Annotated in this window: 59 protein-coding genes (1 of these 59 cut by a window edge); 22 read left to right on the plus strand and 37 right to left on the minus strand. The window is 57.4% G+C overall.

Annotated elements, in window-relative coordinates:
• The 12 genes from URZ40_RS12145 to gspC all read right to left on the minus strand — a co-directional run.
• The coding region (locus URZ40_RS12145; RefSeq protein ID WP_320720601.1) for an A24 family peptidase at positions 1–637 on the minus strand (637 nt) is incomplete at its 3' end.
• Positions 634–1,119, minus strand: coding sequence for a type II secretion system protein M (locus URZ40_RS12150; protein ID WP_320720602.1), 486 nt, complete (start codon positions 1,117–1,119; stop codon positions 634–636). The genes URZ40_RS12145 and URZ40_RS12150, both read right to left, overlap by 4 nt.
• Positions 1,116–2,249, minus strand: a complete 1,134-nt coding sequence (gene gspL / locus URZ40_RS12155; RefSeq protein WP_320720603.1) for a type II secretion system protein GspL — start codon at positions 2,247–2,249, stop codon at positions 1,116–1,118. The genes URZ40_RS12150 and gspL overlap by 4 nt, the downstream gene beginning before the upstream one ends.
• 15 nt (positions 2,250–2,264) lie before the next feature.
• On the minus strand, positions 2,265–3,275 hold the full coding sequence (gene gspK / locus URZ40_RS12160; protein ID WP_320720604.1) for a type II secretion system minor pseudopilin GspK: 1,011 nt from the start codon (positions 3,273–3,275) through the stop codon (positions 2,265–2,267).
• Positions 3,272–3,919 (minus strand): type II secretion system minor pseudopilin GspJ, encoded by a 648-nt coding sequence (gspJ, locus tag URZ40_RS12165; RefSeq protein WP_320720605.1) that lies wholly within the window; start codon positions 3,917–3,919, stop codon positions 3,272–3,274. Before gspJ ends, gspK begins: the two co-directional genes overlap by 4 nt.
• Positions 3,916–4,296, minus strand: coding sequence for a type II secretion system minor pseudopilin GspI (gspI, locus tag URZ40_RS12170; protein WP_116341024.1), 381 nt, complete (start codon positions 4,294–4,296; stop codon positions 3,916–3,918). The genes gspJ and gspI overlap by 4 nt, the downstream gene beginning before the upstream one ends.
• Complete coding sequence (gene gspH, locus URZ40_RS12175; protein WP_166710593.1) at positions 4,289–4,774, minus strand: type II secretion system minor pseudopilin GspH; 486 nt, start codon at positions 4,772–4,774, stop codon at positions 4,289–4,291. Before gspH ends, gspI begins: the two co-directional genes overlap by 8 nt.
• A complete protein-coding gene (gspG, locus tag URZ40_RS12180) occupies positions 4,774–5,223 on the minus strand; it encodes a type II secretion system major pseudopilin GspG (RefSeq protein WP_006809430.1) in 450 nt (149 codons plus the stop codon). Before gspG ends, gspH begins: the two co-directional genes overlap by 1 nt.
• A 3-nt stretch (positions 5,224–5,226) precedes the next feature.
• Positions 5,227–6,435 (minus strand): type II secretion system inner membrane protein GspF, encoded by a 1,209-nt coding sequence (gene gspF, locus URZ40_RS12185; RefSeq protein WP_166710589.1) that lies wholly within the window; start codon positions 6,433–6,435, stop codon positions 5,227–5,229.
• A complete protein-coding gene (gspE, locus tag URZ40_RS12190; RefSeq protein ID WP_006809432.1) occupies positions 6,435–7,913 on the minus strand; it encodes a type II secretion system ATPase GspE in 1,479 nt (492 codons plus the stop codon). Before gspE ends, gspF begins: the two co-directional genes overlap by 1 nt.
• A 14-nt stretch (positions 7,914–7,927) precedes the next feature.
• On the minus strand, positions 7,928–9,856 hold the full coding sequence (gene gspD / locus URZ40_RS12195; protein WP_320720606.1) for a type II secretion system secretin GspD: 1,929 nt from the start codon (positions 9,854–9,856) through the stop codon (positions 7,928–7,930).
• A 13-nt stretch (positions 9,857–9,869) separates the two neighbouring features.
• Entirely contained in the window at positions 9,870–10,601 is a 732-nt protein-coding gene (gene gspC / locus URZ40_RS12200) for a type II secretion system protein GspC (protein WP_116341034.1), read from the minus strand.
• 300 nt (positions 10,602–10,901) lie between these two features.
• On the opposite strand from gspC, the gene URZ40_RS12205 reads away from it, so the two are divergent.
• Both URZ40_RS12205 and URZ40_RS12210 read left to right on the plus strand, forming a co-directional pair.
• Positions 10,902–12,458 carry a peptidoglycan-binding protein gene (locus URZ40_RS12205; protein ID WP_320720607.1) on the plus strand — a complete coding sequence of 519 codons (1,557 nt, stop codon included), beginning with the start codon at positions 10,902–10,904 and terminating at the stop codon, positions 12,456–12,458.
• Positions 12,458–13,084 carry a hypothetical protein gene (locus URZ40_RS12210; protein WP_320720608.1) on the plus strand — a complete coding sequence of 209 codons (627 nt, stop codon included), beginning with the start codon at positions 12,458–12,460 and terminating at the stop codon, positions 13,082–13,084. Before URZ40_RS12205 ends, URZ40_RS12210 begins: the two co-directional genes overlap by 1 nt.
• Here the strand turns inward: URZ40_RS12210 and URZ40_RS12215 are convergent, their stop codons facing one another.
• From URZ40_RS12215 to URZ40_RS12225, 3 genes are all read right to left on the minus strand, one after another.
• The gene (locus tag URZ40_RS12215; protein WP_316380018.1) at positions 13,085–13,708 is read right to left on the minus strand and encodes a helix-turn-helix domain-containing protein; all 624 of its coding nucleotides are present in this window, start codon (positions 13,706–13,708) and stop codon (positions 13,085–13,087) included. It lies immediately after the preceding gene.
• 272 nt (positions 13,709–13,980) lie between these two features.
• Entirely contained in the window at positions 13,981–14,811 is an 831-nt protein-coding gene (locus URZ40_RS12220; protein WP_320720609.1) for an N-acetylmuramoyl-L-alanine amidase, read from the minus strand.
• The gene (locus URZ40_RS12225) at positions 14,808–15,131 is read right to left on the minus strand and encodes a heavy metal-binding domain-containing protein (protein WP_028012516.1); all 324 of its coding nucleotides are present in this window, start codon (positions 15,129–15,131) and stop codon (positions 14,808–14,810) included. Before URZ40_RS12225 ends, URZ40_RS12220 begins: the two co-directional genes overlap by 4 nt.
• Before the next feature lie 96 nt (positions 15,132–15,227).
• On the opposite strand from URZ40_RS12225, the gene URZ40_RS12230 reads away from it, so the two are divergent.
• From URZ40_RS12230 to artJ, 6 genes are all read left to right on the plus strand, one after another.
• Positions 15,228–15,746: a lipoprotein gene (locus URZ40_RS12230; RefSeq protein ID WP_320720610.1), complete on the plus strand. Its 519-nt coding sequence runs from the start codon at positions 15,228–15,230 to the stop codon at positions 15,744–15,746.
• Between the two features lie 226 nt (positions 15,747–15,972).
• Positions 15,973–16,701 carry an arginine ABC transporter ATP-binding protein ArtP gene (gene artP / locus URZ40_RS12235; RefSeq protein WP_116341046.1) on the plus strand — a complete coding sequence of 243 codons (729 nt, stop codon included), beginning with the start codon at positions 15,973–15,975 and terminating at the stop codon, positions 16,699–16,701.
• Positions 16,702–16,720: 19 nt separating this feature from the next.
• Complete coding sequence (artI, locus tag URZ40_RS12240; protein ID WP_008500032.1) at positions 16,721–17,452, plus strand: arginine ABC transporter substrate-binding protein ArtI; 732 nt, start codon at positions 16,721–16,723, stop codon at positions 17,450–17,452.
• Positions 17,453–17,458: 6 nt separating this feature from the next.
• Entirely contained in the window at positions 17,459–18,175 is a 717-nt protein-coding gene (artQ, locus tag URZ40_RS12245) for an arginine ABC transporter permease ArtQ (protein ID WP_024907846.1), read from the plus strand.
• Positions 18,175–18,843: an arginine ABC transporter permease ArtM gene (gene artM, locus URZ40_RS12250; protein ID WP_163330820.1), complete on the plus strand. Its 669-nt coding sequence runs from the start codon at positions 18,175–18,177 to the stop codon at positions 18,841–18,843. Before artQ ends, artM begins: the two co-directional genes overlap by 1 nt.
• Positions 18,844–19,016: 173 nt before the next feature.
• Positions 19,017–19,748: an arginine ABC transporter substrate-binding protein ArtJ gene (gene artJ, locus URZ40_RS12255; RefSeq protein ID WP_028019301.1), complete on the plus strand. Its 732-nt coding sequence runs from the start codon at positions 19,017–19,019 to the stop codon at positions 19,746–19,748.
• A gap of 42 nt (positions 19,749–19,790) precedes the next feature.
• Here artJ and URZ40_RS12260 read toward each other — a convergent pair whose 3' ends face one another.
• The 11 genes from URZ40_RS12260 to nfsA all read right to left on the minus strand — a co-directional run bounded on the left by URZ40_RS12260 (position 19,791) and on the right by nfsA (position 30,470).
• Positions 19,791–21,260 (minus strand): ATP-binding protein, encoded by a 1,470-nt coding sequence (locus URZ40_RS12260; protein ID WP_320720633.1) that lies wholly within the window; start codon positions 21,258–21,260, stop codon positions 19,791–19,793.
• On the minus strand, positions 21,244–21,951 hold the full coding sequence (locus tag URZ40_RS12265; protein ID WP_116341052.1) for a response regulator transcription factor: 708 nt from the start codon (positions 21,949–21,951) through the stop codon (positions 21,244–21,246). Before URZ40_RS12265 ends, URZ40_RS12260 begins: the two co-directional genes overlap by 17 nt.
• 72 nt (positions 21,952–22,023) lie before the next feature.
• Positions 22,024–23,151, minus strand: coding sequence for a 23S rRNA (uracil(747)-C(5))-methyltransferase RlmC (rlmC, locus tag URZ40_RS12270; protein WP_320720611.1), 1,128 nt, complete (start codon positions 23,149–23,151; stop codon positions 22,024–22,026).
• 40 nt (positions 23,152–23,191) lie between these two features.
• On the minus strand, positions 23,192–23,665 hold the full coding sequence (locus tag URZ40_RS12275; RefSeq protein ID WP_116341056.1) for a YbjO family protein: 474 nt from the start codon (positions 23,663–23,665) through the stop codon (positions 23,192–23,194).
• 65 nt (positions 23,666–23,730) lie between these two features.
• On the minus strand, positions 23,731–24,576 hold the full coding sequence (gene potI, locus URZ40_RS12280; RefSeq protein WP_061098748.1) for a putrescine ABC transporter permease PotI: 846 nt from the start codon (positions 24,574–24,576) through the stop codon (positions 23,731–23,733).
• Positions 24,573–25,526 carry a putrescine ABC transporter permease PotH gene (potH, locus tag URZ40_RS12285; protein ID WP_320720612.1) on the minus strand — a complete coding sequence of 318 codons (954 nt, stop codon included), beginning with the start codon at positions 25,524–25,526 and terminating at the stop codon, positions 24,573–24,575. Before potH ends, potI begins: the two co-directional genes overlap by 4 nt.
• Before the next feature lie 9 nt (positions 25,527–25,535).
• The gene (potG, locus tag URZ40_RS12290) at positions 25,536–26,669 is read right to left on the minus strand and encodes a putrescine ABC transporter ATP-binding subunit PotG (RefSeq protein ID WP_320720634.1); all 1,134 of its coding nucleotides are present in this window, start codon (positions 26,667–26,669) and stop codon (positions 25,536–25,538) included.
• Between the two features lie 102 nt (positions 26,670–26,771).
• Positions 26,772–27,884 (minus strand): spermidine/putrescine ABC transporter substrate-binding protein PotF, encoded by a 1,113-nt coding sequence (gene potF / locus URZ40_RS12295; RefSeq protein ID WP_041910676.1) that lies wholly within the window; start codon positions 27,882–27,884, stop codon positions 26,772–26,774.
• 351 nt (positions 27,885–28,235) lie between these two features.
• The gene (locus URZ40_RS12300; protein ID WP_003858385.1) at positions 28,236–28,712 is read right to left on the minus strand and encodes a YbjN domain-containing protein; all 477 of its coding nucleotides are present in this window, start codon (positions 28,710–28,712) and stop codon (positions 28,236–28,238) included.
• 63 nt (positions 28,713–28,775) lie between these two features.
• The gene (gene rimK / locus URZ40_RS12305) at positions 28,776–29,678 is read right to left on the minus strand and encodes a 30S ribosomal protein S6--L-glutamate ligase (RefSeq protein ID WP_029739445.1); all 903 of its coding nucleotides are present in this window, start codon (positions 29,676–29,678) and stop codon (positions 28,776–28,778) included.
• Positions 29,679–29,747: 69 nt separating this feature from the next.
• A complete protein-coding gene (nfsA, locus tag URZ40_RS12310) occupies positions 29,748–30,470 on the minus strand; it encodes a nitroreductase NfsA (protein WP_116341060.1) in 723 nt (240 codons plus the stop codon).
• Between the two features lie 184 nt (positions 30,471–30,654).
• Here nfsA and URZ40_RS12315 point away from each other — a divergent pair, with 184 nt between their 5' ends.
• The gene (locus tag URZ40_RS12315) at positions 30,655–30,924 is read left to right on the plus strand and encodes a GrxA family glutaredoxin (RefSeq protein ID WP_006809455.1); all 270 of its coding nucleotides are present in this window, start codon (positions 30,655–30,657) and stop codon (positions 30,922–30,924) included.
• A gap of 30 nt (positions 30,925–30,954) precedes the next feature.
• Here URZ40_RS12315 and URZ40_RS12320 read toward each other — a convergent pair whose 3' ends face one another.
• The gene (locus URZ40_RS12320; protein WP_116341062.1) at positions 30,955–31,323 is read right to left on the minus strand and encodes an inner membrane protein YbjM; all 369 of its coding nucleotides are present in this window, start codon (positions 31,321–31,323) and stop codon (positions 30,955–30,957) included.
• 279 nt (positions 31,324–31,602) lie between these two features.
• Here URZ40_RS12320 and URZ40_RS12325 point away from each other — a divergent pair, with 279 nt between their 5' ends.
• The 4 genes from URZ40_RS12325 (at position 31,603) to arsC (ending at position 35,636) form a co-directional block, all read left to right on the plus strand.
• Complete coding sequence (locus URZ40_RS12325) at positions 31,603–33,288, plus strand: aspartate:alanine antiporter (protein WP_014169303.1); 1,686 nt, start codon at positions 31,603–31,605, stop codon at positions 33,286–33,288.
• A 253-nt stretch (positions 33,289–33,541) separates the two neighbouring features.
• Positions 33,542–33,862 carry a metalloregulator ArsR/SmtB family transcription factor gene (locus URZ40_RS12330; RefSeq protein WP_320720613.1) on the plus strand — a complete coding sequence of 107 codons (321 nt, stop codon included), beginning with the start codon at positions 33,542–33,544 and terminating at the stop codon, positions 33,860–33,862.
• 40 nt (positions 33,863–33,902) lie between these two features.
• Positions 33,903–35,192, plus strand: a complete 1,290-nt coding sequence (locus URZ40_RS12335; RefSeq protein WP_320720614.1) for an arsenic transporter — start codon at positions 33,903–33,905, stop codon at positions 35,190–35,192.
• A 12-nt stretch (positions 35,193–35,204) separates the two neighbouring features.
• A complete protein-coding gene (gene arsC, locus URZ40_RS12340) occupies positions 35,205–35,636 on the plus strand; it encodes a glutaredoxin-dependent arsenate reductase (RefSeq protein WP_116341070.1) in 432 nt (143 codons plus the stop codon).
• Between the two features lie 21 nt (positions 35,637–35,657).
• Here arsC and URZ40_RS12345 read toward each other — a convergent pair whose 3' ends face one another.
• Complete coding sequence (locus tag URZ40_RS12345) at positions 35,658–36,209, minus strand: TetR/AcrR family transcriptional regulator (RefSeq protein WP_126786583.1); 552 nt, start codon at positions 36,207–36,209, stop codon at positions 35,658–35,660.
• Positions 36,210–36,289: 80 nt separating this feature from the next.
• Between URZ40_RS12345 and URZ40_RS12350 the strand changes: the two genes are divergently transcribed.
• Complete coding sequence (locus tag URZ40_RS12350; RefSeq protein ID WP_116341074.1) at positions 36,290–37,504, plus strand: MFS transporter; 1,215 nt, start codon at positions 36,290–36,292, stop codon at positions 37,502–37,504.
• On the plus strand, positions 37,494–38,306 hold the full coding sequence (locus URZ40_RS12355) for a Cof-type HAD-IIB family hydrolase (protein WP_320720615.1): 813 nt from the start codon (positions 37,494–37,496) through the stop codon (positions 38,304–38,306). Before URZ40_RS12350 ends, URZ40_RS12355 begins: the two co-directional genes overlap by 11 nt.
• 493 nt (positions 38,307–38,799) lie before the next feature.
• Here URZ40_RS12355 and URZ40_RS12360 read toward each other — a convergent pair whose 3' ends face one another.
• Entirely contained in the window at positions 38,800–40,032 is a 1,233-nt protein-coding gene (locus tag URZ40_RS12360; protein ID WP_116343423.1) for an MFS transporter, read from the minus strand.
• A 168-nt stretch (positions 40,033–40,200) separates the two neighbouring features.
• On the opposite strand from URZ40_RS12360, the gene URZ40_RS12365 reads away from it, so the two are divergent.
• The 3 genes from URZ40_RS12365 to deoR all read left to right on the plus strand — a co-directional run bounded on the left by URZ40_RS12365 (position 40,201) and on the right by deoR (position 42,372).
• Positions 40,201–40,929, plus strand: coding sequence for a phosphatase PAP2 family protein (locus URZ40_RS12365; RefSeq protein ID WP_233002241.1), 729 nt, complete (start codon positions 40,201–40,203; stop codon positions 40,927–40,929).
• A 7-nt stretch (positions 40,930–40,936) separates the two neighbouring features.
• Positions 40,937–41,545 carry an undecaprenyl-diphosphate phosphatase gene (gene ybjG, locus URZ40_RS12370; RefSeq protein ID WP_166710568.1) on the plus strand — a complete coding sequence of 203 codons (609 nt, stop codon included), beginning with the start codon at positions 40,937–40,939 and terminating at the stop codon, positions 41,543–41,545.
• A gap of 68 nt (positions 41,546–41,613) precedes the next feature.
• Positions 41,614–42,372, plus strand: coding sequence for a DNA-binding transcriptional repressor DeoR (gene deoR / locus URZ40_RS12375; protein ID WP_163330807.1), 759 nt, complete (start codon positions 41,614–41,616; stop codon positions 42,370–42,372).
• A 67-nt stretch (positions 42,373–42,439) separates the two neighbouring features.
• Here the strand turns inward: deoR and dacC are convergent, their stop codons facing one another.
• Positions 42,440–43,645 carry a serine-type D-Ala-D-Ala carboxypeptidase gene (dacC, locus tag URZ40_RS12380; RefSeq protein ID WP_116343419.1) on the minus strand — a complete coding sequence of 402 codons (1,206 nt, stop codon included), beginning with the start codon at positions 43,643–43,645 and terminating at the stop codon, positions 42,440–42,442.
• Positions 43,646–43,886: 241 nt separating this feature from the next.
• On the opposite strand from dacC, the gene URZ40_RS12385 reads away from it, so the two are divergent.
• The gene (locus URZ40_RS12385; RefSeq protein ID WP_316380003.1) at positions 43,887–44,513 is read left to right on the plus strand and encodes a glutathione S-transferase family protein; all 627 of its coding nucleotides are present in this window, start codon (positions 43,887–43,889) and stop codon (positions 44,511–44,513) included.
• Here URZ40_RS12385 and URZ40_RS12390 read toward each other — a convergent pair whose 3' ends face one another.
• Positions 44,514–45,632: a PQQ-dependent sugar dehydrogenase gene (locus tag URZ40_RS12390; protein ID WP_163330805.1), complete on the minus strand. Its 1,119-nt coding sequence runs from the start codon at positions 45,630–45,632 to the stop codon at positions 44,514–44,516.
• A 108-nt stretch (positions 45,633–45,740) separates the two neighbouring features.
• Positions 45,741–46,124 (minus strand): biofilm formation regulator BssR, encoded by a 384-nt coding sequence (gene bssR / locus URZ40_RS12395; protein ID WP_116343416.1) that lies wholly within the window; start codon positions 46,122–46,124, stop codon positions 45,741–45,743.
• 216 nt (positions 46,125–46,340) lie between these two features.
• Here bssR and rimO point away from each other — a divergent pair, with 216 nt between their 5' ends.
• Positions 46,341–47,666, plus strand: a complete 1,326-nt coding sequence (rimO, locus tag URZ40_RS12400) for a 30S ribosomal protein S12 methylthiotransferase RimO (RefSeq protein ID WP_032639113.1) — start codon at positions 46,341–46,343, stop codon at positions 47,664–47,666.
• 108 nt (positions 47,667–47,774) lie between these two features.
• Here rimO and gsiD read toward each other — a convergent pair whose 3' ends face one another.
• Genes gsiD through iaaA form a run of 5 tightly spaced genes read right to left on the minus strand, consistent with a single transcriptional unit; the run spans position 47,775 to position 53,997 of the window.
• Positions 47,775–48,686 carry a glutathione ABC transporter permease GsiD gene (gene gsiD / locus URZ40_RS12405; RefSeq protein ID WP_320720616.1) on the minus strand — a complete coding sequence of 304 codons (912 nt, stop codon included), beginning with the start codon at positions 48,684–48,686 and terminating at the stop codon, positions 47,775–47,777.
• A 1-nt stretch (position 48,687) separates the two neighbouring features.
• The gene (gene gsiC / locus URZ40_RS12410; protein WP_116343413.1) at positions 48,688–49,608 is read right to left on the minus strand and encodes a glutathione ABC transporter permease GsiC; all 921 of its coding nucleotides are present in this window, start codon (positions 49,606–49,608) and stop codon (positions 48,688–48,690) included.
• Between the two features lie 5 nt (positions 49,609–49,613).
• Complete coding sequence (gsiB, locus tag URZ40_RS12415) at positions 49,614–51,152, minus strand: glutathione ABC transporter substrate-binding protein GsiB (RefSeq protein WP_320720617.1); 1,539 nt, start codon at positions 51,150–51,152, stop codon at positions 49,614–49,616.
• A gap of 23 nt (positions 51,153–51,175) precedes the next feature.
• On the minus strand, positions 51,176–53,047 hold the full coding sequence (gene gsiA / locus URZ40_RS12420; protein WP_320720618.1) for a glutathione ABC transporter ATP-binding protein GsiA: 1,872 nt from the start codon (positions 53,045–53,047) through the stop codon (positions 51,176–51,178).
• 11 nt (positions 53,048–53,058) lie between these two features.
• Positions 53,059–53,997 carry a beta-aspartyl-peptidase gene (iaaA, locus tag URZ40_RS12425; RefSeq protein ID WP_116343410.1) on the minus strand — a complete coding sequence of 313 codons (939 nt, stop codon included), beginning with the start codon at positions 53,995–53,997 and terminating at the stop codon, positions 53,059–53,061.
• 188 nt (positions 53,998–54,185) lie between these two features.
• On the opposite strand from iaaA, the gene moeA reads away from it, so the two are divergent.
• Both moeA and moeB read left to right on the plus strand, forming a co-directional pair.
• Positions 54,186–55,418, plus strand: coding sequence for a molybdopterin molybdotransferase MoeA (gene moeA / locus URZ40_RS12430; protein WP_320720619.1), 1,233 nt, complete (start codon positions 54,186–54,188; stop codon positions 55,416–55,418).
• A gap of 1 nt (position 55,419) precedes the next feature.
• Positions 55,420–55,789, plus strand: the 5' end (the start) of a protein-coding gene (moeB, locus tag URZ40_RS12435; protein ID WP_316379999.1) for a molybdopterin-synthase adenylyltransferase MoeB. 383 nt of this gene lie beyond the right edge of the window; the window shows 370 of its 753 coding nt (coding positions 1–370); it begins with the start codon at positions 55,420–55,422; its stop codon lies off the right edge, out of view.

The raw sequence follows: 55,789 nt of genomic DNA on the forward strand, positions 1-55,789 counted from the left end.
CCTGCCAGCCGCACCAGGCGCCCAGGGCCGCCAGCAGCTTAAAATCGCCATATCCCAGCCCTTCCCGCCCGGTAATCAGACGGAATGCCCAGTAGAGCAGCCAGAGGGAGAGATAGCCCGCGACCGCACCGAACAGCGCATCGCGCAGCGGCATCTGGTGGTCAAACGCATGGAACAATAATCCTGCCCACAGCAGAGGCTGCGTCAGACAATCCGGCAGGAGCTGATGCCGCCAGTCAATCATTGCCAGGGGCAGCAAAAAAGCGGCCAGCAGCCACAGGGCGAAAAGGGACAGGATGTCTGGCATACACCAGGCGGTGATGCCGCAAAACAGCGCGGAAAAAAGTTCGATTAAAAATAGCCGCAAGGGGATAGCCGTTCTGCACTGGCGGCAGCGCCCGCGTAATACAAGCCAGCTGACCAGCGGGATATTCTCCCAGGCGGTCAGGCTGTGCTGGCACACCGGACAGTGCGACGCCGGAAAGAGCAGATTACCGCCCCTCTCCTCCTGCATCACCATGCCCGGCACGCGTTCGGCAACCACCCCAAGAAAGCTCCCGATAATACTGCCGAAGATCGCACTCATTACCGGGAACCCCACCGGGTAAACGTCCCGCATCAGCGCGAACGTGTTCATGCCTTTTTGCTCCAGGTGAGCTGGACTTCCGCTTTCACGTCGCTGAGGTGGTCGATCGGCGTGAGGTTCATTTTCTGCAGCCTGACGCCGGAGGTCTGGTTTATTTCCCGCAGCCAGCTCTTTAATTCATAGACATTTACGCGACTGACCACGAACGATAAGGTTTGCCCATCCTGACGCACGTCTGTCAGAGGCAAATGAATCTCCTGGGCGCTGTTCTCCACCACCGTGCGCGGATTATCCGTTTTGACAATCTGGACCTGAAGATGGTTTTTATCTATTTCACTGCGCATCCAGTTCAACGTCTCTTTTTGTCTGCTCAGCGTGGCCTTACTGTTCTGAATCATATTATCCAGCGGAACCATTCCCGCGTAATAAATAACCGCCCCCGCTATCGCGACGGCACATATTTTCAGAATAATTTTTTCCCTGGCACTGTAATTCTGGTAACGAGACTTAAGCTGCGTGATTCGCTCTTTCATTTATATTTCCCTGCGATCATGGCGGTATAAGGAGCTGAGGTCGAAACAGGCTGTAAGGTGAAATCAAAATATTCCCCCGCCTGGTTTACAAACGTCTGCAACGCGGATTGGCTTTGCGAACTGGCGCTCAGCGTTAGCGTGTTTTGCTGAGCATCGTATTCGAGCAGCGTGATCTCCAGCGCGGGTACGGCCTGCCTGGCTTTCTCCAGATCTTCCAGCTGCAGAAACACCCCTTTGCTCTGCTTTTTCATGTTTTGACCAAAGTGATATTTGATATTGGTCTGCTGGCGCATGCTCGGAAAATGGTGCTGATAAACCTGCAGGATCTCCTGCTGAATCTGATTTTCCTGCTGCACCAGCATCCAGGCCATGGCGACGCGCGGGCCCAGCAACAGGCCGAGAGAGAGCAGACCCGCCGCGGCAATTGCCGCTTTGATGCCCTTCGAGGCTTTCCCCGAGCCCGCTTTCGCGCTGAATTCGCCGTGCAGGAGCGTGACGCGGCAGGCTTGCCACTGGGGCTGGATCAGCACCAGCGGATGCTGCCAGGGCTGGGCGATGTCGACCGCGACGCCGGCAGGCGCTTCACCGTAGCAGCACACCTCCCCCTCTCCGGCCTTCTGCATCAGAAGCGGCAGCAGGCTCGCTTCCATCTCACTGGCAATATGTGGTGATAAACGCAGCCAGTAGCTGTCATCCAGGGCGACGAGGGTACTTCCGCCAGCCGTCACGGGCAGCAGCCAGGCATCCGGCAGCACCTGAATCACCTTTAACCCCGCCTCCTGACAGCGGTTTAACCACCCGCGCAGCAGATCGGCGTCTATCGCCACCGCATCCACTTCGGCACCTTTTTTGTTCAGCACCGTCCAGTGGAGATTATCCACGTCGCCAATCAGCGTCTCTTCCGCCATCCAGGAGAACGCCGTCGCCTGAGAGGCGACTTTTTTCGGCAGCGTAAAATGACGGAAGATCATGCTGCTGGCGGGCAGCAGCAGACAAACACGGGACGCCAGTGGATGGTCCGCCAGTGCGTCCAGGCTCTCCAGCGTCTCAACCTGCTGGCTGCCGGAGACACACCCCATAATTTTCCCGCCCTCGCGGTTATCGGGACGAACAAAAAGTACCTGTTTCATAGCGATCTACTTTTCTTATTCAATCATTCGGTAACGACGTTGCCACGTCACGATCTCACCGGCTTCGTTATTGACCTGAAGCTGGCTAACCACGCGAAGCGTTAATTCATCGGTATTGCCGGTATAGTTCACCCGGAAATACCGGCTGCTGATGGAGAGAAGCTCAGCCACCTGCGGGAGATCGTCTTTCAACTGCGGGAAGGTCTGCTCCAGCGCCTTGCTGAAGGTTTCCATATTTTCCCAGCCGGTTTCTGGACGCGAATCAATCAGGCGAACGGCGTCATCTTCCGTTAATTTTCCGGGGAACAGGGCGGCCAGTAAGGCGGCCTGCTCCGGTTTCAGGGTATTCACATCCACTTTGCTGGCAGAGTCCGGCAGCGCGCAGAGCAGCTTGCTCACCTTCGGGTATGCCGCTGCCGGGAACGCGGGCAGCTGTTTGATCTCAGCAATGGTGCGCATCATCTGGTTTGCGGGCTGGCGGGCAGGCACGACGCCGGCCCAGGCATCGCTCTCTGCACCGTCTTTGGCGGTCGTCGCGTCGCCATCGAGATAGTCCACCAGCTGTTGATACACCTCTTCCGCCGTAGTGTGACTGATGCCGCTTTCCGTCAGGATCTGTTCAACAATCTGCTCGTTACGCGGTTTTTCCGGCACCGCGGGCGCGTTTTGCCCCTGCGGTATTTTCTCTGCGGCCAGCAGGTTGTTGACGTTAAAGCAGTCCTGCGCGTCTTCCACCTGGCTGACCACCGTGTAATCTTCGCCCCGGGTTTCCAGCGGCTGATGCCAGTCGCCTTCAAGGTTCAGGGCCTTGTTTTCACCGCTGGCGTCGGCCTGCAGGCGGTCTTTCACCACCTTTTCCTGCGCCTGCATCGCCCAGCGCAGCTGCTGCTGGCTCACCTGGTAATGGGTTTTCTGCAGGTTGCGGCAGAACTGCTGGCTGATTTTGGCGGCCAGCGCCGACATCATGACCAGCAGGATCAGCACCACCAGCAGCGCGACCCCTTTTTGTTTACGTAATGCACTCATGATTTTGCTTCCGGTGCTGGTGCTGGTGCTGGTGCTGGTGCTGGCGCAGACGCAGCGGCGGGCGCAGCGGCGGGCGCAGCCGCTTCAGGCATATCGCCCGGGGTCGTGAAGACCCAGCGCCAGGTGTCACCGTTTTCCATGGTCAGCGTCAGCTCCACGCCGTCCGGCAGATGCGCCGCGTCGCTCCAGCTTTTCTGCCAGCCCTGACGGTAAAAACGCCACTGCAGGGATTTCACCTCGCTGACAATCGGCACCTCATCGGGTTTAACGTCCGCCGGGCCGTCAATCACCGGCCAGACGTCGCGATACAGACGCCCCTCTTCCAGCCGCCAGCGCACGCGCTCCAGCTGAACCGTTCCACTCACCCCGTTCAGGGTGGTCAGCTCAAGGGCATCGCCCTCCTGACGAAACAGTTCCGGCTCGTTACGCGGCGCGCGCGCCTGAAGCTGATAAAAATCGCGCTCCATCAGATTCCAGGCCCGCTGCAGCTGGTTGAGCTTTGCGGCGCTGGCATCCGTCGCCGAACTGGTGCGCATCGCGCCGTCCAGAATTTGCCAGGCCAGCGTGCTGATCACCGCGAAGATGGTCAGGGCAATCATGATCTCCAGCAGGGTAAATCCGCGCTGGCGTCGCGTTTTTTTCACTTGCTCTCTCCCGGCGGAATGATGTGCAGGGCAATAACCGGCTGGCTGTCGTCGCCTTCCGCGTAGACGCGGATCGCGTTCGCCCAGACGTTGTCGGCGGTTTTTACCCGCTGCTTACGCCAGTTCCAGCTGCGTCCGCCCATGATTTCCGTCCCCTGCTCCTCGGCGTCCGGGAAGTCGGTTTTCGTGAGCTGCGCTTCCGCCAGCTGATTTTCCGCCACCCAACTGGCCTGCAGCGTTTCGGCCAGACCGTGGGTGAAACGCACGTTCAGGGTGACGGAGTTCATCAGCGCCAACGCGGCGGTGGAGAAGATCACCAGCGCGACCATTACCTCCAGCAGCGTCATCCCCTTTTGCTTTTTATTGCCGTTAGCCATCGTTTTCTACCGATACCGGGGCCGCGCCTTGCGACACCACGCGGAAATGGTGCTGTTTGTCGTAGCTTTGCAGCGTCAGCGTGAAGCGGCTGATTTCGCCGTCCGGTAAAAAGAGCACCTGCGGGTCGGAGGTTACCGTGGCGGCAAGGCGCTGCGGCGAGAGCGAAACGTGCATCTCCTCCGGGAAATCGCCTTTGGTGGTAATTCGCCCCGCGGATAACGGCACCCAGCGACGTTCGCCATTTTTATCTTCGAGCGTCACCAGTTGATAGTTATCCGTGGTAATCACCAGCCCGACAATATTTCCGTCCATCACCGCACGGTCTGAACCATAATCAACGAGGGCTTTTAATTGCTGGCCAAATATATCCGCACCGCTGCGCGAAGGTATTGTTGACACTACCATCATGGCGCAGCTGGCAAATATCACCAGCGCCAGAATAATTTCCAGCAACGTAAAGCCGCGTTGTTTATTCATTATTTCTCTTTCTTGTCCAGAGACCAGTTCGTAATATCATCGGCGGTATTCGCTTCACCGTCCGGACCGGCTGAGAAGACGTCGACCGCGCCGTGCTCGCCCGGGCTCACCAGAATATAATCCCCACCCCACGGGTCCTGCGGCAGACGGCGGATATAGCCATCGGCGCGGTAGCCGTTCGGAATTGGCGCGATTTCAGGCTTGGTCACCAGCGCCTGCAGCCCCTGCTCTGTGGTCGGGTAGCGGTGGTTATCCAGCTTATACATATCCAGTGAACCTTCGAGCGCAACAATATCGCTGGTCGCTTTTTGTTCGTCCGCTTTCTCTTTATTCCCCATTAAGTTTGGCACTACCATACTCGCCAGAACGCCGAGAATAACAATCACCACCATTAATTCGAGCAACGTGAAGCCCGCCTGGCGCGCCAGGTTTTTACGTTTTAAAGCCATGATTTAACCTACCATATTATTAAGTTGCAGAAGCGGTTGTAATATTGACAGTACGATGAATAAAACAATCGTTGCCATGGATACCACCAGCGCCGGTTCAAATACCGACAGCGTTAATGTAATGCGATGCTGTAATGCCGATTCCTGGTTTTCCGCCGCGCGGTCCATTAAATTACCTAATTCCCCGCTCTCTTCGCCGGAGGCAATCATATACAGCATGGTCGGCGGGAATAATTTCGCCTGTTCAAGCGCCGCGTAAAGGGATGCCCCCTGGCGCACGGTATCCGCCGCCTGCTCCAGCACCTGCCGGGCGTAGAGGTTTTCGATACCGTCCATTGCGATATACATCCCCTCCAGCAGCGGCACACTGCTGGCCTGCAGAATGCTCAGGGTGCGGATATAGCGGGCGCTGTTGATGGCGCACACCAGCTTTTTAATCGGCGAACCGTTCACCAGCCAGCTGTTCCAGCGAAAGCGGTTTTTGACATTTCTGAGCCAGGTTTTAAAGCCGATAAAGCCGCCCCCCAGGATGCCCACAATATAGATGCCGTACGCCTGCAGGAAATCGCTCACCGCAATCAGCGTGCGGGTAGTGATCGGCAGCTGCTGCTTCATGTGGGTGAACTGCTCAATCACCTGCGGCACCACCGCCACCAGCAGAATGCTGATGACCGCGATGGCCACCACGGTCAGGGTGATCGGGTAGACCATCGCCTGCGTCAGCTTGCTCTTCATCTTCTGGCGCTGCTCGTTGTACTCCGCCAGCTTCTCCAGCACATCGCCCAGGTGGCCGGTCTTTTCACCGGCCATCACCAGCGTGCAGTAGAGCTTGTCGAAGGTGCGCGGAAACTGGCTGAAGGCGTCAAACAGCGTGTGCCCTTCCACCACCTTCTCGCGGATCTCCACCACCATCGCTGCCAGCTTTTTGTCTTCCGTCTGCTTAGAGATCGCCTTCAGCGCACTCTCCAGCGGCAGCGCGGCGTTGACCAACGTGGAAAGCTGGCGGGTAAACATCGACAGCACCGGCGTTGAGAGCTTTGCCCCGGTTTTTGCTTTTCCGGCGGACGCCGCTTCACGGGTTTCGGTGATGCTGACGGGCATCAGCTTTTGCTCGCGAAGCATCTGGCGAACCTGCTTTTGCCCCTCGGCCTGCAGCGTACCACGCTGGGTTTTCCCCGCGGCATCCGTCGCCGTCCAGGCGTAGAAGGCCATTACGCATCCCCCCCACGCTCGGCGGTGACGCGCATCACCTCTTCCAGAGAAGTCACGCCGCTAATCACCTTCAGCAGCCCGTTTTCACGCAGGCTGTAGGCCTGCTTAAAAAGCTGCGTTTCAATCGACATTTCGTCTTTATCTTCATGAATGGCGCGGCGCATGGTGCTGTCCACCACCAGGAACTCATGAATACCGGCACGGCCCTGATAGCCGCTCTGGCGGCAGTGTTCACAGCCCACCGCGCGATAGATTGCTTTTGGCGGCGCGTCCATAAAGCTGAACAGCGCTTTTTCATTGGCGTCCAGCGGACTGGTGGTCCGGCAGTGCGTGCACAGCCGGCGCACCAGACGCTGGGCAATGACACCGAGCAACGATGATCCGATTAAAAACGACTCCAGCCCCATATCCCGCAGACGCGTAATCGCCCCTGCGGCGCTGTTGGTGTGCAGCGTAGACATGACCAGGTGACCGGTGAGCGACGCCTGCACCGCGATTTGCGCGGTTTCACCGTCGCGAATTTCCCCGATCATCACCACGTCCGGGTCCTGACGCAGAATGGCGCGCAGCCCGCGGGCAAAGGTCATGTCCACGCGCGGGTTAACCTGCGTCTGCCCCACCCCTTCCAGCTCGTATTCAATCGGGTCTTCGACGGTCAGGATGTTGCGTTCGTGACCGTTCAGCGCCGAAAGAATGGCGTACAGGGTGGTACTTTTACCGGAACCTGTCGGCCCGGTGACCAGGATAATGCCGTGCGGGCGGTCAATCAGCCCCTTTAACTTCTCCAGCTCTTCATCAATCAGCCCCAGCTTGTTGATGTCGGGCTTCAGATTGCTTTTATCGAGCAGACGCATGACCACGCGCTCGCCGTACTGGGACGGAATGGTCGAGACACGCACGTCAATCGCCTTGCGGCCAATGCGCAGGGAGATACGGCCATCCTGCGGCAGGCGCTTCTCGGCGATATCCAGCTTCGACATGACCTTGATACGCGACACCAGCAGCGGCGCGAGCTTGCGCGCCGGCTGAAGCACCGGGCGCAGCACGCCGTCGACGCGGAAGCGAATGCTCAGCGTGCGCTCAAAGGTTTCGATATGAATATCCGACGCGCCGTCTTTCACCGCCTCGCCGAGAATGGCGTTGATAAGGCGGATCACCGGCGAGTTTTCGTCGTTATCGAGCAGATCTTCGTTGTCCGGGATCTCCTCGGTTAACGCCATCAGGTCGATGTCCGCGTCCATGTCGTCTACCAGCTGCTGCGACACGCCGCTGCTCTGCTGCCAGATTTTGGCCAGCATCTCGTCAAACGCTTCCGGCGTCAGGGTGACCGGGACGAACGCGCGTCCCAGCACCCGGCGCACCTCCAGCAGTGCAAATGCCGGAGTGTCATCACGGATATAGACGTCATTGTTATAAAATAAAACGCCGTTATCTTTTGCGTAGCTGCTGCTACACAGAGTTTTACTCAGTTCGTCCACGTTGCCCCTCCGCCTTACTCTTTAAACGGATTGCGCGTCGCGCTGGTTTTCACCGGAGCGGCGTGGGTACTGGTGCCGGCAGACGGAAACGCGGGTAAAACGGCGTTATCCGCCGGTTCAAGAATGCCGAGCTTTTTCTCCTCCGCGCGCTGCATCTGGCGAACGCGGATCTGGTCATATTTCTCTTTCGACGCCGCGCTGTAGTTTTCGTCGTCACGCAGGACGGTGGTATGGATAAACACCATCAGGTTGCGCTTGGAGGTATCCTGCGAGGTGTAGCGGAACAGCTGCCCGACCAGCGGGATATCGCCCAGCAGCGGGACTTTGGAGACCGACTGTTTGGTGACGTTTTCCATCAGGCCGCCAAGCACCACCGTCTGACCGCTGTGCACCATCACTTCGTTATTGATGGTGCGGGTGTTGAAGGTTGGGCCGAGGCTGGCGTCTTCCGTTGCACTGTTGTCAACGCTGGACACTTCCTGCTCAATTTTCAGGTGGATCATGTCGCCATCGTTGATTTGCGGCACAATTTTCAGCTTGGTACCGACGGTCTTACGCTCAACGGAGTTAAAGACGTTGTCGCCGCTGGTGGTCTGCGAACCGGAAAGGACCGGCACGTCCTGGCCGACGTTAAACGACGCTTCTTTGTTATCCAGCGTAACGACGCTTGGCGTGGAGAGAATGTCGTTTTTACCGTCGGTAGAGAGCGCGGTCATCAGGGCGCCGAAATCACCGTTAAAGAAACCGGTCGCCAGGCCGGTGAAGCTCGCCCCCTTCATGGTACCGTTCTTAATCTGGCTGATTGGCAGGCCGGTGGAGCCGAACTGTACGCCACCGTGCTTGCCGGTCCACTGCACGCCGAGATCCAGGCCGTTGCCGTCCTGCACTTCAGCAATGATCGCTTCCACCAGCACCTGCGGACGACGAATATCCAGCTTGTCGATCACCTTCTCCAGGGAGTTCATCACGTTAGGCTGCGCGGTGATCACCAGGGAGTTGGTTGACTCGTCGGCGGTAATATTCAGATCCGTTGTGGCTCTCGCGGTTTTCGCTTTGGCGGTGCCCGGCTTGTCTTTCAGCTGCTCGCCAATCCCGGTGAGAACCGGAACCACTTTGGTGGCGCTGGCATATTTGAGATAGAAGACGCGGGTATTCCCCTCGTTGTTCTGCTCACGGTCCAGCTGATGAATAAGAGAACGGGTACGCGCGCGCGCGTCTTCCGGGCCGCTGATCACCAGGCTGTTGGTTTCGTCATCGGCCACCACTTTTGTGGCCAACTGCGGTGCGTTCTGCCCTTTCTGCTCCTCGTTGTTGAGGTTAGTCAGCATATCCGACAGATCTTTGGCGGAAGCAAAACGCAGCGGCACAATTTCGCGACGCTGAACACCGTTTTTATCGACGCGCTGCACCAGGTCAACCAGGCGGTTAACCACCGAGGCTTTACCGGTTAACAGCAGCACGTTGGACGGTTCGAAGTGGACCACGTTCCCGATACCGGTGGCATCGTTAAGCTGACGCAGCAGCGGGGCAAGCTCGCGCACCGGCACATTTTCCATGCGCACCACGCGGGTGATGATCTCATCGCCCTTGCCCGGGTTTTTGCTGTCGGCCAGCGGCGCACCCGCGGTGCGGGCTACGCTTGAGCGCACCACTTTCACCATCCCGTTGTCCATCGGGATCACCGACAGACCATACAGATCCAGCACGCTCAGGAAGAACTGGTAATACTCATCTTCCGTCAGCACGTTATAGGTTCTGACCGACACCGTGCCCTGAACGGACGGGTCGACGAGAATGGTTTTGTTAAGATTGCGGCCTACCGTATCGATAAACTCGCGGATATCGGTATTTTTAAAGCTCGCGCTAAAGTTGGCTGCAAGCAGCGAACTGGAATATAACGACAATGCGGTCAGCGCCACGCACGCCCAAGGAAATTTCTTCATGTCTGTACACTTGTTAATTGTTTAGAACATTGACCCGAATATTTTCAAGGTGAGCGTGACGTCTGACGACGACCTCCGCTTCTTTCATTTTCGACCAGTTGGCAATAATACTTTTTGCCTTTGCTTCATCGGTCATATCGACAGAGTTAACTTCTACCGCCACATCGCCCTTTTGTAGCCCCGAATGGCTATAGAACGAGGAGGCATTCCTTGGATTAATGTTGTAGCCTTCCAGCTGGCCTTTTTCGATTAACGGTTTGAGCACCAGATAATCATCCAGATGCACGCTTTCCGCGCCTGCATCTTTCGTCGATTTGGTTACCGGGCCGCTGTCAACGCCGCCCTTAAAATAGTCAGGCTTATTTAACGCCAGTACCTGCGTAGCACCTTCGTAATTAACCACCACATTGTCTTTGTTAATTTCCTGAATAAACGCATCGTTGAAACCGGTCAGAGGCTCGCCTTCACGATAGCTCTTCTCCCCCCCCGGCGTTTTGATAACCGCGAAGGAAAGCCAGGCGTCATCGCTACGCACGATACCTTCTATCTCCGCTGCCAGCGGGGCTTTCGTCGCAGTCGGTAAGTTGTCCTGACGCACCGCAGCCGTGAAAAGGGTGAACTTTTTTTCTTCACGACGATTTTTCAGTGGCTGTTCATCAGATTTAGCCAATTTATTCGTAACTTTTTTATAATCTTTAAACGTCAGATAGCCTTGCTGGCCGCAAAAAATTAACAGCGCAAACATAATGCAAGGCGTTATCCACCGTGACAGAAATGAGAACCTCATTTTTCATCTGGCCTTTAACAAAGCGAAAATAAGCAGCGTCGTGCTGCGCCAATATGTGAGAAAATAGTAATTAGCTGCTGTAAATACGACCACTGACTTTGCCGCTAACTTTCATAAAGAAAAATATTGACCGTATAAAATCCAGATGTTAGGCATCATCCACTGGATATTTTTACCCTGCACGCAAATTGACCACCCTATAGCGTTGCTTTACTTTCTCGTCCTGTTGCTATTCCTAATCAGAGACGGTAAGTCGTTATGTATCAGAGCCACTTTCATTTTAAAAACCCGCCGTTCAGGGAGATCGCCCGCTCATCCGGGGATTTTCTGGTGCCCTATCATCAGGACGTGTTCAACCTGCTGAAAGAGAAAACCCAACAGGCGGGCGTGAGCGGTCTCTTTTGTGACGACGCCCGTTTGTTAGGTCAGTTCAGCCATGCGCTGAAAACCGCGACGCCCGGCGTTCTTGCCATCAACGCGTTTCCAAAACTGAGCGCCAGTAGCCTGCTGTACAAGCTCAACCCGGGAACGAAAGAGAACAAGAACCGGATTCAGGCGGTAGATGCGGTGCTGCAGCAGTGGCAGGGTGGGAAAGCCAGAACGAAAGTGCTGGTCATTACCCATACCGAAGCCATGAAAGAGAGCTGCCGCGAGGTGCTGGGTATGTTGCTCACGCGCGCCCAGGAGCTGGAGTTTCGCCTGGCCGTGGTGCTGATGGGCACGAAGGATCAGGACGCCGTTCTGATGCAGAAATCTGAACTGCGTGAATATGCACATACCCGTCACACGTTACGTCCCCTGACCTGCCGGGAATTTCTCAGCTATGTCCAGGCGCAGTGTGAAGAGCACGGGTGCGAGAGCTCGCCGCTTACGCCGGCGCGTGTGCGTAAGATGCACGCGCTGACCAAAGGGAATATCAGCAAGCTGAATGAACTGGCACACCTGTCAATGCTGGCCGCCTGGACCGAACGTGCGCTACAGGTCAGCCCTCGTCATTTACGCCTGGCGGCCGGTGAGAGCCTTCCTGCGAAAAAACACGGTAAGCGCCTGGCAACCGTGGGACTGTTCGCTTCCGTGCTGTTCGCCGCCTGCGGCTGGTATTTAACCTCCTCGATCACCGCAAAACTTCCCGTTCAACTGCCGGTGCCCGTCAGCTGGAAACAGCAGGCGCCAAAAGTTGAGGCGCCCGCGGTGCCGGTTATCGACAACGAAATGGTTAATCAGCCGGATGCGATGCACCAGCTTTACCTGATGTGGGGGTACGACGCCTCGGCGGATGACGCCCTGTGTCAAAACGCCGCGAAGGTGAACCTGATGTGTAAACAGGGCAACGCCTCGCCGGATGCGCTGGCACGAGAGGGTTATCCGTGGGTCAGTGAACTCAAAACCGGTGACCATCTTAACTACGCCGTGGTCGCCCGCGTTGGGGATACCTCTATCGACCTGCTGATGAACAACCGCACCTGGCAGGTAAGCCGCAGCTGGTTTAACCAGCATGCGACCGGGAACTATACCCAGCTGCACCGCCTGACGCCGGAAGGTAAAGACGCCATCAGTGCCGCCAGCGATGCGAAAGACATGGGCTGGTTGGATCAGCAACTGAGCCTGGCTCTTGCCCAGCCTGAAACCCATGCTCAGACCTGGACGGCGGAGATGATGAAACGCACCCGCGAGTTCCAGCAAAAAATGAATCTGCACGTGGATGGCATTCCTGGAGAAGACACGCTGATGCAGCTCATGCGTGAAACCCATACCACGCCGAGCGTATTGCTCCAGGCCACATCAGACGCCAAAACGCAGGAGAAGCATTCCTAATGTCTACCATCTGTCTTGCGGCTCAGCGCAGCTACGCCACCGGGGAGGCGGTCTGGTTTTCATACCGCGTCCCCAGCCTGAGAAAAATTTGCGGTAATACCTTTTTGTGGGCGTTAGGTTTGTGCGCCATGGTCATGGCAGGGTTGTACGCGCACGTTTACTGGAACCTGCGCCATCCGGCGCCGGAACCGGTTAAAGCGAGCGTCGCGAAACCCGAAACGCAGCTTTCAGATATGCACTACGTGTATGTGAGTAAGCCGTTCCCGCATCCGCATCCAAAACCCGCGCCGGTACACGCTGATGTTCCCGCCATGCAGGATCTGCCCATCAACAGCGATGATGCTGACTGGCAGCAGGCACCTGACGGCGGCGTGCCGCACGATACGTCGCGGGATACTTTACCCGGAACCGAAGCGCACGATGCGGTACCCGCCAGCGCAAGCGGTGACGATGCCTCAATAACCGAATTATTTAAGCAGGCATTAAAAGAACAAGAGCAGGATTATTCGCAAGGCAAAATTCCCGCGCCGCCGGTTGACGAGACGCAGGATAATTCGCAGAAAGGTTCATTGCAGAAAGTGGATCCCCGGTCACCTTTGAGTAAGAAAGGAGACCGGCTGGAGTAGTTAATATTTTTCAGGCAACGTTGTCAGGTTAAGGAGTCGACCCTTTTCCACGACAATATACTGACCTTTTTTCAGATCGGAGAGGATTTTAATAATGGTACTGCGCGCCAGGTTGGTGTATTCCTGAATATAATCATAAATATTGATATCGCGCTGATGATGAACAATTAGATCGTTAATTTCGTACAAAAATTCACGTACGACAGAATAAGCGCTGCGGGCAACCAGCACATCATCGCGTTTGCTCAGCATGCAAATGTACCAGGAGAGCACTTTGGTCAGTTCAGGCCATAAATTCTTATCGGTCATCAGCTGCGCGAAGACCTCTTTTTTGATTGAGCGCACCACGGTGTTGGCGCGAACGAGGCCGTACATGTGGGTCGCGTTGTAGTACATAGCCGCGAGACCAAAAATGCACTGACCCGTTACCGTGAACATGCACAGCTCGTCGGATTCGCGTCGGAATTCCACTTCGCCGCTGACGATAACATGGATATATTGCGAATCAGACGTAGATATTTTTTGCCATTTCTTTAAGGTTTTCTCTTCAAAACCTGAGGTTGCAGAAATAATGGCTTCCATTTCATGTTGCGGACGTAATTTTTTTGCGTAGATGCTTAACATTGTTATACCCGATTTAAGATATGAAATTTTAAAGATGCAGGACCAAGGCAATAAAAGCCTTAATCTTCGAAAATTTTTCTGAAGATGTTCTCAAGGAGAAAAATTAAGAACTGAATGCGATATATTTATTTGCTGCATTAGTTAGCAAGCTATGTGTCTATCTTAAATCCGGATAATTTTAAGTCAATTAACTAAAAATGAATTGAGTTTGTACTTAAGATTAATCTGAAGGGTTTTCAGGAAAAACAACTGATTCGGGGTATTCCGAAGGATTACCCCTGCCCGTACTTCTCTAAAAGCGCTTCACCTATGGCCATCGTTTCAACATCAGCGATGCCGTTCCACAGGTCAGGCCTGAAGTGCATCTGGAATGCCATGATGATGCGTTTCTGCTGCGCCGGGGTACTGTTAACCGGCACGTCATAGCCATAGCGCGCAAGCACATCGAGCAACGCGACGGTATCTACCTGCTGAAAGCGCGGTCGTCCGTTTATATAGAACGCCACGCGCGCGGGATCGGGCCATGCACCTATCCCCTGCTGAGCCAGCTCCCGCCACGGGAACAGCGGGCCAGGATCGTCTTTGCGCTGCGGCGCAATGTCCGAATGGGCCACCACGTTTTCAGGCCTGATGCTGTAGCGGGCAATGATATCTTTCGCGAGCGGCACCAGCGCCGCAATCTGCGCAGGCTCAAACAGCGTAAAATGCTTCACCCCGGCCGTTTTCTGCCAGCCACGATTTTCCAGCTCAATGCCAACAGACGTATCATTGATGCGGTTGGTGCCGCGCCAGAAGCTGATGCCGGCATGCCAGGCCAGCTCGCTCTCCGGCACCAGCTGCCAGATGCGCGGCTTGCCGTCCGGTGCCGGGGGCTTCGCGGGGATCAGATAATGCGAGCTGACGTTTTTGTCGGTTAAGGTCGCAAGCGAGGTGTCGAAGTCATCGGCGGTATAGTGGATTACCAGCACCTTGATACGCGGATAGGCCGCCTGCGCCTGATGGCGCGTATCCAGCTCGTAGGTGCCTTTATCAACGATACCTTTTTCCGGGGCGCATCCTGCCAGCAACATCGCCAGCAGGAGCGTTGAAAGCGAACGCTTCATCGACGGGTTTTCACCGCCGTGCCGCTTACGCTCACCATCAGCATGCTGGAATCTTTGCCGACGGTTTCATAATCAATATCGATTCCCACAACGGCGTCCGCGCCCAGCGCTTTTGCCTGCTCGCCGAGCTCCTTAAACGCAATTTCTCGCGCTTTACGCAGCTCTTTTTCGTACGCGCCGGAGCGTCCACCGACGATGTCACGAATGCCGGCAAAGAAATCGCGGAAAATGTTCGCGCCGAGAATCGCTTCGCCGGTAACCACGCCGCAATACTCGGTGATGGTCTGTCCTTCCAGGGTTGGCGTTGTTGAAAACTGCATTCTTTTCTCCTTCTTTAGCGTTCAATGCCTTAGGCACAGCATTATCGGTTCGTTACGCTATGATTGAAAGGATAGTTAATAAATAAGGAAATCAACATGCGCTACTCTGCTTTAACACTTTTAGTGCCCTGCGCGCTGGTGCTCAGCGCCTGTACCACCACGGTCACGCCAGCCTTTAAGGATATCGGTACCCGCAGCGGCCCCTGCATCGACGGCGGCCCGGATACCGTGGCGCAACAATTTTATGATTACCGCATTCAGCATCGCGGGAATGACCTGAGCGCCCTGCGCCCGTACCTGAGCGATAACCTGGCAAAACTGCTCAACGACGCCACCCGCGATCCGCAGCATAACGCCCTGCTGAAATCCGATCCGTTCTCCAGCCGCGCCACGCTGCCGGACAGCGCCGAGGTGGCCAGCGCGTCAACCATCCCGAACACCGATGCGCGGAATATTCCGCTGCGCGTGAAGCTGACCCAGGGAACCCAGACCTGGCAGGATGAAGTGCTGATGATCCGTGAAGGTCAGTGCTGGGCGGTGGACGACGTGCGCTACATCGGCGGCAGCGTTCATGCCCCGGCCGGCACGCTGCGCCAGTCGATTGAGAACCGCTAAATCATCAGTGATAAAAATGTTACCCCCGTAAAATGTCCGGCATTTCGTGCGGAATGCCGACATTTATACTCGCCGACCTTGCCGTTCGCTATTTTGTGCTATGTTTAAGAGGAAATACGGGTTATATTTAACTTTTAACGCAGAAATATTGCATAACTATTCTGTCAACGGTACTATCTGCGGCCTCAATTGCTATAGATTGCCTGGATGAGTAAAGACTGCCCCGATGAGTATTAAACTAAACGGCATTAACTGCTTCTACGGCGCACACCAGGCGCTGTTTGACATCACGCTGAACTGCCCGGAAGGCGAAACGCTGGTTTTACTTGGCCCAAGCGGTGCAGGCAAAAGCTCCCTTCTGCGCGTCCTTAATCTGCTTGAAATGCCCCGTTCCGGTACGCTGGCTATCGCCGGTAACCATTTTGATTTCGCGAAAACCCCGTCAGATAAAGCGATTCGCGAGCTGCGTCAAAACGTCGGCATGGTCTTCCAGCAATACAATCTCTGGCCGCATCTGACCGTCCTGCAAAACCTGATTGAAGCCCCGTGCCGCGTGCTGGGGTTAAGCAAGGAGCAGGCCATCGCGCGTGCCGAAAAGCTGCTGGAACGTCTGCGCCTTAAGCCCTACAGCGACCGCTATCCGCTGCACCTCTCCGGGGGTCAGCAGCAGCGCGTAGCCATTGCCCGCGCGCTGATGATGGAGCCTGCGGTACTGCTGTTTGATGAACCGACCGCGGCGCTGGACCCGGAAATCACTGCCCAGATCGTGAGCATTATTCGCGAGCTGGCGGAAACCAATATCACGCAGGTCATCGTTACCCACGAAGTGGAAGTGGCGCGTAAAACCGCCAGCCGTGTGGTCTACATGGAAAACGGGTACATCGTTGAGCAAGGTGACGCGAGCTGCTTCGCGAACCCGCAAACCGATGCCTTCAAAAACTATTTATCTCATTGATTGTGTCAGGGGAAATATAATGAAAAAAGTATTACTTGCCGTGCTGCTTGCTGGCGTTACCCTTTCCGCTACCGCAGCCCAGACTATTCGTTTCGCCACGGAAGCCTCTTACCCTCCGTTTGAGTCCATTGATGCGAACAACAAAATTGTTGGCTTCGACGTAGACCTGGCAAACGCCCTGTGTAAAGAGATCGATGCAACCTGTACCTTCAGCAACCAGGCGTTCGACAGCCTGATCCCAAGCCTGAAGTTCCGCCGTATTGACGCCGTCATGGCCGGTATGGACATCACCCCGGAGCGTGAAAAGCAGGTGCTGTTCACCACCCCTTACTACGACAACTCCGCCCTGTTTATTGGTCAGAAAGGTAAATTCACCTCTGTCGATCAGCTGAAAGGCAAAAAAGTGGGCGTGCAGAACGGCACCACGCACCAGAAATTCATCATGGATAAACACCCGGAAATCACCACCGTTCCGTATGACAGCTACCAGAACGCGAAGCTGGATCTGCAGAATGGCCGTATCGACGGCGTATTTGGTGATACCGCTGTCGTGACCGAGTGGCTGAAAGCCAACGACAAACTGGCGCCAGTGGGCGACAAAGTGACCGATAAGGATTACTTCGGTACCGGTCTGGGGATTGCCGTTCGTCAGGGCAACACCGAGCTGCAGCAGAAATTCAACGCTGCGCTGGAAAAAGTGAAGAAAGACGGCACCTACGAAACCATCTACAAAAAATGGTTCCAGAAGTAATTCCTGATGAATGAAATATTTCCTTTAGCAAGCGCCGCCGGGATGACCGTCGGCCTTGCCGTTTGCGCACTGATTATCGGCCTCGTGCTGGCGATGTTCTTTGCGGTGTGGGAATCCGCGAAATGGTTCCCCGTCGCCTGGACGGGCTCCGCGCTGGTCACCGTGCTGCGTGGGCTACCGGAAATTCTGGTGGTCCTGTTCATCTATTTCGGCTCCTCGCAGCTGCTGCTCACGCTGTCGGACGGCTTCACCCTCAATCTTGGCTTTGCGCAGATCCCGGTGCAGATGCAGATTGACAACTTCGACGTCAGCCCGTTCCTGTGCGGCGTGATTGCCCTCTCCCTGCTCTACTCCGCGTACGCGTCGCAAACCCTGCGCGGTGCGCTGAAGGCCGTGCCGCAGGGGCAGTGGGAGTCGGGTCAGGCGTTAGGCCTGTCGAAATCAGCCATCTTCTTCCGTCTGGTGATGCCGCAGATGTGGCGCCACGCCCTGCCGGGGCTGGGTAACCAGTGGCTGGTATTGCTGAAAGATACCGCACTGGTGAGCCTGATCAGCGTTAACGATTTAATGCTGCAAACCAAAAGCATCGCCACCCGTACCCAGGAACCTTTTACGTGGTACATTGTGGCGGCGGCTATCTACCTGGTGATCACGTTGCTCAGTCAGTACATCCTCAAGCGTATTGACCTGCGTGCGACGCGCTTTGAACGGAGACCAGGCTGATGCTTGAATATTTCCCCGAGCTGATGAAAGGGCTGCACACCAGCCTGACGCTGACCGTGGCGTCCATTATCGTGGCGCTGATCCTGGCCCTTATCTTCACCATCGTCCTGACGCTGAAAACGCCGGTGCTGGTGTGGATCGTGCGCGGCTATATCACCCTGTTTACCGGTACGCCGCTGCTGGTGCAGATCTTCCTGATTTACTACGGCCCGGGCCAGTTCCCGTCGCTGCAGGAGTATCCGGTTATCTGGCACCTGCTCTCTGAGCCGTGGCTGTGCGCCCTGATTGCCCTTTCGCTGAACAGTGCGGCCTATACCACGCAGCTGTTCTTTGGTGCGATCCGCGCCATCCCGGAAGGACAATGGCAGTCCTGCGGGGCGCTGGGCATGAGCAAGAAAGACACGCTGGCAATCCTGCTGCCGTACGCCTTTAAGCGCGCACTCTCCTCCTACTCCAACGAAGTGGTGCTGGTGTTCAAGAGTACCTCTCTGGCCTACACCATCACCCTGATGGAAGTTATGGGCCACGGGCAGTTGCTGTACGGGCGCACCTATGACGTGATGGTGTTCGGCGCGGCCGGCGTGGTCTATCTGGTGGTAAACGGCCTGCTGACGCTGATGATGCGCCTGATTGAGCGTAAAGCGTTAGCGTTTGAGCGCAGAAATTAACCACGCGAGTGCATAAAACGATATTCACAGAGCGGGTAACCTGATGGGTTATCCGCTTTTTTTTGCCATTAAAATAATATTTAATCATTTTTATTGCATATAAATTCATTAAATGGCATTGTACATCCATGCCGCAGACACGGCGCATAAATAAGACAGACGGGAGCATTACAATGAAAAAGTTAGTTCTGGCCGCACTACTGGCAACCTTCGCCGCTGGCGCATCCGCTGCTGATAAAATCAATTTTGGCGTTTCGGCGACTTATCCGCCGTTTGAATCGCTGGATGCCAGCAACCAGATCGTCGGTTTCGATATCGACCTGGCGAAAGCGCTGTGCAAGCAGATGCAGGCCGACTGCACCTTTACCAACCACGCGTTTGACAGCCTGATCCCGTCGCTGAAATTCAAAAAATACGATGCGGTGATCTCCGGGATGGACATCACGCCGGAGCGCAGCAAGCAGGTGGCATTTACCGACCCGTACTACGCCAACTCGGCGGTAGTGATTGCGAAGAAAGGGGCGTACAAGTCCTTCGACGAGCTGAAAGGCAAACGCATCGGGATGGAAAACGGCACCACGCACCAGAAATACCTGCAGGACAAGCATCCTGAAGTGAAGACCGTGGCCTATGACAGCTACCAGAACGCGATTATCGACCTGAAAAACGGCCGTATTGATGGCGTATTCGGCGACACCGCCGTGGTGAACGAATGGCTGAAAACCAATCCGCAGCTGGGTACGGCGACCGAGAAAGTCACCGACCCGCAGTACTTCGGCACGGGCCTCGGCATCGCGGTACGTCCGGATAACAAGGCCCTGCTGGAAAAACTGAACGGCGCGCTGAAAGCAATCAAAGCGGACGGCACGTATCAGAAAATCAGCGACCAGTGGTTCCCGCAGTAATCTCTTTTGCCGGGTGGCGGCTTCGCCTTACCCGGCACTCTCTCACAGCGGTACAAAGAACCTGAACCGCGCCCCGCTCACCGACTCCATCAGCCTGATCCCGCCGCCGTGCAGCTCCAGCATACGCTTAACGATTAACAGCCCTAACCCACCGCGGTTCTCCCGCGCTGCCTGGGTATTCAGCGCCGACGGCCGCTGGAACAGATCGTCGCGCAGCGAGGCATCCACTCCCGTTCCGGTGTCGGCTACTTCGACCTGAAGCTGCTCATTCTCCTGCCAGACCGCCAGACGAATTTCCCCGCCGGTGGGCGTATGACGCATCGCGTTATCCAGAAGGTTGGTCACCACGCGCTCGATCATCGACACATCGGCATTGACCAGCGGCAGGGGCCCCGGCACGTCAATATGCAGATTGACCTCGCGTGTGCGGGCGGTGAGCTCAAACTTCTGCGCCACGTCGGAAATCAGCTCTCCCATCGCGAAACGCTCGCGCTGCGGCTTAATACCGCCGTGCTCAAGGCGCGCCAGCTCGAACAGCTGCTGCGAAAGATGACGTACCTTTTGTCCCTGACGCAGCGCGGTGGCGAGATACTGCTGGTGCTCCTGCGGCGTCAGGGTGGCGGATTTGAGCGACAGGGTTTCCAGATAGCCCAGCAGCGAGGTGAGCGGCGTGCGGAGATCGTGCGAAATATTGGCGATAAACTCCCTGCGCTGGCGATCGCTGTCGGCCAGCTGGTCCCACTGGCGGGTGATTTTCCGCGCCAGCTCGATAAAACTGTTGCGCAGGAGGGCCACTTCGTCATTGGCCGCGGCGTCCGGCGGCTGTGCTGCCAGCAGCCTGATTGCGCTAATGCTGTCCTGCTCCAGGCCGGTGACCTCCTCCGTCAGGCGCTTAACCGGACGCGTCACCCAGTACCAGACCAGCAGTCCCGCCAGCAGGCCAAACAGCGCGACCCACAGCAATGACCAGAGTACCGTGCTCCAGAGCGCCTTATGCCAGGCCATTTCCGCCAGCGCGTTCGACTCCTCGCCCTGCAAAATAATGTACAGGTAGCCCTTAAGCTCGCCGTCCTGTCGCAGCGGCGTGGCGCTGAACACTTTTTTATTTTGACTGCGCGGATCGTCGCCCAGTACCGGTATGGCGGTACCGCTCAGGAAGGTCTGAATCGGTGCCAGGTCGATTTTTTGCCGCTGAATATGGCCCGGCGGTGCGGCGTCGGCCAGAATATCACCATCCGGGGAGACGACGTACAGCTCAACGCTCGGATTAAAGGTCATCAGCCGGTCAAACAGCGGTTTCAGCGCGCTGCGGTCGACCCTGCCCTGCCCGTCCAGAATCGGTTCCCGCTGGACGATCTGCTGCGCCAGGCCGCCCGACAACCGCTGCACCATCGCATTGCCGTACTGCATACTGCTGTAGAGCTGTACCGCGCAGGCGACGGTGGCGCAGAGCATCATCAGCAGGACAAACAGCAGCGTCAGGCGCTGGCTCAGGCTAAAGCGGCGCATGATGGTTTGGCTCCGCAAATTTATAGCCCTTGCCCCAGACGGTGCGAATAATCTCCGGCTCGGCGGCGTCCTTCTCAATCTTGATGCGCAGGCGGTTGATATGGGTGTTGACGGTGTGCTCATAGCCTTCGTGCTGATAGCCCCACACCTGCTCCAGCAGCGCCAGACGGGAAAACACCTCGCCGGGATGGCGGGCGAAGAAGTACAGCAGTTCGAATTCGCGCGGGGTGAGATCCACCGCCTGGCCGTGAAGCAGCACGCTGCGCGCCAGCGGATCGATCGTCAGGCCGTGGGCCTGAATTTGCCCGTCAGCCTGCGCCTGCCCCATCGCCTGCTGGCGGCGGAACAGCGCTTTGATGCGGGCGATCAGCTCCTGCACCGAAAAGGGTTTGGCGAGGTAGTCATCGGCGCCGGTTTCCAGCCCGGTGATGCGGTCGGTTTCGCTGCTGCGGGCGCTGATGATGATCACCGGCAGGTAGCGGGTCATCTGACGGATGCGGCGGCAAATTTCCAGGCCGTCAACGTTGGGCAGCATCAGGTCGAGGATCACCGCATCCCACGGCTGTTTTTCAAGGCGCTGCAGGGCGTTGCCCCCGTCGGGCTCGTGGGTAATGGCGTAGCCTTCGTCTTCTAAATTGAGTCGCAGAAGCGCCGCGATATCGTGGTCATCTTCCACCAGCAGGATCTGCTTCATGGGTAAGCCTTTATTCATCTCTTATGACGTAAGCTTACCTGATTTTGTGGGCCGGCAGAGTTCACATTTTGTTTAAGATTTCACGAGCAACGTCAGCACTTCATAATGCGCGGTGTGCGGGAACATATCAAAAAGCTGTACCCGCTCAATGCGGTAGCCCGGCAGGCTGGCGATGTCTTTCGCCATGGTCTGCGCGTTGCAGCTGGAGTAGACGATAAAATCGGGCGCCATCTGGCTCAGGTAGTTGCACAGCGCATTTCCAATGCCACGGCGCGGCGGATTGACCAGCACCAGCTGCGGCACGTTGCCCTGACCGGTGGCAAACTGCGTGGAGTCCAGCGCCTGGAAATGCAGATTGGTTAACCCCAGTTCAGCGGCGGACTGTTTCGCGCAGGCAATCGCCTCGGCAGAGATCTCAATTCCGGTGAGCTGCATCTCAGGCGTGGCGCAGTGCAGACCAAAACCGCCCACGCCGCAAAACAGATCCCACATATGCTTGATGTTTAACGCGCGCACCCAGTCGCGGGCGGTGGCGTACAGGCTGCTTGCCACGGTCGGGTTGGTCTGGAAGAAGCTTTGCGGGCGGATCCACAGCGGCACGTCGTTGAAGCTCTCCGCCAGCGCGTGCTGGTCAGTGAAGAAAATCTCTTTCTCCCCTTCCATGATTGCCATATGCACCGGCTGAATATTTGCGGTAATCACCTTTAACTGGGGAAGCCGTTCCTGCAGCCAAGGCAGCGCCGCGCGCAGCTGTTCCAGCTTGGCTTCCGAACGCAACACGAAGCGCAGCATCATCCCGCCGTCTTTCTGGCTTTCGGTCAGGAGAAGATACTTCAGCTCGCCGCGCCTGCGGGCGACGTTATAAGGCGTTAACCCCGCGCGAGCGATAAACGGCTTCAGTGCGGCAAAAACCGGCTCAAACGAGGCGGGATACAGCGGGCAGTGGGTTAAGTCTTCCGGCGTGCCGTCGCGGTGCAGCATCCCCAGCAATGGTTTTTCAACGCTGCCGCTGACCACCATTTTGGCTTTGTTGCGAAAGCCCTGCTCAGGGCCGCTGACGGGTGCGCACCACTCGCCCACCGCGCGTTCTGCCAGCAGCTGTTGCAGGTCGGCCATTTTGGCGGTGAGTTGTTGAGAGACCGGCTGTTCTATCCACTGACAGGAGCGACAGCGTCCGGCGTCATAGAGTGCGCACTGCATATGAAAACCTTAAGGAAAACGAGGGCTGCGATTATACACATTATTGCAGACGGAAGAACCGCCGACTGGAGGCAGGAATATAAAGCAGGCAGAGCACCAGCATATCCGGCAGCTTCTGCAGGACCAGCGCATGGAAAATCTCGCGCTTTGAGCCACCGGCAATGCTGAACAGCTCCGGGTAGCCATAGCCCAGCGAGGCGGCCCACAGATAGCTGGCGGCGGTAATTTGCGTGAGCAGATAGACCCAGCGCGCCCAGTTGCGCCCTTTAACCAGCGAAAACGCGCAGTAGATCTCGATAAACACCAGCACCAGGCTGCTCAAAAAGACCAGCGTCAGGTTCCACGTCTGCACGCTGCGGTGAATGAATTCCCCGATGCCGCGCACGCCCAGGGTATTCAGAATCATCAGCACGTCCAGGCAGCGGATCATAATAATGGCGAGCGCCGCCACCTGCACCAGCGCAGGAACGTTAGGACGGGCGTGCGTAAGACGTGATTTTTTTAATAATCCCAATGTTTTACTTCCCTGAAAAACAGTGCCGCGTCATGCGCGGCACATCACTGGAAATTTTAAATGCTTCAGCCGCGTCTTGCACGCTGGATATCGCGCACACGCTGTTTTTCCGCGCGCGCCATCAAATACCAGGCGATAAATCCGACAATTCCGACCACGCCGAGGATGATAGAGGCCAGGGCGTTGATCTCCGGGTTGACTCCCATGCGCACGCTGGAGAAGACCAGCATCGGCAGCGTCGTCGCGCCCGGGCCGGAGACAAAGCTGGCGATAACCAGATCGTCCAGCGACAGCGTGAATGCCAGCAGCCAGCCGGAGATCACCGCCGGCATGATCATCGGCAGCGTGATGATGAAGAAGACCTTCAGCGGCGTGGCGCCGAGATCCATCGCCGCCTCTTCGATGGAGCGATCCAGCTCGCGCAGGCGCGAAGAGATCACCACCGCGACATACGCGGTACAGAAAGTCACGTGCGCCAGCCAGATGGTGAGCATACCGCGATCCGCCGGCCAGCCGATGGCGTGCGCCAGCGCCACGAACAACAGCAGCAGCGACAGGCCGGTTATCACGTCCGGCATCACCAGCGGGGCGGTGATCATAAAGGCAAACCCGTTCGACCCGCGAAAACGCCCGAAGCGCACCATCACCAGCGCGGCGATGGTGCCCAGAACGCAGGCCATCGTGGCCGCCAGGGCAGCAATGGTCAGGCTCAGCCCCACCGCGCTCATCATCGCGTCGTCGTGGAACAGCTCGCTGTACCAGCGCGTCGACCAGCCCGCCCAGACCGTCACCAGCTTAGAGCTGTTGAACGAGTAGATCACCAGCATCAGCATCGGCGCATACAGGAAGGTAAAGCCGATAATGAGGATCAGAATTCGCCACGGGGAGCGTACTACCGGTAGGTTGTTCATCCGCGATCTCCCATCTGTTTCTGCTGATGCTTGTGGAACCACATGATCGGGACGATCAGCAGCAGAAGCATGATAATCGCCACCGCCGATGCCACCGGCCAGTCGCGGTTATTGAAGAATTCCTGCCACAGGACGCGGCCAATCATGATGCTGTCCGGCCCACCGAGCAGTTCCGGGATCACAAACTCCCCGACCGCCGGAATAAAGACCAGCATCGACCCGGCGATAATGCCGCCCTTGGTCAGCGGGACGATTACGCTGAAGAAAGTCTTCAGCGGACGCGCGCCGAGGTCAAGCGACGCTTCCACCAGCGAGTAATCAATCCGCGTCAGGGCCGTATAGATTGGCAGCACCATAAACGGCAGATAGGCGTACACAATGCCGATATAGACCGCAAGGTTAGTGTGCAGGATCGTCAGCGGCTGATCGATAACCCCGAGCCACATCAGGAAGTTATTCAGCACGCCGTTGTTTTTCAGGATCCCCATCCACGCGTAAACGCGGATCAGGAACGAGGTCCACGACGGCAGGATCACCAGCAGCAGCAGGATATTGCGCGTCGATGGCTTGCTGTGCGCCACCGCCCACGCCAGCGGGTAGCCCATCACCAGACAGCAGAGCGTCGAGATCGCCGCCACCTGCAGCGACTGCAGATACGCTTCGAAATAGAGCGGATCCTCGGTGAGCTGCAGGAAGTTACCCAGGTTCAAGGTCAGCGTCAGCTGTCCGTCAGCCCACTCCCACAGATCGGTATACGGCGGGATCGCCCGGGCCATCTCAGCCAGGCTGATCTTAAACACGATCAGGAACGGCAGCAGGAACAGCAGGATCAGCCACACGTACGGCATGGCGATCACCAGCTTGCGGCCGTGGTTCATCTTAAGGCGCGTCAGCCAGCGGGCAAAGCCGCCCGGTTTGGCTGCACGGGCTGGAGGTTCAAGTGTGCTCATGATCGCTCCTTATACCGTCAGCACAACGCAGCTGTCCGCGTCCCAGCACAGGCGCACTTCGTCGCCCCAGGTCGGCTGGCCCTTCCGGTAGCGATGTTCGTTCTGCAGCTGGGCGCTGAGCATCTGTCCGCTTTTCAGGCGCACGTGGTAGATGGACAGATCGCCCAGATAGGCAATGTGCACCACTTCGCCGACGGCAAAGTTGTAACCGTCGGCAGGCGGATCGTCACAGAGCATGATCTTCTCCGGGCGCAGCGCCACGTAGACCGGCACGTTGTCCACTACCGAGCTGTCAGGATCGACCTTAAGCGGATGCTGCAGCCCCGGCGATTCGATGACCAGACCATCCTCCTGACGATCCTTCAGCAGCCCTTCGAAGACGTTGACCGAGCCGATGAACTCCGCGCTGTAGCGGGTGGTCGGATGCTCGTAAATCTCTTCCGGCTCGCCAATCTGCACGAACTTACCGCGGTTCATAATCGCAATGCGTCCGGCCATGGTCATGGCCTCTTCCTGGTCATGGGTGACCATCACGCAGGTCACGCCCACGCGCTCGAGGATATCCACCACTTCCAGCTGCATGCGGTCGCGCAGCTTTTTGTCCAGGGCCCCCATCGGCTCGTCGAGCAGCAGCAGCTTCGGGCGTTTCGCCAGGCTTCTCGCCAGGGCCACGCGCTGACGCTGGCCGTCGGAAAGCTGGTGCGGCTTACGCTTCGCGAACTCCTGCATGTGAACGAGGCTTAGCATTTCTGCCACGCGCGCGGTGATTTCGGCTTTCGGCAGCTTGTCCTGCTTCAGGCCAAAGGCGATGTTTTGCTCCACCGTCATGTGCGGAAACAGCGCGTAGGACTGGAACATCATGTTAATCGGGCGCTGGTACGGCGGCACGCTGGAGAGATCCACGCCATCGAGCATAATTTGCCCGGCGGTGGGCTGTTCAAAACCGGCCAGCATACGCAGCAGGGTCGATTTACCGCAGCCCGAGGCGCCCAGTAGCGCGAATATTTCGCCTTTATAGATAGTCAGGCTGACGTCGTCCACGGCATGCTGGCCATCAAAAGATTTGGTGAGGTTACGAATTTCAAGAAGCGGGGTCAGCGCTTTACGGACTTTCGCCTGCGGGCGGGGGATCGCGTCATTCACGGGGTGCTCTCCGGCATAAATCAAATCATGGTGCAGGCGCACCAGAACGGTGCGCCCGTTGCCGGGGGCGGTGCGCTTGCCCGGCCTACGACTCACGGTAAATTATTTACCGCTTTTCACCTTAGTCCACGCACGGGTACGGACGCGGTCAATTTTTGGATCCTGAACCTTCAGGGTAAACAGCTTGGCGAACACGTCCGCCGGCGGATAGATTGCCGGGTTACTGCGGATCGCTTCGCTCACCAGCGGCACGGAGGCCTTGTTACCGTTCGCGTAGTACACGTGGTCGCTGATGTGGGCGATTACCTCAGGACGCATCAGGTAGTTAAGGAACTGATACGCTTCGTCTTTGTTTTTCGCATCAGCCGGCATCGCGAAGACGTCGAAGAAGGCCAGGGCACCCTCTTTCGGAATGAAGTAAGAGACGTTCACGCCGTTTTTCGCCTCTTTCGCGCGGTTAGCCGCCTGCCACACGTCCCCTGCCCAGCCGATCGCCACGCAGATGTCGCCGTTCGCCAGGTCGTTGATGTACTGAGACGAGTGGAAGTAACGAATGTTTGGACGCAGCTTCAGCAGCAGATCGGTCGCCGGGCCGGTGTAGTCATCCGCCTTGTTGCTGTTCGGATCTTTGCCCAGGTAGTTCAGCACGGTGGCAAAAATCTCTTCCGGCGCATCGAGGAAGGAGACGCCGCAGCTTTTCAGCTTCTCGAGGTTTTCCGGCTTCAGCACCACGTCCCAGCTGTCCAGCTTGACGTCCGGGCCCAGCGCGGCTTTGACTTTATCCACGTTGTAGCCGATACCGGTGGTCGCCCACAGGTAAGGCATGGCGTATTTGTTATCCGGGTCATGCTTGGCGACCAGCTTTAGCACTTCCGGATCGAGATTTTTCCAGTTCGATAATTTGCTTTTATCCAGCGGCTGGAACACGCCCGCCGTCAGCTGACGCTCCAGGAAGCTCGCGGAAGGCACGACCAGGTCAAACCCGGTGCTGCCCGCCATCAGCTTTCCTTCCAGCACTTCGTTGGAATCGAAAACGTCGTAAACCACCTTAATGCCGGTCTCTTTTTCAAAATTTGCCACCGTGTCCGGCGCAATATAGTCAGACCAATTGTAAACGTGCAGCGTTTTTTGTTCCGCAGCGAGCGTGCCGGCAGAGACGGCCATCAGAGCACCCGCAACCAGACCCGATAACCATTTTTTATTCAAGGCGATCATAGTGTTATTCCTTCTGAAAGCTCGTTAACAAACGAACTAAAACTGTGCAATCTGGATATATGCAAAAATCATGCATAGTTTGTCGCTCTGCTCAAAATAAAAAGAAACCTCTTTACCCGGCAGCTTCCGCTCGCTTTTTTAAGCATCGCAAGAATAACTGTAGCCCGTGTCTCCGGCTATAGCCCAGACGAAAAAACGCCTTTTATCAATTTTTTATGCAGGTTAAGTCTACGTGATAAGCCGAAACGGCCTTTGAGGAGGTGAAATATTCTTTAAAGAAAGGTTAAAAGCAGCAGAAAAAATGGCCTTATGCAGCCGCTCTGGCAGCGACTGCGCAAAAGTCAGACAGGCTTAGTGAAGAAAATTGGGAGATGCATCATTATTCTCTGCATCATCTTCCGCGCTATACAGCAGATGGTGTGCATTGGCTTCCATCATTACCATGGAAATTTGCTCTTCACTCAAGCGCATAAACCAGGCGAACTGCTTGAACGACAGCCCGGCACCGGAGAATAAAGACTGGCAAACCACCAGTTTCGGCAGATTATCATCCTGTATATCGAGAAATGCTTTCACCGTCAAAGAACTGGCGTTGATCGCCGAGAGATCGGAGGCCAGCGCCAGCAGCGCGGACGGCTTCACTTCGGCCAGCGCGGAAAATAGGATCACGTCGTTAATCAGATCGATTTTGGCATCGAAAATGCCATCGAAATTCTGCATGTGAGGCAGATGCAGCGCCTGGCAGGAATCGCATTCAAAGAACGTGATCCCGGCATCATCAAGCCATTGACGTAACGTATCCAGTGTAGGAACGACCTGTAAATCCATCGCTGTGCAGCCTCTTTAATAAAAACTTCGCATAGGGTACTCAAAAAGCGCGCGGTAATCCATTTAACCGCCCGTTTTAAGACAGTAGCCCGGCGTCGCATGACGTTCGATCCATGCGATCATTTTACCTGCAATATCGACCCCTGTGGTTTTTTCCACGCCCTCCAGCCCCGGCGAGGCATTCACCTCCATGACCAGCGGCCCGCGCGTCGCCCGCAGAAGGTCCACACCTGCCACGTCCAGCCCGAGGGTTTGCGCCGCTTTGACGGCAATTTCCCGCTCGCGGTCGCTGATATCAGCCACCCGCGCCACGCCGCCGCGGTGGAGGTTAGAGCGGAAATCGCCCTCTTTGGCCTGACGCTCGATAGCCGCCACGACCTCGTTACCTACCACAAAGCAGCGAATATCGCGCCCTTTCGCCTCTTCGATGTACTCCTGCACCAGAATATGCGCATTCAGACCGCGAAAGGCGTCAATCACGCTCTCCGCTGCCTGACGGGTCTCCGCCAGCACCACGCCAATGCCCTGCGTGCCTTCCACCAGCTTGATCACTAAAGGCGCGCCGCCCACCATATCGATAAGATCGCTGGTGTCGTCCGGGGAATGGGCAATCCCGGTGACGGGAAGATCGATACCCTGACGGGCGAGCAGCTGCAACGAGCGCAGCTTGTCGCGGGCGCGGGAAATGGCGACGGACTCGTTGAGCGGATAGCTGCCCAGCATCTCGAACTGGCGCAGCGCGGCGGTGCCGTAATAGGTGATCTGGGAGCCGATGCGCGGGATCACCGCATCAAAATGCGGCAGCTTGCGGCCTTTGTAGTGAATCGACGAGGCGGCCGGGTCGATGTTCATATAGCAGGACATCGGGTCGAGGATCTCAACCTGATGCCCGCGTTTCGCCGCCGCTTCTCGCAGGCGCTTACATGAATAGAGCGTTCCATCCCGGGACAATATGGCAATTTTCACCCTGCACCTCTCTGAAGACATGGAAAAAGCCTGCATATCATATACGCAGGCAGGCGCAGGAGGAATGGACTATCGCGTCGCCCACCCCTGTTTGTGGAGGTAATCAAGAATAAACGGGCGGTTTTCTTTGATGATGGTGCGACGAATATGGTCAGTCCAGGTGTCGCGACGGTTATTGCTGCCGCGCGTCATGTAGTAGTTGGCCAGCTCTTCATCATATTGATTCAGGACGTTCTGATCGACCGGCTGGTAGTGGTTCTCGTGCACCAGCATCGCGGCAGGAATGCGCGGCTTCAGATCCGGGTTATCCGCCGGCCAGCCGAGGCACAGGCCAAACAGCGGCAGCACGTGTTTTGGCAGCTTCAGCAGATCGGTCACGCTTTGAATGTTGTTACGCAGCCCGCCAATATAAACACCGCCTAATCCCAGCGACTCCGCCGCCGTAAAGGCGTTTTGCGCCATCAGCGCGGTATCCACCACGCCCAGCAGCAGCTGTTCGGCCAGCCCCAGCTCGGCCTCAGGGCAGATCTGCAGGTGGCGGTTAAAGTCGGCGCAGAACACCCAGAACTCTGCCGCCTGGGCCACATGCTTCTGCCCGCCGGTCAGCGTGACAAGCTGTTCACGCATGGCCGGGTCGGTAATGCGGATAATCGAGCTGCACTGCAGGAAGCTGGAGCTGGAGGTCGCTCTTGCGCTGTTAATAATCGCTTCGCGCTGCGCCTCGGTAATCGGCTCATCGGTGAAGTGGCGAATGGAACGGTGGGAAAGGAGCAGGTCTATGGTTGGCGTCATCTTGTCTCTCTTTGTCGTGCTTAATACGTATGGCAGCCAGTATAGGCAATGATATGCGCGATGTAATTGGCGAAACATAGCTCATAGATATTATAACGACAGGCGAAACCTTCTTTAATGACGACAGGTTATCGGGCACTATACGTGTTATTCGCCGTCAGGCTTGTTTTTTGAGGAGAGAGAAATGTTTGCAGTAATTTTTGGTCGTCCAGGGTGCCCTTACTGTGTTCGCGCGAAAGAGCTGGCTGAGAAACTGACCGAAGAGCGCGATGACTTCAACTTCCGCTATGTGGACATCCACGCGGAAGGCATCACCAAAGCCGATCTGGAAAAAACCGTCGGTAAGCCGGTTGAAACCGTACCGCAGATCTTCCTCGATCAGAAACACATCGGCGGTTGCACCGACTTTGAAGCCTACGCCAAAGAACATCTGGGCCTGTTTGCCGCTCAGTAATGAAAAGGCGCCCTCACCGTGAGGGCGTTTTTATTTGTGGTGCCGTCGGTGCTGAACCAGACTGCGCACAAACAGGTAGCAGAGCGCGCCAAGAGCGCACCAGAACACCGCGCTCAGCAGCCACGCCAGCTCCTGCCAGAAACTCCGCGTTGAAATATACAGCAGGCGCATCATCAGCAGACACAGCGGCGCTGCGAGTATGGCACCGAGAAGCGGTTTCACCACCTCCCCTTTGCGGGAGAGAAAACTGGCGGCAGCCCCCGGCAGCGTGAAGAAGAGCAACCCCAGCTCAGGATGCCCGGACGCCCTGAACGCGCCCTTCACATTAAATGCGAGCGACATGCACACGACCGTGAACAGCAAAAAACAGCTGATCACCCCCGCCCAGTTTCGTTTCATATTCAAACTATCCTCCTGACTTATCTCTATCAAATACACATTCGTCGGGTAGACGCCCAGTCAGATAAAGCAGTGCGGCAATCCATGCCAAAGTACGCACAGGGTGATGCGATAATCAGTAGCTGTCAGTAGCTAATGCGATTAAACTACACGCCAGCTAATGTTTTAGGGAATAAAGCAGGAAACAGGGAGCGTTAACGCCTTTCCCTGGCCCAGAAAACAGTAGCCCAAAAAGTCCTTTCATTCAACAACTTACTGGTAAACAAGAAGTTAGCCTCCGTGAATATAAACGTCGCAGACTTGTTAAATGGGAATTACATCCTGTTATTATTTGTGGTACTGGCGCTGGGTCTTTGCCTGGGTAAATTGCGCCTGGGTTCGGTTCAACTCGGTAATTCCATTGGCGTTTTAGTCGTCTCCTTATTATTAGGCCAGCAGCACTTCAGCATTAACACGGACGCGCTCAACTTAGGTTTTATGCTGTTTATTTTTTGCGTTGGCGTAGAAGCGGGACCTAACTTTTTTTCAATTTTCTTCCGCGACGGCAAAAATTATCTGATGCTGGCGCTGGTGATGGTCGGCAGCGCGCTGCTGATCGCGTTAGGGCTGGGCAAACTGTTTGGCTGGGATATCGGGCTTACGGCCGGTATGCTGGCTGGCTCCATGACCTCCACCCCCGTGCTCGTGGGTGCCGGTGATACCCTGCGCCATTCCGGCATGGCGGGCGCGCAGCTCTCTACCGCCCTCGACCACCTGAGCCTCGGCTACGCCCTGACCTATCTGATTGGTCTGGTGAGCCTGATCGTTGGCGCACGCTACCTGCCAAAACTGCAGCACCAGGATCTTCAGACCAGCGCCCAGCAAATCGCCCGCGAGCGCGGCCTGGATACCGATTCCAAACGTAAAGTCTATCTTCCGGTTATCCGCGCCTATCGCGTCGGGCCGGAGCTGGTGGCGTGGGCTGACGGCAAAAATCTTCGCGAGCTGGGGATTTACCGCCAGACGGGCTGCTACATCGAACGTATCCGCCGCAACGGCATTCTGGCGAACCCGGACGGCGACGCGGTGCTGCAGATGGGCGACGACATCGCGCTGGTGGGTTACCCGGACGCCCATGCTCGTCTCGACCCGAGCTTCCGTAACGGCAAAGAGGTGTTCGACCGCGACCTGCTCGATATGCGCATCGTCACCGAAGAGATCGTGGTGAAAAACCATAACGCCGTGGGCCGCCGCCTGGCGCAGCTGAAGCTGACCGACCACGGCTGCTTCCTCAACCGCGTGATCCGCAGCCAGATTGAGATGCCCATCGACGATAACGTCGTGCTCAACAAAGGCGACGTTCTGCAGGTCAGCGGCGACGCGCGTCGCGTGAAAACCGTTGCCGACCGCATCGGTTTTATCTCCATTCACAGCCAGGTCACCGACCTGCTGGCCTTCTGCGCCTTCTTTATCGTTGGCCTGATGATCGGGATGATCACCTTCCAGTTCAGCAACTTCAGCTTCGGCATCGGTAACGCCGCCGGGCTGCTGTTCGCCGGGATCATGCTGGGCTTCCTGCGAGCCAACCATCCGACCTTCGGCTACATTCCGCAGGGCGCGCTGAACATGGTGAAAGAGTTCGGTCTGATGGTGTTTATGGCAGGCGTCGGCTTAAGCGCGGGCAGCGGCATCGGCCACAGCCTGGGCGCCGTCGGCTGGCAGATGCTGGTTTCCGGCCTTATCGTCAGCCTGGTGCCGGTGGTGATCTGCTTCCTGTTCGGCGCCTACGTGCTGCGCATGAACCGCGCCCTGCTCTTCGGGGCGATGATGGGGGCGCGTACCTGTGCGCCTGCTATGGAAATCATCAGCGATACCGCGCGCAGCAACATCCCGGCGCTGGGGTATGCAGGCACCTACGCTATCGCTAACGTGCTGCTGACGCTGGCGGGTACGCTGATTATCATCATCTGGCCGGGACTCGGATAACTCCTAAGTTTGCGCGTAATGAAAAAATTTTTGTTACGCGCAGAACTTTTTTTGCAGGGGGCAGTCATAACTAGTGCCACTGCTTTTCTTTGATGTCCCCAATTTGTGGAGCCCATCAACCCCGCCGTTTTGGTTCAAGGTTGATGGGTTTTTTGTTGCCTGAAATTCCCCTTCCTCTAATCTAACCTTCTCTCTTACCATCAAAACATATATGATTAAACACATATGAGTTAATCCGCTAGCAGGAATCCGCATGCTCCATCCCCTCCAGCTCTTCAAAACCCTCTCCGACGAAACGCGGCTCGCCATCGTCATGCTGCTCCGTGAAGCCGGCGAACTGTGCGTCTGCGATCTCTGCACCGCGACCAACGAGTCGCAGCCTAAAGTCTCCCGCCACATGGCCCTGCTGCGCGAGTCCGGGCTGGTTATCGACCGTCGCGAGGGCAAATGGGTCCATTACCGTCTCTCTCCCAACATGCCTGCATGGGCGGCAACCGTTATCGACAACAGCTGGAACTGCCTGCGGGAAGAGACGCGCATGAAGCTTAAAAACCGGCTTCCGGGCTCGTGCTGATAACAATACATTCATAAAAGCAGATATAACGGAGTAAAAGATGTTTCTGGCAGGGGCTATTTTTCTGTTTACGCTGGTGCTGGTCATCTGGCAGCCAAAGGGGCTCAGTATCGGCTGGAGCGCGACCATTGGCGCTGTGCTGGCGCTGGCAAGCGGCGTGATCCACATTAACGATATACCTGTGGTGTGGAATATCGTCTGGAACGCCACGGCAACGTTTATCGCCGTCATCATCATCAGCCTGCTGCTGGATGAGTCTGGCTTTTTCGAATGGGCGGCGCTGCACGTTGCCCGCTGGGGAAACGGTCGCGGTCGATTGCTGTTTACTTATATCGTACTGCTGGGTGCGGCCGTGGCGGCGCTGTTTGCCAATGACGGTGCGGCGCTGATCCTCACGCCTATCGTTATCGCCATGCTGCTGGCGCTGGGGTTCAGCAAGCAGGCCACGCTGGCGTTTGTGATGGCGGCAGGTTTTATCGCCGATACCGCCAGCCTGCCGCTGATTGTCTCCAACCTGGTCAACATCGTGTCGGCAGACTTCTTTAAGCTGGGGTTCAGCGAATACGCCTCGGTGATGATCCCGGTAGATATCGCCGCGATTGCCGCAACGCTGGTGATGCTGCATCTCTTCTTCCGCAAGGAAATTCCCCCGAAATATGACCTGGCGAAACTTCAGGAGCCCGCGCGGGCCATTCACGATCTCCCGACGTTCAGAACGGGCTGGATCGTGCTGCTGCTTCTGCTCGTCGGCTTCTTTGTGCTTGAACCTCTCGGCATTCCGGTCAGCGCCATCGCCACCGTCGGCGCGCTGATTTTGTTTACTGTTGCAAAACGCGGACATGCGATAAACACCGGAAAAGTGCTGCGCGGCGCACCGTGGCAAATTGTTATCTTCTCGCTGGGGATGTATCTGGTGGTGTATGGCCTGCGCAATGCCGGGCTGACGGACTCTCTCACAGGCGTGCTGAATAGCCTGGCCGGACACGGACTGTGGGCCACCACGCTGGGGACCGGGTTCATCACCGCGCTTCTGTCATCCATAATGAACAATATGCCCACGGTGCTGATTGGCGCGCTCTCCATTGAGGGCAGTACGGCGACGGGATTGATCAAGGAAGCGATGATTTACGCCAACGTGATTGGCTGCGATCTGGGGCCGAAAATCACGCCTATCGGTAGCCTCGCCACCCTGCTCTGGCTCCACGTGCTGGCGCAGAAAAACATGACGATTACCTGGGGCTACTATTTCCGGACGGGCATCATCATGACGCTGCCGGTCCTGTTTGTGACGCTCGCCGCGCTGGCGCTACGTCTCTCCTTCACACTGTAATGAGCCACTGATATGAGCCACATCACCATTTATCACAACCCCGCCTGCGGCACGTCGCGCAATACGCTGGAGATGATCCGCAACAGCGGCGCGGAGCCGGAGATTATCCTCTATCTGGAAACCCCGCCGTCGCGCGAGAAGCTGACCACTCTGATTGCCGATATGGGCATTTCGGTACGGGATCTGCTGCGTAAAAACGTGGAGCCGTATGAACAGCTCGGCCTTGCCGAAGATACCTTCACCGACGACCAGCTTATCGATTTTATGCTGCAATACCCGATCCTGATTAACCGTCCAATCGTGGTGACGCCGCTTGGCACCCGCCTGTGCCGCCCGTCTGAAGTCGTGCTCGACATTCTGCCGGAGGCGCAGAAAGGGGCGTTTACGAAAGAGGATGGCGAAGCCGTCGTGGACGCCAGCGGGAACAAAATCGAACCCAGGTAAAACTGGCAGGGCGAGTGATGCCTAAAGGTTCCCCTCGCCCGCAATTCTCCCCACCATCGCCCGGATCTCTTCGCGGGTTAACGGCGCCCGGTCAGTGACATAGTGCAGCGTCATCCCTTCGATAAACGCGTCCAGCGCGCGGGTGGTAACCGGGTCGAACCACTGCTCCAGCGTGGTCTGGCTCATCTTCATCCAATCCTGCATCACCGTTTTGAGCGCCGCGCTGCGGTGCATAAAGGCGTAGAGCTGATACATCAGCGCCATGTTGTGCGGCGTGGTCACCTGCGAGCTGTGGATCAGCGTGGTGATGGATTCGCACGCCATTTCCGGCCCGGTGACGCCCGCGAAGAAATCCCGGTACTGCTGCGACATCTGTCGGGTAAACCACGTGAAGGCCTCCTCCAGCAGCGGCTCCATACCGTCGAAATAGTAGGTCATCGACCCCAGCGGCACGCCCGCGCAGGTGGCGATTTTACGGTGCGTGACGGCGTGAATCCCGTGCTCGGCAATGGTATCGAGCGTGGCCTGCAGGATCTTCTCCCGGCGATGCGGATCGTTCGGTGGTCTGCTCATAAATTCCTCACGTGGTTTATGTACAAATGTACACAAACTTGCTAGTGTTGTCGCTATCGTTGTACTTCTGGTGCTCCCCAATGACGCTGACCTCTCCCCGTAAAGCCCTGCAGCTCCGCATGTGGGCGCTGTTTATGTTCTTCTTCATTCCCGGCCTGCTGATGGCCTCCTGGGCCACGCGCACCCCCGCCATTCGCGATATTTTGTCCGTTTCTACCGCTGAGATGGGCATCGTCCTGTTCGGCCTGTCGATAGGCTCCATGAGCGGCATTCTCTGCTCTGCCTGGCTGGTTAAGCGCTTCGGTACGCGGGCGGTGATCCGCACCACCATGTGCTTCGCGGTGTTCGGGATGGTGATATTAAGCGTGGCGCTGTGGTTTGCCTCGCCGGTGCTGTTTGCCCTGGGGCTGACGGTATTTGGCGGCAGCTTCGGTTCGGCTGAGGTTGCCATCAACGTTGAAGGGGCTGCGGTCGAGCGCGAGATGAATAAAACCGTGCTGCCGATGATGCACGGCTTTTACAGCCTCGGCACCCTCGCCGGTGCGGGTGTGGGGATGGCGCTGACGGCCACCGGCGTGAGCGCGAATCTGCATATTCTGCTGGCGGCGCTGGTGTGCATCATTCCGATCCTGACCGGCATCCGGGCGATCCCGAACGGCACCGGCAAGAATTCCGCTGAAGAACAGCATTCGGCGGAAAAAGGGCTGCCCTTCTACCGCGATTTCCAGCTGATGCTCATCGGCGTGGTGGTGCTGGCGATGGCCTTCGCGGAAGGTTCCGCCAACGACTGGCTGCCGCTGCTGATGGTGGACGGTCACGGCTTTAGCCCGACCTCCGGTTCGCTGATTTACGCCGGGTTTACGCTGGGGATGACCGTCGGGCGCTTCACCGGCGGCTGGTTTATCGACCGCTACAGCCGCGTGGCGGTGGTGCGCGCCAGCGCCCTGCTGGGCGGCCTGGGTATTGCGATGATCGTCTTTGTGGACGTGGACTGGATTGCCGGGGTCTCGGTGATCCTCTGGGGTCTGGGCGCGTCGCTCGGCTTCCCGCTGACCATTTCAGCCGCCAGCGATACCGGCCCGGATGCCCCGACCCGCGTCAGCGTGGTGGCGACCACGGGCTATCTTGCCTTCCTGGTCGGGCCACCGCTGCTCGGCTTCCTCGGCGAGCACTACGGGCTGCGCAGCGCCATGCTGGTGGTATTAGGGTTGGTCATCATCGCGGCGCTGGTGGCGCGCGCGGTGGCAAAGCCGGAAACGAATCAAACGACACTGGAGAAGGGATATGAGCGTTAAACTGATCGCCGTCGACATGGATGGCACATTCCTGAGTGATGCCAAGACCTATAACCGCCCGCGCTTTCTGGCGCAGTATGCGCGCATGAAGGCGCAAGGCATTCGCTTCGTGGTCGCCAGCGGTAACCAGTACTACCAGCTGATCTCCTTTTTCCCGGAGATCGCGCATGAAATTGCGTTCGTCGCCGAAAACGGCGGCTGGGTGGTCGATGCCGGGGAAGATGTATTCAACGGCGAGCTGACAAAAGCGCATTTCAGCACCGTGGCCACCGTGTTGAACGATGTTCCCGGCATTGAGATTATCGCCTGCGGGAAAGGCAGCGCCTACACCCTTAAGGCTTATGACGATGCCTTCATTGATATCGCGTCAAAATATTATCACCGCCTCGAAAGGGTGCAGGATTTCGACAACCTGAACGACATCTTCTTCAAGTTCGGGCTCAACGTTTCCGATGATGAAATTCCGCGCATTCAGGCGCTGCTGCATGAAAAGCTGAGCGACATTATGGTGCCCGTCACCACCGGTCACGGCAGCATTGACCTGATTATCCCCGGCGTGCATAAAGCCAACGGTCTGCGGATCCTGCAAACGCGCTGGGGCATAGACGATAGCGAAGTGGTTGCCTTCGGCGACAGCGGCAACGACGTGGAGATGCTGCGCCAGTCCGGGTTCAGCTTTGCGATGGCGAATGCCAGACCGCATATTAAAGCGGCGGCGCGTTTTGAAGCGCCGCACAATAACGATGAAGGCGTTTTAGACGTGATTGAGAAGGTGTTGAACGGGGAGGCGCCGTTTAATTGACCGCGTGCGGTCTGGTGCCCTCACTCTGACCCTCTCCCACAGGGCTGAGGGATCCCCACAAATTAATGCGAGCAGTGAGTAATCCCCTCGCCCCTTTGGGGAGAGGGTTAGGGTGAGGGGAAACATACGGCTCCGGTGGTCATTCCGTTCACTTTATGTTCCTTGCTACTCTGTAAGGACATGACCGGTGAACGTGCCAGGGCGGCTCAATCGCCACCGCCCTGGCGACCCGGGCTCCCGGCGGTAAATCGCCGCTTCGCGGTACCCTCAGCTTATTCCTTCAGGCTATCGGGTCGGGCATGAGCCTGCATCCCTGCAGGCCACGCCCTCTCGGCGCATCCGTGCGCCTCGCCCCGGCCTTACGGAAACGCTTCGGCGATTTACAGCCGGACCAGGGCGTCGCTGAAAGCTTTAACTCGTTCTGAAACAACCTTATTGCTTCTGCTTATAAATTACTGGGGATCCCTCAGCCCACGGGTAGAGGGAATAATAATTAGGGTTGCAGGGCGTTTCCGACGCGTTTGTCCTTCAGGAACACCACCATCAGTCCAACCCACAGCGCGCCGTTGGCGAGGTTAAACAGGCTGAACAGACCGTTGCCGCCCAGGGCGTAGGCATGCTTGCTCACTTCGATACCGACGGTAAAAATCAGCATCTGCAGCATCCCCATCGCCGCGGACACCGTGCCTTTACTCATCTCGCTCGCAAACAGCGTCAGGCGCACCAGGCCGGCGTTCGCCACGCCAATCCCGAAAGCATAAATACTCAGCCCCGCCGTCATCCACAAGTAGGCGTGGGATGACGCGACGGTCGCCACCGCAGCAAGAATCAGACCTGCCGCAATCGGCCAGCCGCCCATAATAATCAGGGAACGCACGGTGCGGCGAGACGTCAGACGGGCCAGCACCAGGTTACCGATAATCAGCGCGCCAAAGATCGGCACCTGCAGCAGGCCGTACTCATAACTGCTGAGTTTTTCACCGCTGATGATTATAACCGGTGACTGCGCGATCCACGCCAGCAGCGGCAGGCTAACGAATCCGGTCGCCAGCGCCCCCGCCACAAAGCGGCCATTTTTCAGCACTGCTTTGTAATCCCGGCCCAGCTCTTTCAGCGAGAGTTTTTCGCCCAGACGGGTAGCCGTTTCCGGCATCGCACGGTGCAGGCCGAAGAACGCAATAGCGGCGAGAACGGCAAAGAGCACAAACATCCCTTCCCACGGTGCAACGTGCACCCATGCGGCCCCCACCAGCGGCCCGAGTAAGGGGGCGATCAGCGCCACGTTCGCCATCAGCGCGGTAATTTTGATACACACCGCCTCTTCAAACGATTCCTGAATGGCGGCATACCCCACGGCGCCAATAAAGCACAGGCTGACCCCCTGCAGGAAGCGCAGCAGGGTAAATTGCTCAATGTTTTGCGCCAGCAGCGTAGCAAGACAGGTGACGATAAACCACACCACCCCCGTCAGCATGACCGGACGGCGGCCAATACGATCCGACAGCGGGCCTAACAGCCACTGTAAAAACATGCCGCCGGCCAGGTAGGCGGTCATGGAGGTCGGCACCCACTCAATTCCCGCGTTGTACTGCTCCACAACGGCCAGCATACCGGGCTGGATCATATCGTTGCCGATATAGGTAGAGAATTCGTAGAGCACCAGACACAGGGGGAAAAGCAACGCCTGACGACCCAGACGTGAACCAGAAGTAGAACGGTTTAACATGCAATCTCTTTATGATGACAAAATCGCGACGAGTGTAATGAAATGCCGCAGCCCGAGATAGTAATTTATCGAGGATAAACAGAAATAAAGCACATATCGTCTTCGTTTAAGGTTTCCTTAAGTTGACAGATTTATGATAGCCCGATTATTCGTCAACGACCTCATATTATGGCACTCACTTCCAGCCGTTCAGAATTGTCTAACTTACAGACAAATAAGACAAAACGACTTTACCGCTTACCGCCCCGCTTTTATGGTTATCAGCTTTTAGTGCTGATAGTCCTTGCCGTGGTGTTTACCTGGCTATCGCGCAATGAAGCACTCGACAGATGGATCACCGGCTTTTGGTATGACGCGGCGACACAGACTTTCCCGCTGCAGAAAGACCACCTGCTGGATCTGCTGAACCATCGTCTGGCGAAGTACATTGCGATCGCCTTAGGCGCCATGGCGCTGTTTTACGGCGCTTATAAACGTAATGCAAGGCTGGTCACCGCTGCGCTGCTGATGGGGCTTGGCGCGCTGGTGGTCGGCGTGCTGAAAAGCATGAGCCACCATAGCTGTCCGTGGGATCTGGTGGAATATGGCGGTAAGGCCGTGTCTTACCCTCTGTTCAGTTCCGTTCCGGCAGACAGCGGTCCGGGGCGCTGTTTCCCAGGAGGTCATTCCTCCAGCGGCTTTATGGTGATGGGGCTGTTTTTTGCCTTCTGGCGCGAGCGTCCGCGTCTCGCCTGGAGTTTTGTTGCCCTCGGCGTACTGCTCGGTCTGGCGATGGGCTTCGGCCAGGTCATGCGCGGGGCACATTTTTTCTCTCACAACCTGTGGGCCGGGTGGTGGGTCTGGTTTTCCCAGGTGGCAGTCTACGGGCTGGTTTCCACCCGGTTTGCAAAAGAGTGATAACGCTATGCTAGAGAATCTGAATTATCAGCTGTTTTATCTGATCAACGCCACCCCGGCCTCGCCAGAGTGGATGATCGATTTTGCCACCTTTCTGGCGAAAGACCTTATCAGTATTGTGCCTGCGCTGGCAGCCATTCTCTGGCTGTGGGGGCCCCGCAGCCAGGTCAAGGCGCAGCGCCAGCTGGTGATTAAAGTGGCAATGGCACTCGGAGTAAGCGTACTGGTCAGCTATATTCTCGGCCACGCGTTCCCGCACGATCGTCCGTTTGTCGATCGCATCGGCTATACCTTCCTGCACCACGCGCCGGATGACTCCTTCCCGAGCGATCACGGTACGGTTATCTTCACCTTCGCGCTGGCTTTCCTGTTCTGGCATCGCCTGTGGTCTGGTGCAGTCCTGATGGTGGCGGCCCTGGCAATCGCCTGGTCTCGCGTTTACCTGGGCGTTCACTGGCCGCTCGATATGGTGGGCGGTTTCCTGGTCGGGCTGATTGGCTGCGTGAGCGCGGCTATCCTGTGGAGCCTCTTCGGTGAAGCGCTCTACCGCACGCTGTCTTCACTCTATCGTGCCATTTTCGCTATCCCGATCCGCAAAGGCTGGATACGTGACTAACCCCAACCTGACAGGTTACACTTGACCCCCCGCCCTGCGGGGGTTCACTTTTTTTATCCCGAGGAACTATGGAAACACGTCGCGATGACCGCATTGCTCAGCTGCTACAGGCGCTGAAGCGCAGCGATAAGCTGCATCTTAAGGAAGCCGCCAACCTCCTCGGCGTCTCAGAGATGACCATTCGTCGGGATCTGAACAGCGAAAGCGCGCCCATCGTGCTGCTGGGCGGGTATATTGTACTTGAGCCGCGTAGCGCCAGCCATTATCTGATCAGCGACCAGAAGACGCGGCTGGTGGACGAGAAACGCAAAGCCGCGCGCCTTGCGGCCACGCTGGTACAGCCGCACCAGACGCTGTTTTTTGACTGCGGAACGACCACGCCGTGGATTATCGAAGCCATCGACAGCAGCATTCCCTTTACCGCCGTGTGCTACTCCCTGAACACCTTTCTGGCGCTTCAGGAGAAACCCGAGTGCAGGGTAATCCTCTGCGGCGGCGAGTTTCACGCCAGCAACGCCATCTTCAAGCCGCTTAACCTGCAGGACACGCTCAGCAATTTATGCCCGGACATCGCGTTTTATTCTGCCGCAGGCGTGAACGTGCGCCAGGGTGCAACCTGCTTTAATCTGGAAGAGCTGCCGGTGAAGCACTGGGCGTTAAGCGCCGCGCAGTACCATGTGCTGGTGGTCGATCACAGTAAGTTTGGCAAGGTGCGTTCGGCAAGAATGGGCGAGCTGGCGCAGTTTGACGCCATCGTCAGCGATTGCCGCCCGGACGACGAGATCGTGGCCCATGCAAAGGCGCAGCAGGTGAAGTTGATGTATTAAGAGGGGTGCGGCCTGACGCCCCCACCCCGGCCCTCTCCCAAAGGGAGAGGGAGAAAACCCACAAGGTTTAACTAAACCAGCTGCCAAACCATCCGTGGAATTTCATCAACACGAAATCCCACATCCGGCTGAAGAAGCCGCCCTCTTCTACCGCTTCCATCACAATCAGCGGACGCTGTTCAATCGACTTGCCATTTAGCTGGAAATCAATTGTCCCGACCACCTGGCCTTTTTTCAGCGGCGCGGTGAGCTGCGGGTCAGTCAGGGTATAGCTGGCCTTCAGGTTTTTCAGCTGGCCGCGCGGAATGGTCACGGAACCGGCCTCACCTGCCCCCAGATTCACCTCGCTCTTGTCACCAAACCAGACGCGCTGGCTGACGAACGTGGCATCCGGTTTAATCGGCGTCACGGTTTCATAGAAGCGGAAGCCCCAGGTCAGCAGTTTTTCTGATTCATTAAAGCGGATGCGGTCGGTTTTGGTGCCCAGCACCACCGAGATCAGACGCATATCGCCCTGCGTCGCGGAGGCCACCAGGTTATAGCCCGCACCGGCCGTAGTGCCGGTCTTCATTCCGTCCACGTTGACGTTGCTGCTCCACAGCAGACGGTTGCGGTTCGGCTGGCGAATTTTGTTGAAGGTAAACTCTTTCTCTTTGTGGATGGCGTATTCATCCGGCACGTCATGGATCAGCGCTTTCCCCAGCAGCGCCATGTCGCGCGCGGTACTGAATTGTCCCGGCGCATCCAGACCGTGAACCGTTTTGAAGGTGGTGTTGGTTAAGCCGAGCTTCTGCGCATAGCCATTCATTAAACCAATGAAAGAATCCTGGCTGCCGGCAACGTAATCGGCCAGCGCGATGCACGCATCATTTCCCGACTGAATGATTACCCCTTTATTCAGATCGGAGACGGAGACCTGATCGCCAGGCTTCAGGAACATCACCGACGAGCCGCGCAGCGCCGGGTTTCCGGTCGCCCAGGCATCCTTCCCGATGGTAACCATATCGTCCAGCTTGATCTTGCCCGCTTTTAACGCCTGCCCGACGACATAGCTGGTCATGATTTTGGTCAGGCTCGCCGGATCGAGTTTCTCATCGGCATTGCCTTCCGCCAGCACTTTACCGCTGGAATAATCCATCAGTATCCAGGCGCGCGCGTCCACTGGCGGCGCTTCGGGCGCAGCCTGTTCAGCCGCGTAGAGCGTTGGTGCAAACAGGAAAAGGAGCGCAGAGCCTGCCGCCAGGCTGCGCAGAGAAGTCATTTTTCGCGTCATAAATGCCACCCGAGTGTCCATTCAAAAATTACGTCACATCACCGTGTCGCAAGAAGCGATGAGTAATAGCGCACTAAAACGGTTAAAGAAACCCAACGAGGGTAAAGTTATTAAAGTTTATGCAATAACATTCATTTACGCTTTGATTCAGGCGATTTTTTTGTCTTCTGTTGCGTAATTGTTAGGTTTATCTCACCATGGCGAAAAGCCGACCCGGATTCACATCTCATCAGGAGAAAATATGATTACGCTGTGGGGCAGGAACAATTCGACCAACGTTAAGAAAGTGCTCTGGACGCTGGAAGAGCTGGATTTACCGTTTAATCAAATCATGGCTGGAATGGCGTTTGGCGTGAACAAAGAGGCCGACTTTCTGGCCATGAACCCGAACGGCCTGGTGCCGCTGCTGCGCGATGACGAAACAGACGCGACGCTTTGGGAGTCCAACACCATTGTGCGTTACCTCGCCGCCCAGTACGGTCTTGGCCGCCTGTGGGTTGAAAACCCGGCGCAGCGCGCCCAGGGTGAGAAATGGATGGACTGGGCAAACCAGACGCTCTCCCCCGTTCACCGCGTGATCCTGATGGGGCTGGTGAGGACCCCTGAAGCCGAGCGCGACTACCCTGCTATTCATGCCGCGCAGGATGCCTGCGAAAACCTGTTTGCCATGATGGATGACGAACTGGCGAACCACGCCTGGTTCTCCGGTGAGGCGTTCGGCGTGGGTGATATTGCCGTTGCGCCGTTCGTCTGGAACCTGACCAACCTCGGTCTGAAGTGGACCCCGCGCCCGCACCTTGAGCGCTGGCTTAAACAGCTGAGCGATCGCCCGGCATACCGTAACGTGGTGATGATCCCGGTCACCTGATTACGCTCCGGACGGGCTGACTTTCAACAGCTGCCCGTCCGTTTCATCCGTCAGTACATACAGATACCCGTCCGGCCCGACCCGCACGTCGCGAATGCGCTGTTCCCGGTCGCCCAGGATCCGACCGTCCTCCGTGACCCTGTTGCCGTCCACGCTCAGCACGATAACGTCCTTCTCCTTCAGTGCGCCGATAAACAGCTTGTTTTTCCACTGCGGGAACACGTCGCTGTTGTAGAACGCCATGCCGCTGACGGCGGGTGACACTTTCCAGACAAACAGTGGCTTCTCCGCGCCCTCAACGTGCTCGCCTTTGGCCTCCGGGATTTTCAGCCCGCTGTAGTTGATGCCGTGCGTCGCCAACGGCCAGCCGTAATTTTTGCCCTTCTCCGGGATGTTGATTTCATCCCCGCCGCGCGGGCCGTGCTCGTTCAGCCACAGCGTGTCGCTCCACGGGTTCATCGCCATTCCCTGCGGGTTGCGAATACCATAAGACCAGATTTCAGGCCGCGCGCCGGAGGTATTCACAAACGGGTTATCCGGCGGCACTTTGCCGTCTTCGGTGAGGCGCACCACTTTACCCTGCAGCTTGTCCAGATCCTGCGCCGTCGGGCGCTGGTTGTTCTCGCCGAGTCCGATAAAGAGATACCCTTTTCCGTCGAACACCAGTCGCCCGCCAAAATGGTTTCCGGTAGAGAGTTTCGGCATCTGGCGGAACACCACCTGAAATCCCTCGATGCGGGAAAAATCGTCGCTCAGGCGGCCATAGCCCACCGCCGTTCCGGCCTTGCCGTCCTGCCCGGCTTCGGCATAGCTCAGCCAGACGCGACGCGACTTTTCAAAATCCGGCGCCAGCACCACGTCCAGCAGTCCTCCCTGGCCGTTCGCCCACACCTTCGGCACGCCGACAATGGGATCGGAAAGCCCTTTCCCGGCCTGCCAGCGCTTGAGCTGCCCGCCCTTAAGGGTGACCAGTAAACCGTTATTGCCCGGCAGGAACGCCATCGACCACGGGTGATCGAGTCGGTTTTGCAGCACCTCAACCTTCACCGCCTCTGGCGCGGCAATAAGCGAAAACGGAATGAATAACGCAGGCAGGAAAATCAACGAGGATCGAGGCATAACGCGCTCCTTTTTCGGCATATGGCATAAAGATTAGCCATTACCTCCGGGCGCGTTACCACTTTTACAAAAGCTTAATCAGATGGGGGGAGTTGTCTCCCCCCGGGCTCAGTGCTGTGAAAGCGTCTCGTGCTTATTCAGGCACATGATGCAAAGAGAGAGCGTTGTCAGGCAGTTTTCAAGCTTCTCCGCGTTAACAGCGATAAAATTCGGGCAGTCGTGGCGTCCGTTCATCAAACATACCCCTGCAATGGAGAGCACCTCAGCGGCACGGCGCAGCGCCATTAGCTCGCATTCATCGTATTCCGCCTTCAGGGTTGGTGCTTTTTCACGCATGAAATTACACAGTTCAAACAGGTTATCACGCAGATGTTCGCTTTCGCTGACTGACATATAGCCCTTTGCCTTCCTGAGCTGCAGATAGGCGGCCAGGTCGATTCGGGCGTTGATCAGCTTGTTAAGCAGATCGCGTTTCAGTCTGTCAACGGACATGCTATTTCCTCCTCTGTCAGCCATATTGCACATTCAGAATAAGTTCATTTTTTGTACAGTTTAATGCCTGAGATCAATTATTCTTAACCAATTAACATTATTTACAATGTTACAACCTCTACCCGGCCCATCCCGCTTGCAAAGAGTGTATAAATCCCACGCGATACGCTGTAAAATCCCGCCCTGATAACTCCATAATTGATGAATTTTTAACCTATGAGCAATGTTACGCACCAGCCGAAAATCGGCTTCGTCTCCCTGGGCTGCCCGAAAAACCTGGTGGATTCCGAACGCATCCTGACCGAACTGCGCACCGAAGGCTATGACGTGGTGCCAAGCTACGACAACGCCGATATGGTGATAGTGAACACCTGTGGCTTTATCGACAGCGCGGTGCAGGAGTCACTGGAAGCCATCGGTGAAGCCCTGACCGAAAACGGCAAAGTGATCGTGACCGGCTGTCTGGGTGCGAAAGAAGACCAGATCCGCGAAGTGCACCCGAAGGTGCTGGAGATCACCGGCCCGCACAGCTACGAGCAGGTGCTGCAACATGTTCATCACTACGTGCCAAAACCCAAGCACAACCCGTTCCTGAGCCTGGTGCCGGAACAGGGCGTGAAGCTGACGCCGCGCCACTACGCTTACTTAAAAATTTCTGAAGGCTGCAACCATCGCTGCACCTTCTGCATTATCCCGTCCATGCGTGGCGATCTGGTGAGCCGTCCGATTGGCGAAGTGCTGGCGGAAGCTAAACGCCTGGCCGACGCGGGCGTGAAGGAGTTGCTGGTGATTTCCCAGGACACCTCCGCGTACGGCGTGGACGTTAAGCACCGCTCCGGGTTCCACAACGGCGAGCCGGTGAAAACCAGCATGGTGGGCCTGTGCGAGCAGCTGTCTAAACTGGGTATCTGGACGCGTCTGCACTACGTCTACCCGTACCCGCACGTTGACGACGTGATCCCGCTGATGGCGGAAGGCAAAATCCTGCCATACCTGGATATCCCGCTGCAGCACGCCAGTCCGCGTATCCTGAAGCTGATGAAGCGCCCTGGCTCGGTTGACCGCCAGCTGGCGCGCATCAAGCAGTGGCGCGAGATCTGCCCGGAATTGACCCTGCGCTCCACCTTCATCGTCGGCTTCCCGGGTGAAACCGAAGAAGACTTCCAGATGCTGCTCGACTTCCTGAAAGAAGCGCGTCTTGACCGCGTCGGCTGCTTCAAATACAGCCCGGTAGAAGGCGCAACCGCCAACGAGCTGGCGGACCAGGTGCCGGAAGAGGTGAAAGAAGAGCGCTGGAACCGCTTCATGCAGCTGCAACAGCAGATCTCTGCCGAGCGTCTGCAGGAAAAAGTGGGCCGCGAAATTATGGTCATCATCGACGAAGTGGACGAAGAAGGCGCGATTGGCCGCAGCATGGCGGACGCCCCTGAAATCGACGGCGCGGTGTACCTGAATGGCGAAACCAACGTTAAGCCGGGCGATATTATTCGCGTGAAGGTTGAAAACGCCGACGAGTATGACCTGTGGGGTAGCCGGGTTTAATTACATTCCCCTCACCCCGGCCCTCTCCCCAAAGGGGCGAGGGAGAAAACCGCACCGAGCAGTCCCCTCTTCCCTCCGGGGAGAGGGTTAGGGTGAGGGGCAATAAACCTACCCCTTAATCCTCGGATCCAGCGCGTCGCGCAGCCCGTCCCCCAGCAAATTAAACGCCAGCACGGTCAGAAAAATCGCCAGACTCGGGAAGATCGCCACGTGCGGCGCAATCACCATATCCGCCCTCGCCTCGTTCAGCATCGCGCCCCACTCCGGCGTCGGTGGCTGAGCCCCCAACCCTAAAAACGACAGGCTGGCCGCCGAGATAATCGACACCCCGATACGCATGGTGAAATAGACCACGATGGACGATACCGTGCCCGGCAGAATATGGCTAAAGAGGATGGTAGCATCGCTTGCCCCCATGCTGCGGGCGGATTCGATAAAGGTTTGCTGTTTCAGCACCAGCGTGTTGCCGCGCACCAGGCGCGCAAATGCAGGGATTGAGAACACCGCGACGGCGATAATCACGTTCGCCATACCACTGCCCATGATCGCCACCACGGCAATCGCCAGCAGAATGCCGGGTAAGGCAAACAGCACGTCGCAGATGCGCATGATGATGCGGTCCCACCAGCCTTCGTAATACCCGGCGACAAGCCCCAGCACGGTGCCGATGGCCGCGCCGATCAGCACCGCGAACACTCCGGCGGCGAGAGAAATCTGCGCCCCCACCAGCACGCGGCTGAAGATATCGCGACCGAGGGAGTCCACGCCGAACCAGTGCAGCATCGAGGGGCCGTCGTTCAGACGGTCGTAGTCAAAATAGTTCTCCGCATCAAACGGCGCCACCCAGGGCGCAACGATCGCCACCGCGATCAGCAGCAGCACAAACAGCCCCGCCGCCATCGCGACCGGCTGACGGCGAAAACGCCGCCAGAATTCGGACCACGGCGTGCGGACATGCTCCGGTTTCAGCCCCGGCATCGCGCTCAAAACGGCCTGACGCCGCCAGTTCAACAATCGCATCTTACTTGTACCTGATGGCCGGGTTAATGGCGGCGTAGAGCACGTCCACCACTAAGTTGATAAGAATAAACTCCAGCGAGAAAAGCAGGACTTCCGCCTGAATCACCGGGTAGTCGCGCATCTCGACGGAATCGACCAGCAGGCGCCCCAGCCCCGGCCAGTTGAAGACCTTTTCCACGACGATAGAGCCGCCCAGCAGGAAGCCAAACTGCAGCCCCATCATCGTCACCACCGGGATCATCGCATTGCGGAACCCGTGCTTGAGAATGACCCACTTCTCGCTGACCCCTTTCGCCCGCGCGGTGCGAATATAATCTTCGCTAAGCACGTCCACGAACGAGGCGCGGGTAAAGCGGGCCATCACCGCCGACACGGCCGCGCCCAGCGTCATGGAGGGCAGAATATAATGCTTCCAGGTATCGGCCCCGACGGTCGGCAGCCAGCCCAGCTCGACGGAGAAGATCTGCATCAGCAGCATCCCCAGCGCGAACGCCGGGAAGGAGATGCCGGTCACCGCCAGCGCCATGCCGAGCTTGTCCGGCCAGCGGTTGCGCCAGACGGCCGCGACAATCCCGGCGCCAAGCCCAAACACCACCGCCCAGCTCATGCTGGCAATCGTTAACCAGAACGTGGGCATAAAGCGGCTGGCAATCTCCTCCGACACCGGACGGCGCGACACCATCGAGATACCAAAATCGCCCTGCAGAACGTTGCAGATATAATGGATGAACTGCATATACAGCGGCTGGTCGAGGCCAAGCTGTTTACGCACCAGGTCAATGACGGTGGCATCCGCTTCGGGCCCGGCTACCAGACGCGCCGGATCGCCCGGCAGCATATGGACAAACAGAAACACCAGCACCGCCACAATCAGCAGCGTCGGGATAAGCCCCAGCAGGCGTTTACAAACATAGTTCAGCATGAGGTTTATTTTAAATCCGCATCGTCAAAGCTAAAGCCCGTGTCCGGCATGATGTAGAACCCGGTCAACGCTTTGTTATGGGCTGACACCAGTTTCTCCACCACCAGCGGCACCCACGGCGACTCTTTCCAGATAATATCCTGCGCGTCTTTGTAGAGGCGCGCTTTCTCTTCCGGTTTAGTGGTTTTCAGGGCATCGGCCAGATCTTTGTCCACCTGCGGATTGCTGTAAAACGCGGTGTTGAACAAGGTTGGCGGCCAGTTCTGCGAGGCAAACAGCGGCGACAGCGCCCAGTCGGCTTCACCGGTCGAGGCTGACCAGCCGGTGTAGAACATCCTCACCCCGCTCTCTTTCTGCCCTTTTCCCTCTACCTCTGCCGCACGCTGCCCGGCATCCATCGCGGTGACCTGCGCCTTAATCCCCACCTGCGCCAGCTGTTGCTGGGTAAACTGCAGCACCTTCTGGGCAGTACTGTGATTATGCGACGACCACAGCGTGGTGCTGAAACCGTTCGGGAAGCCCGCCTCTTTCAGCAGCTCACGCGCTTTGGCCGGATCGTACGGCCACGGCTGATAGCTTTGCGCATAGGCGATAGCCGGCGGCAGCACGCCGGTCGCCGGGGTGGCATAGCCGGCAAAAGCGACCTTCACCAGCGCCTGCCGGTTAATGGCATAGTTGATGGCCTCACGCACCTTCGGATTATCGAATGGCTTTTGCGTGACGTTCATGCTGATGTAGCGCTGCATGATCGACGGGCTGGCGACCAGCTCCAGCTTGCTGTTTTTCTGCAGAATGGCGGCCTGCTCGTACGGGATCGGGAAGGCAAACTGCGCCTCGCCGGTTTGCAGCATCGCCGCGCGGGTGTTGTTGTCCACTACCGGACGCCAGGTGATGGTGTCCAGCTTCGGCAGCCCTTTCTGCCAGTATCCCGCGAATTTCTTCACCTTCACAAAATCGGTCTGGTTCCAGGTGAGCAATTCGTAAGGACCAGTGCCAACAGGATGGAAGCCGATCTCCTTGCCGTATTTTTTCAGCGCGGCAGGGGAAATCATCGCCGTTGCCGGATGCGCCAGAATATTGATAAACGCGGAGAACGGCTCTTTCAGGGTGATTTTTACCGTCGCCGGGTCGACCACCTCGGTGCTGGCGATATTTTTATACAGGTTATAGCGCTTGAGGCTATTTTCCGGATTGCTGGCGCGATCGAGGTTAACCTTCACCGCCTCCGCATTGAAATCTGTCCCGTCCTGGAACTTCACGCCGGTTCTGAGCTTGATGGTATACACCAGCCCGTCGTCGGACACGGTGTACCCCTCCGCCAGCACGTTTTTGAGCTTCATCTCTTTATCCAGGCCAAACAGGCCCTGATAGAACGATTTTGCCACCGCCTGAGAGAGCGTGTCGTTGGCGTCGTACGGATCGAGCGTGGTGAAGTTGGAGCCGACGGCGACCACCACATCTTTGGCGGCGAACGCGGGGGCAGCGGCCAGGGCTGCCGTCACGCTCGCGGCTAACAACCATCTACGCGCTACAAAAGTAACCATTGTGTTCTCCTGCCTGTTGTAAGTTATAACCGCGAAAACGCATTGTCCTGACGCGGGGGAGCCACGAAGTGGCCAGGACCGACCTCGCGCAGCGTCACGCGCTCCACGGCCTCGCCGCGTTTACGTATGTTGCTCGGCATTTCATCCTGCAGCAGCACGCGCTGGCCGTGACGGTGCGCCGGATCGGCAACCGGGACCGCCGCGATAAGCTTGCGGGTATACGGATGCTGCGGGTTTTCAAACACCGCCCTTCGCGGCCCAATCTCGACTATTTGCCCCATAAACATCACCGCCACTCGGTGGCTGATGCGTTCCACCACCGCCATATCGTGCGAGATAAACAGGAAGGCAATTCCCATATCCCGCTGTAAATCCAGCAACAGGTTGATAATTTGCGCCCGGATGGAAACATCCAGCGCCGAGACGGACTCATCGGCAATCACCACCTTCGGGTTCAGCGCCAGCGCGCGGGCGATGCAGATACGCTGACGCTGTCCGCCGGAAAACTCGTGCGGATAACGCCAGGCGTGTTCCGGCTTCAGGCCGACGCGCTCCAGCAGCCAGGCCACGCGACGCTGTGCCGCCTCGCCGTCGAGCAGGTTATGTACCCGCAGCGGCTCCATAATCGAATACCCCACCGTGTGGCGCGGGTCGAGAGAGGCATACGGATCCTGGAAAATAAACTGAATATCCCGCCGCACCGCCTGTAATTTGTTATCTGGCAGGGTGTCGATACGTTCACCGTTAAAGGTTATCGTCCCCTCCTGCGTCTCCACGAGCCTGAGCAGCGCCCGCCCGGTGGTGGATTTCCCGCAGCCGGACTCCCCCACCAGCGCCAGCGTTTCGCCCGGCCAGAGATCGAAACTGACGTTTTCCACCGCGTGCACTTCGCGCTTTACGCGGTTGAAAATTCCGCTGCGCAGCGGAAAACGGGTGACCAGATCGCGCACTTCCAGAATGGGCTTACCCGGCACCACGGTGTCCTGCTCGCGCTCATCCTCCTGCGGCTCAGACGCCTCGAGAGAAATCAGGGGGAAGCGGCGCGGCAAATCGCTGCCGTTCATCGCCCCCAGGCGCGGTACCGCCGCCAGCAGCGCTTTGGTATAAGGATGAACCGGCGCGTGAAAGATCTGCTCGACCGGGCCAGTTTCCACCGCGCTGCCCTTGTGCATGACCAGCACCCGATCGGCAATATCGGCGACCACGCCCATATCGTGGGTGATAAAGATCACCCCCATCTCCATCTCCTGCTGCAGCACCTTGATGAGCTGCAGGATCTGCGCCTGAATCGTCACGTCCAGCGCCGTCGTCGGTTCATCAGCAATCAGCACCGCCGGACGGCAGGAGAGCGCCATGGCAATCATCACCCGCTGGCGCATGCCGCCGGAGAGCTGATGTGGGTAGCGCCCCAGAATGGCCTGCGCCTCCGGAATGCGCACCAGCTCCAGCATCCGTCGGGCCTCTTTCAGCGCCTCATCGCCGCTCAGACCCTGATGCAGCCGGATGGACTCGGCAATTTGCTCCCCGACCGGGAAAACCGGGTTGAGCGAGGTCATTGGCTCCTGGAAGATCATCGCAATGTCCGCCCCGCGCACGCCCTGCATCTGCGCGCCGCTCAGCTCGTTTAAATCAATGACCTGACGGTTACGTCGGCGCAGGAACATTTTTTCGCTGCCGATCTGCCCGCCCGTCTGTTCCAGCAGGCGCATCAGCGCCAGCGCGGTGACCGATTTACCGGAACCGGACTCACCAACAATCGCCAGCGTCTCGCCGCGCCTGAGCGAGAACGATAAATTCTGTACTGCGGGGATGAACTGCCGCTCTTCCTGAAACGCAATATTCAGCTGGTGGACAGCCAGCACCTCGCGGTTGTCCAGCTCTTCACTGTGCGGCACGCGCAGCCCCCTTATTCACGATAGATGCCCGTGCTCGGCTCATCACCGGCGTAACCCCAGGCGCGATACATCCCTTCGCTGTTAAACGGCAGAGCCACGTTGCCCTCACGATCCACGGCAATGAGCCCGCCGACGCCGCCCAGGGCGGGCAGTTTCTCCATCACCACGCGCTCGCAGGCTTCGCTCAGGCTTAAGCCGCCGTAATCCATCAGCGCGGTGATATCGTAGGCCGCCAGGGCGCGAATAAACACTTCCCCGGTGCCGGTACACGACACCGCCGCCGTGGCGTTATTGGCATAGCAGCCCGCGCCCGGCAGCGGGCTGTCGCCAACGCGTCCGGGCAGCTTGTTGGTCATCCCGCCCGTTGACGTCGCCGCCGCGAGGTTTCCGGCCTTATCCAGCGCCACCGCACCGACCGTGCCCATTTTGGTGGTTTCATCCAGCGGCGCACTATGGTCAAGCTGCGTCATGCCCGCCGTTCGGGCTTCCAGCAGCTGCTGATAGCGTTCTTCCGTGGAAAACAGATCCGGCGATACCGGTTCCATGCCGTGCTCAAAGGCAAATTTCTCCGCCCCGGCGCCCGCCAGCAGAACGTGCGGACTCTCTTCCATCACCAGTCGCGCCGCCAGCACCGGATTTCGCAGATGGCTCACGCCCGCCACGGCACCCGCCTTCAGGGTGACGCCGTCCATCACGCAGGCATCCAGCTCGTGGGTTTCATCCCGGGTAAAGACCGAACCGATTCCGGCATTAAAGAGCGGACACTCTTCCAGCAGGCGCACCGCCTCGGTGACCACATCCAGCGCGCTCTCGCCCGCTTCCAGCATTTTCTGGCCCGTTTCCACAATGGCGTACAGCGCGTCGATATAGCGCTTTTCCTGCTCGGGGCTGAGCTGTGCACGGGTGATTGCCCCGGCGCCACCATGAATTGCGATTACCGCATTAACCATTCGCATCACCCGTTAGCCTGATTTGCGGCTTTTTCTATAAATATCATTATCGTCGATGAAACTTCAGATGATTTTTGAATATAGAAAGACGCAACAGTGATGTAAAGCGTACACCCATCGGGTCATACAGTTAGCCGCACTTTTCTGCCATAATGAGCGCTTTCGTTGTTACTCCGCAGGAGCCCACCATGGATTTTACCGCCGGACTGATGCCGCTTGAGACGGCACTCACGCAGATGCTTGACCGCATTACTCCTCTGCACGATGTCGAAACGCTGCCGCTTGTGCACTGTTTTGGCCGCATTGCCGCGCGCGATATCGTCTCTCCGCTTAACGTACCGGGGTTCGATAACTCCGCGATGGACGGTTACGCGGTACGCATGGCGGATCTCCGGACGGGTAACGCCCTGCCGGTGGCGGGTAAAGCCTTTGCGGGCCAGCCGTTTAGCGGTGAGTGGCCTGCGGGCACCTGCGTACGCATCATGACCGGCGCGCCGGTTCCGGCTGGCTGCGACGCCGTGGTGATGCAGGAAGAGACCGAGCAGACCGACGACGGGGTGCGTTTTACCGCGAGCGTCAAAGCGGGACAGAACATCCGCCGTACCGGCGAGGACATCACCCTTGGCGCAACGGTCTTTGCCGCGGGGCAGAAGCTGACGGTAGGTGAACTGCCTGTGCTGGCGTCGCTCGGTATTGCGGAAATTGATGTTGTCCGGAAAGTGCGCGTTGCCGTTTTCTCTACCGGCGACGAGCTGCAGCTTCCGGGCCAGCCGCTGCAGGACGGTCAGATTTACGATACCAACCGTCTGGCGGTGCACCTGATGCTGGAGCAGCTGGGCTGCGAGGTGATTAACCTCGGGATTATTCCAGACGATCCGGAAAAACTGCGCGCCGCGTTTATCGAGGCGGATAACGCCGCCGATGTGGTCATCAGCTCCGGCGGCGTATCGGTTGGCGAAGCGGATTACACTAAAACCCTTCTTGAAGCGCTGGGCGAAATCGCCTTCTGGAAGCTGGCGATCAAGCCGGGCAAACCGTTCGCCTTTGGCAAGCTTCCGCACAGCTGGTTCTGCGGCCTGCCGGGTAACCCGGTCTCTGCCGCGCTGACCTTCTACCAGTTGGCGATCCCGCTGCTGGCGAAGATTTCCGGCAACAAAGCCAGCCCGCTGCCGGAACGCCTGCGCGTGCGTGCCGCCACGCGTCTGAAAAAATCGCCGGGCCGTCTCGATTTCCAGCGCGGCATTCTGACGCGCAACGCGGACGGTGAGCTTGAAGTGAGCACAACCGGACATCAGGGCTCGCACATTTTTAGCTCCTTCAGTCTGGGCAACTGCTTCATCGTGCTGGAGCGCGAACGCGGCAACGTGGAAGCCGGCGAATGGGTCGAGGTCGAGCGCTTTAACCACCTGCTCGGAGGCTGACATGACGGTGGAGCTGAGCGACCAGGAGATGATGCGCTACAACCGCCAGATCGTGCTGCGCGGGTTTGACTTTGAGGGGCAGGAAGCGCTCAAGGCAGCCAATGTGCTGGTCGTCGGTCTCGGCGGGCTGGGCTGCGCCGCCGCGCAGTACCTTGCCGCAGCGGGCGTTGGCAGGATGACGCTGCTGGATTTCGATACCGTGTCGGTGTCCAACCTGCAGCGCCAGACGCTGCACAGCGACGCGACGGTGGGCCAGCCGAAAGTGGAATCCGCCAGAGCGGCGCTGGCGCGTATCAACCCTAATTGTGAATTCACCCTGATTGACGCAATGCTGGATGACGATGCGCTGTCGGCGCAGATTGCGCAGCACG

This window comes from Enterobacter sp. 296B2 (genome assembly GCF_034106185.1).
GTDB classification, from domain to species: domain Bacteria; phylum Pseudomonadota; class Gammaproteobacteria; order Enterobacterales; family Enterobacteriaceae; genus Enterobacter; species Enterobacter cloacae_N.

What these genes read in the sequence shown, in the direction of transcription:
- URZ40_RS12150 (WP_320720602.1), bottom strand. Translation starts at nt 1,119, where the DNA reads ATGAAAGAGCGAATCACGCAGCTTAAGTCTCGTTACCAGAATTACAGT.
- gspL (WP_320720603.1), bottom strand. Translation starts at nt 2,249, where the DNA reads ATGAAACAGGTACTTTTTGTTCGTCCCGATAACCGCGAGGGCGGGAAA.
- gspK (WP_320720604.1), bottom strand. Translation starts at nt 3,275, where the DNA reads ATGAGTGCATTACGTAAACAAAAAGGGGTCGCGCTGCTGGTGGTGCTG.
- gspI (WP_116341024.1), bottom strand. Translation starts at nt 4,296, where the DNA reads ATGGCTAACGGCAATAAAAAGCAAAAGGGGATGACGCTGCTGGAGGTA.
- gspH (WP_166710593.1), bottom strand. Translation starts at nt 4,774, where the DNA reads ATGAATAAACAACGCGGCTTTACGTTGCTGGAAATTATTCTGGCGCTG.
- gspG (WP_006809430.1), bottom strand. Translation starts at nt 5,223, where the DNA reads ATGGCTTTAAAACGTAAAAACCTGGCGCGCCAGGCGGGCTTCACGTTG.
- gspF (WP_166710589.1), bottom strand. Translation starts at nt 6,435, where the DNA reads ATGGCCTTCTACGCCTGGACGGCGACGGATGCCGCGGGGAAAACCCAG.
- gspD (WP_320720606.1), bottom strand. Translation starts at nt 9,856, where the DNA reads ATGAAGAAATTTCCTTGGGCGTGCGTGGCGCTGACCGCATTGTCGTTA.
- gspC (WP_116341034.1), bottom strand. Translation starts at nt 10,601, where the DNA reads ATGTTTGCGCTGTTAATTTTTTGCGGCCAGCAAGGCTATCTGACGTTT.
- URZ40_RS12205 (WP_320720607.1), top strand. Translation starts at nt 10,902, where the DNA reads ATGTATCAGAGCCACTTTCATTTTAAAAACCCGCCGTTCAGGGAGATC.
- URZ40_RS12210 (WP_320720608.1), top strand. Translation starts at nt 12,458, where the DNA reads ATGTCTACCATCTGTCTTGCGGCTCAGCGCAGCTACGCCACCGGGGAG.
- URZ40_RS12215 (WP_316380018.1), bottom strand. Translation starts at nt 13,708, where the DNA reads ATGTTAAGCATCTACGCAAAAAAATTACGTCCGCAACATGAAATGGAA.
- URZ40_RS12220 (WP_320720609.1), bottom strand. Translation starts at nt 14,811, where the DNA reads ATGAAGCGTTCGCTTTCAACGCTCCTGCTGGCGATGTTGCTGGCAGGA.
- URZ40_RS12225 (WP_028012516.1), bottom strand. Translation starts at nt 15,131, where the DNA reads ATGCAGTTTTCAACAACGCCAACCCTGGAAGGACAGACCATCACCGAG.
- URZ40_RS12230 (WP_320720610.1), top strand. Translation starts at nt 15,228, where the DNA reads ATGCGCTACTCTGCTTTAACACTTTTAGTGCCCTGCGCGCTGGTGCTC.
- artP (WP_116341046.1), top strand. Translation starts at nt 15,973, where the DNA reads ATGAGTATTAAACTAAACGGCATTAACTGCTTCTACGGCGCACACCAG.
- artI (WP_008500032.1), top strand. Translation starts at nt 16,721, where the DNA reads ATGAAAAAAGTATTACTTGCCGTGCTGCTTGCTGGCGTTACCCTTTCC.
- artQ (WP_024907846.1), top strand. Translation starts at nt 17,459, where the DNA reads ATGAATGAAATATTTCCTTTAGCAAGCGCCGCCGGGATGACCGTCGGC.
- artM (WP_163330820.1), top strand. Translation starts at nt 18,175, where the DNA reads ATGCTTGAATATTTCCCCGAGCTGATGAAAGGGCTGCACACCAGCCTG.
- artJ (WP_028019301.1), top strand. Translation starts at nt 19,017, where the DNA reads ATGAAAAAGTTAGTTCTGGCCGCACTACTGGCAACCTTCGCCGCTGGC.
- URZ40_RS12265 (WP_116341052.1), bottom strand. Translation starts at nt 21,951, where the DNA reads ATGAAGCAGATCCTGCTGGTGGAAGATGACCACGATATCGCGGCGCTT.
- rlmC (WP_320720611.1), bottom strand. Translation starts at nt 23,151, where the DNA reads ATGCAGTGCGCACTCTATGACGCCGGACGCTGTCGCTCCTGTCAGTGG.
- potI (WP_061098748.1), bottom strand. Translation starts at nt 24,576, where the DNA reads ATGAACAACCTACCGGTAGTACGCTCCCCGTGGCGAATTCTGATCCTC.
- potH (WP_320720612.1), bottom strand. Translation starts at nt 25,526, where the DNA reads ATGAGCACACTTGAACCTCCAGCCCGTGCAGCCAAACCGGGCGGCTTT.
- potF (WP_041910676.1), bottom strand. Translation starts at nt 27,884, where the DNA reads ATGATCGCCTTGAATAAAAAATGGTTATCGGGTCTGGTTGCGGGTGCT.
- URZ40_RS12300 (WP_003858385.1), bottom strand. Translation starts at nt 28,712, where the DNA reads ATGGATTTACAGGTCGTTCCTACACTGGATACGTTACGTCAATGGCTT.
- nfsA (WP_116341060.1), bottom strand. Translation starts at nt 30,470, where the DNA reads ATGACGCCAACCATAGACCTGCTCCTTTCCCACCGTTCCATTCGCCAC.
- URZ40_RS12315 (WP_006809455.1), top strand. Translation starts at nt 30,655, where the DNA reads ATGTTTGCAGTAATTTTTGGTCGTCCAGGGTGCCCTTACTGTGTTCGC.
- URZ40_RS12320 (WP_116341062.1), bottom strand. Translation starts at nt 31,323, where the DNA reads ATGAAACGAAACTGGGCGGGGGTGATCAGCTGTTTTTTGCTGTTCACG.
- URZ40_RS12330 (WP_320720613.1), top strand. Translation starts at nt 33,542, where the DNA reads ATGCTCCATCCCCTCCAGCTCTTCAAAACCCTCTCCGACGAAACGCGG.
- URZ40_RS12335 (WP_320720614.1), top strand. Translation starts at nt 33,903, where the DNA reads ATGTTTCTGGCAGGGGCTATTTTTCTGTTTACGCTGGTGCTGGTCATC.
- arsC (WP_116341070.1), top strand. Translation starts at nt 35,205, where the DNA reads ATGAGCCACATCACCATTTATCACAACCCCGCCTGCGGCACGTCGCGC.
- URZ40_RS12345 (WP_126786583.1), bottom strand. Translation starts at nt 36,209, where the DNA reads ATGAGCAGACCACCGAACGATCCGCATCGCCGGGAGAAGATCCTGCAG.
- URZ40_RS12350 (WP_116341074.1), top strand. Translation starts at nt 36,290, where the DNA reads ATGACGCTGACCTCTCCCCGTAAAGCCCTGCAGCTCCGCATGTGGGCG.
- URZ40_RS12355 (WP_320720615.1), top strand. Translation starts at nt 37,494, where the DNA reads ATGAGCGTTAAACTGATCGCCGTCGACATGGATGGCACATTCCTGAGT.
- URZ40_RS12360 (WP_116343423.1), bottom strand. Translation starts at nt 40,032, where the DNA reads ATGTTAAACCGTTCTACTTCTGGTTCACGTCTGGGTCGTCAGGCGTTG.
- URZ40_RS12365 (WP_233002241.1), top strand. Translation starts at nt 40,201, where the DNA reads ATGGCACTCACTTCCAGCCGTTCAGAATTGTCTAACTTACAGACAAAT.
- ybjG (WP_166710568.1), top strand. Translation starts at nt 40,937, where the DNA reads ATGCTAGAGAATCTGAATTATCAGCTGTTTTATCTGATCAACGCCACC.
- deoR (WP_163330807.1), top strand. Translation starts at nt 41,614, where the DNA reads ATGGAAACACGTCGCGATGACCGCATTGCTCAGCTGCTACAGGCGCTG.
- dacC (WP_116343419.1), bottom strand. Translation starts at nt 43,645, where the DNA reads ATGACGCGAAAAATGACTTCTCTGCGCAGCCTGGCGGCAGGCTCTGCG.
- URZ40_RS12385 (WP_316380003.1), top strand. Translation starts at nt 43,887, where the DNA reads ATGATTACGCTGTGGGGCAGGAACAATTCGACCAACGTTAAGAAAGTG.
- URZ40_RS12390 (WP_163330805.1), bottom strand. Translation starts at nt 45,632, where the DNA reads ATGCCTCGATCCTCGTTGATTTTCCTGCCTGCGTTATTCATTCCGTTT.
- bssR (WP_116343416.1), bottom strand. Translation starts at nt 46,124, where the DNA reads ATGTCCGTTGACAGACTGAAACGCGATCTGCTTAACAAGCTGATCAAC.
- rimO (WP_032639113.1), top strand. Translation starts at nt 46,341, where the DNA reads ATGAGCAATGTTACGCACCAGCCGAAAATCGGCTTCGTCTCCCTGGGC.
- gsiD (WP_320720616.1), bottom strand. Translation starts at nt 48,686, where the DNA reads ATGCGATTGTTGAACTGGCGGCGTCAGGCCGTTTTGAGCGCGATGCCG.
- gsiC (WP_116343413.1), bottom strand. Translation starts at nt 49,608, where the DNA reads ATGCTGAACTATGTTTGTAAACGCCTGCTGGGGCTTATCCCGACGCTG.
- gsiB (WP_320720617.1), bottom strand. Translation starts at nt 51,152, where the DNA reads ATGGTTACTTTTGTAGCGCGTAGATGGTTGTTAGCCGCGAGCGTGACG.
- iaaA (WP_116343410.1), bottom strand. Translation starts at nt 53,997, where the DNA reads ATGGTTAATGCGGTAATCGCAATTCATGGTGGCGCCGGGGCAATCACC.
- moeA (WP_320720619.1), top strand. Translation starts at nt 54,186, where the DNA reads ATGGATTTTACCGCCGGACTGATGCCGCTTGAGACGGCACTCACGCAG.